At 62.0% G+C, this 57121-nt stretch carries 55 protein-coding genes, 4 tRNA genes and 1 pseudogene (2 of these 60 only partly in view); 27 read left to right on the top strand and 33 right to left on the bottom strand.

All coding sequences use genetic code 11. The features are described 5' to 3' along the window. The 3 genes from ABFX19_RS06045 to ABFX19_RS06035 form a co-directional block, all read right to left on the bottom strand. Positions 1–235, bottom strand: partial view of an electron transfer flavoprotein subunit beta/FixA family protein gene (locus ABFX19_RS06045; RefSeq protein ID WP_346027802.1) — the 5' portion only. 542 nt of this gene lie to the left of the window's left edge; only the first 235 of its 777 coding nucleotides appear in the window; its start codon is at positions 233–235; the stop codon falls past the left edge of the window. A 102-nt stretch (positions 236–337) separates the two neighbouring features. Further along, positions 338–1813, bottom strand: a complete 1476-nt coding sequence (locus ABFX19_RS06040) for a flotillin family protein (protein WP_277358111.1) — start codon at positions 1811–1813, stop codon at positions 338–340. 104 nt (positions 1814–1917) lie between these two features. After that, positions 1918–3591, bottom strand: a complete 1674-nt coding sequence (locus tag ABFX19_RS06035; RefSeq protein ID WP_277358110.1) for a BCCT family transporter — start codon at positions 3589–3591, stop codon at positions 1918–1920. A gap of 52 nt (positions 3592–3643) precedes the next feature. Here ABFX19_RS06035 and ABFX19_RS06030 point away from each other — a divergent pair, with 52 nt between their 5' ends. After that, complete coding sequence (locus tag ABFX19_RS06030) at positions 3644–4270, top strand: cob(I)yrinic acid a,c-diamide adenosyltransferase (protein WP_346027801.1); 627 nt, start codon at positions 3644–3646, stop codon at positions 4268–4270. A gap of 44 nt (positions 4271–4314) precedes the next feature. Here the strand turns inward: ABFX19_RS06030 and ABFX19_RS06025 are convergent, their stop codons facing one another. The 3 genes from ABFX19_RS06025 to ABFX19_RS06015 are packed head-to-tail and all read right to left on the bottom strand — an operon-like array spanning position 4315 to position 9695. Next, positions 4315–6711, bottom strand: coding sequence for a phosphoketolase family protein (locus ABFX19_RS06025; protein ID WP_277358118.1), 2397 nt, complete (start codon positions 6709–6711; stop codon positions 4315–4317). 4 nt (positions 6712–6715) lie between these two features. Beyond that, positions 6716–9172, bottom strand: coding sequence for an ATP-dependent DNA ligase (locus ABFX19_RS06020; protein ID WP_346027800.1), 2457 nt, complete (start codon positions 9170–9172; stop codon positions 6716–6718). Between the two features lie 40 nt (positions 9173–9212). After that, on the bottom strand, positions 9213–9695 hold the full coding sequence (locus ABFX19_RS06015; protein WP_056545693.1) for an SRPBCC domain-containing protein: 483 nt from the start codon (positions 9693–9695) through the stop codon (positions 9213–9215). A 46-nt stretch (positions 9696–9741) separates the two neighbouring features. On the opposite strand from ABFX19_RS06015, the gene ku reads away from it, so the two are divergent. Both ku and ABFX19_RS06005 read left to right on the top strand, forming a co-directional pair. Next, on the top strand, positions 9742–10584 hold the full coding sequence (gene ku, locus ABFX19_RS06010; protein ID WP_277358107.1) for a non-homologous end joining protein Ku: 843 nt from the start codon (positions 9742–9744) through the stop codon (positions 10582–10584). After that, entirely contained in the window at positions 10584–10832 is a 249-nt protein-coding gene (locus ABFX19_RS06005; RefSeq protein WP_346027799.1) for a hypothetical protein, read from the top strand. Before ku ends, ABFX19_RS06005 begins: the two co-directional genes overlap by 1 nt. Positions 10833–10891: 59 nt before the next feature. Here ABFX19_RS06005 and ABFX19_RS06000 read toward each other — a convergent pair whose 3' ends face one another. The 3 genes from ABFX19_RS06000 to ABFX19_RS05990 all read right to left on the bottom strand — a co-directional run bounded on the left by ABFX19_RS06000 (position 10892) and on the right by ABFX19_RS05990 (position 12754). Continuing rightward, positions 10892–11731 carry a formate/nitrite transporter family protein gene (locus ABFX19_RS06000; RefSeq protein ID WP_277358106.1) on the bottom strand — a complete coding sequence of 280 codons (840 nt, stop codon included), beginning with the start codon at positions 11729–11731 and terminating at the stop codon, positions 10892–10894. A 90-nt stretch (positions 11732–11821) separates the two neighbouring features. Then, a complete protein-coding gene (locus ABFX19_RS05995) occupies positions 11822–12430 on the bottom strand; it encodes a flavodoxin family protein (protein ID WP_277358105.1) in 609 nt (202 codons plus the stop codon). 78 nt (positions 12431–12508) lie between these two features. Continuing rightward, a complete protein-coding gene (locus ABFX19_RS05990) occupies positions 12509–12754 on the bottom strand; it encodes a DUF2630 family protein (RefSeq protein ID WP_277358104.1) in 246 nt (81 codons plus the stop codon). A 138-nt stretch (positions 12755–12892) separates the two neighbouring features. Here ABFX19_RS05990 and ABFX19_RS05985 point away from each other — a divergent pair. Both ABFX19_RS05985 and ABFX19_RS05980 read left to right on the top strand, forming a co-directional pair. Next, positions 12893–12966, top strand: a tRNA-Val gene (locus ABFX19_RS05985). A gap of 176 nt (positions 12967–13142) precedes the next feature. Beyond that, on the top strand, positions 13143–13583 hold the full coding sequence (locus ABFX19_RS05980) for an Hsp20/alpha crystallin family protein (RefSeq protein ID WP_277358103.1): 441 nt from the start codon (positions 13143–13145) through the stop codon (positions 13581–13583). Between the two features lie 98 nt (positions 13584–13681). On the opposite strand, the gene ABFX19_RS05975 is transcribed toward ABFX19_RS05980, so the two are convergent. Next, a complete protein-coding gene (locus tag ABFX19_RS05975) occupies positions 13682–14140 on the bottom strand; it encodes a DUF4383 domain-containing protein (RefSeq protein ID WP_277358102.1) in 459 nt (152 codons plus the stop codon). Positions 14141–14387: 247 nt separating this feature from the next. Here ABFX19_RS05975 and ABFX19_RS05970 point away from each other — a divergent pair, with 247 nt between their 5' ends. Then, the gene (locus ABFX19_RS05970; protein ID WP_277358101.1) at positions 14388–14591 is read left to right on the top strand and encodes a hypothetical protein; all 204 of its coding nucleotides are present in this window, start codon (positions 14388–14390) and stop codon (positions 14589–14591) included. Between the two features lie 12 nt (positions 14592–14603). Here ABFX19_RS05970 and ABFX19_RS05965 read toward each other — a convergent pair whose 3' ends face one another. Next, entirely contained in the window at positions 14604–15167 is a 564-nt protein-coding gene (locus ABFX19_RS05965) for a cysteine hydrolase family protein (RefSeq protein ID WP_277358100.1), read from the bottom strand. A gap of 110 nt (positions 15168–15277) precedes the next feature. On the opposite strand from ABFX19_RS05965, the gene ABFX19_RS05960 reads away from it, so the two are divergent. Genes ABFX19_RS05960 through pstS form a run of 3 tightly spaced genes read left to right on the top strand, consistent with a single transcriptional unit; the run spans position 15278 to position 18539 of the window. Then, positions 15278–15850 carry a hypothetical protein gene (locus ABFX19_RS05960; RefSeq protein ID WP_056545668.1) on the top strand — a complete coding sequence of 191 codons (573 nt, stop codon included), beginning with the start codon at positions 15278–15280 and terminating at the stop codon, positions 15848–15850. 29 nt (positions 15851–15879) lie between these two features. Then, positions 15880–17367 carry an FAD-dependent oxidoreductase gene (locus tag ABFX19_RS05955; protein WP_346027798.1) on the top strand — a complete coding sequence of 496 codons (1488 nt, stop codon included), beginning with the start codon at positions 15880–15882 and terminating at the stop codon, positions 17365–17367. 59 nt (positions 17368–17426) lie between these two features. Beyond that, positions 17427–18539 carry a phosphate ABC transporter substrate-binding protein PstS gene (gene pstS, locus ABFX19_RS05950; RefSeq protein WP_404800711.1) on the top strand — a complete coding sequence of 371 codons (1113 nt, stop codon included), beginning with the start codon at positions 17427–17429 and terminating at the stop codon, positions 18537–18539. Between the two features lie 188 nt (positions 18540–18727). On the opposite strand, the pseudogene ABFX19_RS05945 reads toward pstS, so the two are convergent. Next, positions 18728–19177, bottom strand: a pseudogene (locus tag ABFX19_RS05945) (SRPBCC family protein); the annotation flags it as partial. Between the two features lie 218 nt (positions 19178–19395). On the opposite strand from ABFX19_RS05945, the gene ABFX19_RS05940 reads away from it, so the two are divergent. Next, positions 19396–19875: a Dps family protein gene (locus ABFX19_RS05940; RefSeq protein ID WP_277358097.1), complete on the top strand. Its 480-nt coding sequence runs from the start codon at positions 19396–19398 to the stop codon at positions 19873–19875. Between the two features lie 57 nt (positions 19876–19932). Here the strand turns inward: ABFX19_RS05940 and ABFX19_RS05935 are convergent, their stop codons facing one another. The 3 genes from ABFX19_RS05935 to ABFX19_RS05925 are packed head-to-tail and all read right to left on the bottom strand — an operon-like array spanning position 19933 to position 22289. Next, positions 19933–20949 (bottom strand): cation diffusion facilitator family transporter, encoded by a 1017-nt coding sequence (locus tag ABFX19_RS05935; RefSeq protein WP_346027797.1) that lies wholly within the window; start codon positions 20947–20949, stop codon positions 19933–19935. Next, on the bottom strand, positions 20946–21425 hold the full coding sequence (locus ABFX19_RS05930; protein WP_277358095.1) for a transporter substrate-binding domain-containing protein: 480 nt from the start codon (positions 21423–21425) through the stop codon (positions 20946–20948). Before ABFX19_RS05930 ends, ABFX19_RS05935 begins: the two co-directional genes overlap by 4 nt. A gap of 51 nt (positions 21426–21476) precedes the next feature. Further along, positions 21477–22289 carry an enoyl-CoA hydratase/isomerase family protein gene (locus ABFX19_RS05925; protein ID WP_056545659.1) on the bottom strand — a complete coding sequence of 271 codons (813 nt, stop codon included), beginning with the start codon at positions 22287–22289 and terminating at the stop codon, positions 21477–21479. Between the two features lie 82 nt (positions 22290–22371). On the opposite strand from ABFX19_RS05925, the gene ABFX19_RS05920 reads away from it, so the two are divergent. Then, entirely contained in the window at positions 22372–22893 is a 522-nt protein-coding gene (locus tag ABFX19_RS05920) for a DUF4262 domain-containing protein (RefSeq protein WP_346027796.1), read from the top strand. On the opposite strand, the gene ABFX19_RS05915 is transcribed toward ABFX19_RS05920, so the two are convergent. Next, positions 22894–23760, bottom strand: coding sequence for a CPBP family intramembrane glutamic endopeptidase (locus ABFX19_RS05915; protein WP_346027795.1), 867 nt, complete (start codon positions 23758–23760; stop codon positions 22894–22896). Between the two features lie 105 nt (positions 23761–23865). Between ABFX19_RS05915 and ABFX19_RS05910 the strand changes: the two genes are divergently transcribed. Then, positions 23866–25248, top strand: coding sequence for a GH1 family beta-glucosidase (locus ABFX19_RS05910; protein ID WP_277358092.1), 1383 nt, complete (start codon positions 23866–23868; stop codon positions 25246–25248). Between the two features lie 7 nt (positions 25249–25255). On the opposite strand, the gene ABFX19_RS05905 is transcribed toward ABFX19_RS05910, so the two are convergent. Then, on the bottom strand, positions 25256–25969 hold the full coding sequence (locus tag ABFX19_RS05905) for a LysR family transcriptional regulator substrate-binding protein (RefSeq protein ID WP_277358091.1): 714 nt from the start codon (positions 25967–25969) through the stop codon (positions 25256–25258). A 37-nt stretch (positions 25970–26006) separates the two neighbouring features. Between ABFX19_RS05905 and ABFX19_RS05900 the strand changes: the two genes are divergently transcribed. Further along, entirely contained in the window at positions 26007–26387 is a 381-nt protein-coding gene (locus ABFX19_RS05900) for a DUF5997 family protein (protein WP_277358090.1), read from the top strand. Between the two features lie 3 nt (positions 26388–26390). On the opposite strand, the gene ABFX19_RS05895 is transcribed toward ABFX19_RS05900, so the two are convergent. After that, on the bottom strand, positions 26391–27092 hold the full coding sequence (locus ABFX19_RS05895) for an SOS response-associated peptidase (RefSeq protein WP_277358089.1): 702 nt from the start codon (positions 27090–27092) through the stop codon (positions 26391–26393). Positions 27093–27185: 93 nt separating this feature from the next. Here ABFX19_RS05895 and ABFX19_RS05890 point away from each other — a divergent pair, with 93 nt between their 5' ends. Genes ABFX19_RS05890 through ABFX19_RS05880 form a run of 3 tightly spaced genes read left to right on the top strand, consistent with a single transcriptional unit; the run spans position 27186 to position 33033 of the window. Next, positions 27186–27983 (top strand): hypothetical protein, encoded by a 798-nt coding sequence (locus ABFX19_RS05890; RefSeq protein WP_346027794.1) that lies wholly within the window; start codon positions 27186–27188, stop codon positions 27981–27983. Then, the gene (locus tag ABFX19_RS05885; RefSeq protein ID WP_277358087.1) at positions 27980–29581 is read left to right on the top strand and encodes a DNA polymerase Y family protein; all 1602 of its coding nucleotides are present in this window, start codon (positions 27980–27982) and stop codon (positions 29579–29581) included. The genes ABFX19_RS05890 and ABFX19_RS05885 overlap by 4 nt, the downstream gene beginning before the upstream one ends. A 44-nt stretch (positions 29582–29625) precedes the next feature. Continuing rightward, positions 29626–33033 carry an error-prone DNA polymerase gene (locus ABFX19_RS05880; protein ID WP_277358086.1) on the top strand — a complete coding sequence of 1136 codons (3408 nt, stop codon included), beginning with the start codon at positions 29626–29628 and terminating at the stop codon, positions 33031–33033. A 79-nt stretch (positions 33034–33112) separates the two neighbouring features. On the opposite strand, the gene ABFX19_RS05875 is transcribed toward ABFX19_RS05880, so the two are convergent. Continuing rightward, a tRNA-Leu gene (locus ABFX19_RS05875) sits at positions 33113–33195 on the bottom strand. Positions 33196–33474: 279 nt separating this feature from the next. Here ABFX19_RS05875 and ABFX19_RS05870 point away from each other — a divergent pair. Genes ABFX19_RS05870 through pknB form a run of 7 tightly spaced genes read left to right on the top strand, consistent with a single transcriptional unit; the run spans position 33475 to position 42810 of the window. Continuing rightward, positions 33475–34203, top strand: coding sequence for an FHA domain-containing protein (locus ABFX19_RS05870; RefSeq protein ID WP_277358085.1), 729 nt, complete (start codon positions 33475–33477; stop codon positions 34201–34203). Beyond that, the gene (locus ABFX19_RS05865) at positions 34200–34676 is read left to right on the top strand and encodes an FHA domain-containing protein FhaB/FipA (protein ID WP_056545632.1); all 477 of its coding nucleotides are present in this window, start codon (positions 34200–34202) and stop codon (positions 34674–34676) included. The genes ABFX19_RS05870 and ABFX19_RS05865 overlap by 4 nt, the downstream gene beginning before the upstream one ends. Before the next feature lie 3 nt (positions 34677–34679). Beyond that, positions 34680–36263, top strand: coding sequence for a PP2C family protein-serine/threonine phosphatase (locus tag ABFX19_RS05860; RefSeq protein ID WP_277358084.1), 1584 nt, complete (start codon positions 34680–34682; stop codon positions 36261–36263). Next, positions 36260–37672, top strand: coding sequence for an FtsW/RodA/SpoVE family cell cycle protein (locus ABFX19_RS05855; protein ID WP_277358083.1), 1413 nt, complete (start codon positions 36260–36262; stop codon positions 37670–37672). Before ABFX19_RS05860 ends, ABFX19_RS05855 begins: the two co-directional genes overlap by 4 nt. After that, complete coding sequence (locus ABFX19_RS05850) at positions 37669–39111, top strand: peptidoglycan D,D-transpeptidase FtsI family protein (protein ID WP_056545626.1); 1443 nt, start codon at positions 37669–37671, stop codon at positions 39109–39111. The genes ABFX19_RS05855 and ABFX19_RS05850 overlap by 4 nt, the downstream gene beginning before the upstream one ends. Further along, positions 39108–40853, top strand: a complete 1746-nt coding sequence (locus ABFX19_RS05845; protein WP_277358082.1) for a protein kinase domain-containing protein — start codon at positions 39108–39110, stop codon at positions 40851–40853. Before ABFX19_RS05850 ends, ABFX19_RS05845 begins: the two co-directional genes overlap by 4 nt. Positions 40854–40875: 22 nt before the next feature. Then, positions 40876–42810, top strand: coding sequence for a Stk1 family PASTA domain-containing Ser/Thr kinase (gene pknB, locus ABFX19_RS05840; protein ID WP_346027793.1), 1935 nt, complete (start codon positions 40876–40878; stop codon positions 42808–42810). Here pknB and ABFX19_RS05835 read toward each other — a convergent pair. The 3 genes from ABFX19_RS05835 to ABFX19_RS05825 are packed head-to-tail and all read right to left on the bottom strand — an operon-like array spanning position 42799 to position 44335. Beyond that, complete coding sequence (locus tag ABFX19_RS05835; RefSeq protein ID WP_056546686.1) at positions 42799–43452, bottom strand: anthranilate synthase component II; 654 nt, start codon at positions 43450–43452, stop codon at positions 42799–42801. The two genes, pknB and ABFX19_RS05835, sit on opposite strands and share 12 nt — an antisense overlap. A gap of 2 nt (positions 43453–43454) precedes the next feature. After that, on the bottom strand, positions 43455–43613 hold the full coding sequence (locus ABFX19_RS05830; RefSeq protein WP_277358080.1) for a hypothetical protein: 159 nt from the start codon (positions 43611–43613) through the stop codon (positions 43455–43457). After that, positions 43613–44335, bottom strand: coding sequence for a class E sortase (locus ABFX19_RS05825; protein ID WP_157359044.1), 723 nt, complete (start codon positions 44333–44335; stop codon positions 43613–43615). The genes ABFX19_RS05830 and ABFX19_RS05825 overlap by 1 nt, the downstream gene beginning before the upstream one ends. A 277-nt stretch (positions 44336–44612) precedes the next feature. Between ABFX19_RS05825 and ABFX19_RS05820 the strand changes: the two genes are divergently transcribed. Further along, positions 44613–44858, top strand: coding sequence for a cell division protein CrgA (locus ABFX19_RS05820; RefSeq protein WP_056545619.1), 246 nt, complete (start codon positions 44613–44615; stop codon positions 44856–44858). A 79-nt stretch (positions 44859–44937) separates the two neighbouring features. On the opposite strand, the gene ABFX19_RS05815 is transcribed toward ABFX19_RS05820, so the two are convergent. After that, entirely contained in the window at positions 44938–45450 is a 513-nt protein-coding gene (locus tag ABFX19_RS05815; protein ID WP_277358079.1) for a gluconokinase, read from the bottom strand. A 166-nt stretch (positions 45451–45616) separates the two neighbouring features. Here ABFX19_RS05815 and ABFX19_RS05810 point away from each other — a divergent pair, with 166 nt between their 5' ends. After that, positions 45617–46324 carry a FadR/GntR family transcriptional regulator gene (locus tag ABFX19_RS05810; RefSeq protein WP_346027792.1) on the top strand — a complete coding sequence of 236 codons (708 nt, stop codon included), beginning with the start codon at positions 45617–45619 and terminating at the stop codon, positions 46322–46324. 153 nt (positions 46325–46477) lie between these two features. Here ABFX19_RS05810 and ABFX19_RS05805 read toward each other — a convergent pair whose 3' ends face one another. Next, the gene (locus ABFX19_RS05805; RefSeq protein ID WP_346027791.1) at positions 46478–47110 is read right to left on the bottom strand and encodes a rhomboid family intramembrane serine protease; all 633 of its coding nucleotides are present in this window, start codon (positions 47108–47110) and stop codon (positions 46478–46480) included. Positions 47111–47350: 240 nt separating this feature from the next. Further along, positions 47351–47893, bottom strand: a complete 543-nt coding sequence (locus ABFX19_RS05800; protein WP_056545617.1) for a peptidylprolyl isomerase — start codon at positions 47891–47893, stop codon at positions 47351–47353. 153 nt (positions 47894–48046) lie between these two features. On the opposite strand from ABFX19_RS05800, the gene ABFX19_RS05795 reads away from it, so the two are divergent. After that, entirely contained in the window at positions 48047–48850 is an 804-nt protein-coding gene (locus tag ABFX19_RS05795) for a hypothetical protein (protein ID WP_346027790.1), read from the top strand. A 110-nt stretch (positions 48851–48960) separates the two neighbouring features. After that, on the top strand, positions 48961–49797 hold the full coding sequence (locus tag ABFX19_RS05790; protein ID WP_277358075.1) for a glycosyltransferase family 2 protein: 837 nt from the start codon (positions 48961–48963) through the stop codon (positions 49795–49797). Between the two features lie 54 nt (positions 49798–49851). Here ABFX19_RS05790 and ABFX19_RS05785 read toward each other — a convergent pair. The 8 genes from ABFX19_RS05785 to recF all read right to left on the bottom strand — a co-directional run. After that, positions 49852–49924, bottom strand: a tRNA-Ala gene (locus ABFX19_RS05785). Positions 49925–49969: 45 nt separating this feature from the next. Beyond that, on the bottom strand, positions 49970–50086 hold the full coding sequence (locus ABFX19_RS05780) for a DLW-39 family protein (protein ID WP_235563158.1): 117 nt from the start codon (positions 50084–50086) through the stop codon (positions 49970–49972). Between the two features lie 40 nt (positions 50087–50126). Further along, positions 50127–50200: transfer RNA gene (locus ABFX19_RS05775), tRNA-Ile, on the bottom strand. Between the two features lie 82 nt (positions 50201–50282). Next, the gene (locus tag ABFX19_RS05770; RefSeq protein ID WP_346027789.1) at positions 50283–50816 is read right to left on the bottom strand and encodes a DUF3566 domain-containing protein; all 534 of its coding nucleotides are present in this window, start codon (positions 50814–50816) and stop codon (positions 50283–50285) included. After that, positions 50813–53446: a DNA gyrase subunit A gene (gene gyrA, locus ABFX19_RS05765; RefSeq protein ID WP_277358074.1), complete on the bottom strand. Its 2634-nt coding sequence runs from the start codon at positions 53444–53446 to the stop codon at positions 50813–50815. The genes ABFX19_RS05770 and gyrA overlap by 4 nt, the downstream gene beginning before the upstream one ends. An 82-nt stretch (positions 53447–53528) precedes the next feature. Next, positions 53529–55583, bottom strand: a complete 2055-nt coding sequence (gene gyrB, locus ABFX19_RS05760) for a DNA topoisomerase (ATP-hydrolyzing) subunit B (RefSeq protein ID WP_404800710.1) — start codon at positions 55581–55583, stop codon at positions 53529–53531. 248 nt (positions 55584–55831) lie between these two features. After that, positions 55832–56389 carry a DciA family protein gene (locus ABFX19_RS05755; protein ID WP_277358073.1) on the bottom strand — a complete coding sequence of 186 codons (558 nt, stop codon included), beginning with the start codon at positions 56387–56389 and terminating at the stop codon, positions 55832–55834. A gap of 25 nt (positions 56390–56414) precedes the next feature. Then, positions 56415–57121 carry the 3' portion of a DNA replication/repair protein RecF gene (recF, locus tag ABFX19_RS05750; RefSeq protein WP_277358072.1) on the bottom strand. It continues 475 nt past the right edge of the window, so only the last 707 of its 1182 coding nucleotides appear in the window; its start codon lies beyond the right edge, outside the window; it ends in the stop codon at positions 56415–56417.

Raw genomic sequence — 57121 nt, 5'->3', positions numbered from 1 at the left:
CCATGGCGAGAGCCTTGCGGAGCGTTGCCGTCGCGGTTTCAGGGGCCATAGAGACAACAGTGATCTCGGCATCCTCAAGTGAAGCCGCCTGTGTCAGCGCCAGCTCGAGGGCACGCTCGCCGATCTCATCCAGCACCGCCTCGCTGGCACCCCGCTCGGCAAGCCCCGTCTCGAGATTGAGCTTGCGTTCGCCGTAGGTGTCCGGCACCTCTTTCATCAGAACGATGATCCTCATTGACCCTCCTATGGTTCTGACGATTTCCCCACAGCACCTGAACCAACTGAGTGAAGGAGCGTTAACCGAAAACCGTCTGCACCGAGAATACCGCGAGAAACCCTAGGGATGAATGTCGGATGATCCGGCGGCCGGCGCCTTGGTGCCGTTGCTGCCCCAGTTGCGGAGCATCTCGACGGCGTCAAGTCCCGTGGTGTCCTTCAACAGCTGGAAAGTCTGCTGCAGGCCGCCGCTGACGTTCTTGCTGAGCTGGCTCGCACCGTCGGTGGAGATCACTGTCATGTTGTCGATCGATGACATGGGCGCAGCAATCTCGCGTGCCACGAGCGGCAGCATCTCCATGACCTTGTTCAGGACAGCAGCTTCGTTGAACTGCTCGTAGGCGCGGGCCTGAGCCTCGATACCCTGCGCTTCTGCAATGCCCTTCTGACGGACGACGTCCGCTTCCGCCTCGCCGCGGACCTTGATGATCTCTGCCTCCGCCGAACCGTTGGCACGGGTGACTGCGGCCGCAGCGTTACCCCGCGCCGTATTTGCGGCGGCCTCTGCCTCCGCGGCAACCCTGTCGCCCTCGGCCGTCAGCCGGCGCTTGGACAGCAGGACTTCCGCCTCGACCTGGTCGGCCTCCGACTGGCGCTTGCGCTGCTCGAGTTTGGCGGCCGCTTCCTGCTCCACGCGGTACTTGTCTGCGTCCGCAGGCTTGCGGATCTCGATATCCAGCTCGCGTTCGCGCAGCTCTGCCTGGCGGGAGGTCACCTGCTGCTCCTTGAGCAGGATCGCCTCCTTCTGCTCTGCTGCGGCAAGGGGGCCGGCGGCATCTGCCTGCGCCTGGCGCGCGTCCGCAACTTCCTTGAGCTCCGCACGCCGGATGGCGAGGCGCTGCTCGGCGAGCGCAACCTGCTCGTCGGCAACAGCTTTGGCCTGCGCGGCTTCCTGAGCCGCATTGGCTTCGGCGATCTTCGCGAGCTTCTCCGCGAGAGCGGCCTCAGGGCGGCCCAGGTTCCGCAGGTAGTCGGAGCTGTCTGCCACGGACTGGATCTGGAAGGTGTCGATCACCAGGCCCTGGTTGTGCATGGAGTGCTCGGCTTCTTCCTTGACGCTCTTTGCGAAGGAAGCCCTGTCCTTGATGATGGAGTCGACGCTCAACGTGCCGACGATCGAACGCAGCGAACCGGAGAGGGTCTCCTGCGTGTAGTGGTCAATCTGGTCCTGCTGGTTCAGGAAGCGCTGGGCTGCGCGACGTACGGCTTCTTCATCCCCACCGACCTTGATCTGTGCCACGCCGGTCAGATGCAGTGCGATGCCGTTCTTCGAGATGCCCTCAATCTGCAGGGTGACCTGGCGCGACGCCAGCGAAATCGAGAACGCACGCTGGCTGAATGGGTTGATGAACGTCCGTCCGAACACCACCCGCTGACTTTCCTGGCTGCCCTTGCCGGTGATGATGAGCGCTTCCGCCGGGCTTGCGATTCGCAAAGCCATCCGAGCGATAACCGCGGCGATCAACGCCAGAACAAGTACGACGCCGGCAATCACCCCGAGCGTGATCAACAGACCAATATCCACGACTTCCCCCATATATAAGACGTATCCGAACGCGCGATGTGAGCACGCCACATCGGACGCTACACCAAAGAACCGCCCCTGCCATCAGCAATTCGGATTATCCACAGCACAAAGTGCTACGCGTCGTCGTCGTCGTTTCTGGAAGTAGAGGCCGGTTCACGGAAGGGAACCGTGGACGGGACAGTCGCGGCGCCGCGTACGGGACCCGATGTCCGCTGACGAAGCGGGTCGCGGCGCAGGTCCACGTAGAGCGAGACGCAGAGCCCGATGATGATGAGAACGAAGGGCGTTGCCGCGAGAATAGTGAACGTTTGCAGGGCCTGAAGGCCGCCGACGAACAGCAGCACCGCGGCCACCGCACCGGTGAGCACCGCCCACAGGATGACCAGCGGCTTCCACGGCTCGGCTCGCCCGTAGCTGGAGAGGGTTCCGAGAACCAGCGCACCGGCGTCGGCTCCGCTGATGAAGAAGACCGCCGTGAGCACCATGACAACCAGCGCAGCTCCGATGAAGAACGGATACTCCTGCAGTGCGGTGAAGAAGCCTGCCGCCTCGTTTCCGCTGCCCGCGATGTCCACTCCGCCGAGCTGCAGGTTCAGGCCGGCGCCACCGAAGACAGAGAACCACACCACACTGACGGCGGTGGGAACGAGCAGGACGCCAAGGACAAACTCGCGCACTGTCCGCCCGCGGGAGATTTTCGCGATGAAGGTGCCCACGAAAGGGGTCCAGGAGATCCACCAGGCCCAGTAGAAGATGGTCCAGCTGGAGAGCCATTCAGTGCCGCCGAAGACCGCCGAATGGAAGCTCATCGGCACGAGATTTGAAAGATAGGCCCCGATGGATGCCGGTATCAGGTCAAGGATGAAGACGGTTGGGCCCACCACAAAGACAAAGAGCAGAAGCACTGCGGCGAGCACCATGTTGGTGTTGCTCAGCCACTTGATTCCTTTGGAGATACCGCTGGCAGCGGAGATGACGACGCCGACCGTGAGGACGCAGATGATCAGGATCGGGAGGCTCGCCCCGGGGTCATCAGAGAACTCTCCCGTGGTCAAAAGGGAAAGACCGGCAGCGATCTGCAGGGCTCCGAGGCCGAGGGAGGTCGCTGAACCGAACTTGGTGCAGATGATCGCGAGGATGTCGATGGGCTTGCCCCAGCCCTTCTTCTCGATGCGCTCCTTGCCGAAGATCGACTGAAACGGGGAACTCATGAGGTTGCCGCGGCCCATGCGGTACGTGGAGTACGCCAGCGCCAGTCCCACGACGGAATAGATCGCCCAGGGATGGAGGCCCCAGTGGAAGAACGTGTAGGCCATGGCCTGGTTGGCGGCCTCCGGCGTTCCCGCTGCCGCGTCCACGAAGGGCGGCGGAGAAGCGAGGTGGGTCACCGGTTCATAGACCCCGAAGAACATGAGCCCGATTCCCATGCCGGCACTGAACATCATTGCCACCCAGGAAATGGTCGAGTACTCCGTCCCCTCGCCTTCCTGGGACAACGGAATGCTTCCGTACTTTCCGAAGGCCAGGACAAGGGAAAACACAACAAACCCGGTGGCGCCGAGGATGAACAACCAGCCGAAGTTTCCGGTGATCCAGCCCAGCGCGGCGCCGGTGGAGTCGCTGACCGCCGTGGTGAACAGGACGCCCAGCACGCAGACCACCACGATGATGCTGAAGGAGATCGCGAAGACGGTCTTGTCAACGGTGGCCCAGCCTCTGGCCGGGGCGGCGCTGTTGGTCCCGCCGATTCTTTCCTCCAGGGAATCCTCGGACGAATCCGTAGCCATGCGATCTCCTCAGTCGTGGAATGCAGAAACCGACGCTAAGTATACTTACCGAATGGTTGAGGAAGCGAAGAATTATCCCACGGACGGTCACTTCTACACGGGCGAGGGAGACACCGGTTTCACGGACTTCGGCGGGCACGGCAACTGCTCCAAGAATGACAGCCGCGTTGTTGCCCACGCGGATTGTGATGAGGCAAATGCAGCGGTGAGCGTGGCGATTGCCGCCGGGGGTCTCCCTACGGACGTTTCCGCCACCCTGGTGAGTGTGCAGAACGACCTCTTCGACGTGGCCACTGACCTCGCGGCTCCCCTGAACGCCGGGAAGCAGCCTCAGGCCCGCATGGTTCCCGGCCATGTTGAACGGCTGGAGCGCGCCATTGACCACTTCGCCGAGGAGGCCGGTGACCTCAGCGGCATGGTTCTTCCGGGCGGAACGCTGTCCGGGGCGCTGCTGTACCAGGCGCGTGGCATTGTCCGCCGTGCGGAGCGGGCCGTCTGGGCCGCCGTCCAGGAATATCCCGGTGTGGTGAATCCGGTCAACGGCCGGTATCTCAACCGGCTGTCCGCGTTGCTTTTTGTGCTGGCGCGGAACGCCAACCTGGAGCACGGCGACATCACCTGGGTTCCTGAGGCGTCGGTGCGTGTGCCGGCAGAGGAAGAGGCACCCGCAGCCGAGTAAGTCCGGCGCCGCTCGTGCGCCGCTGATCTCCCGTGCGCCGCGTCTTACGTGGCGTCGTCGGGTGAAGCCTCCTCCAGCATCCAGCCGGTCACCGCATCAATGTCCTTGCCGAAATCACGCGTGTACTGCCAGGCCCGCTGCCGCTCGTCCTGCAGGTGCTGCCGCAGCCCCGCCTGCGTGGAGCGAAGCGACGGCACCCGGTCGATCACGTCCATCGCAAGCTGGTACCGGTCAATCTGGTTCAGCATCGCCATGTCGAAGGGCGTGGTGGTGGTCCCCTCCTCCTTGTAACCGCGCACATGGATGTTGTCGTGATTGGTGCGCCGATACGTGAGCCGGTGGATCAGCCACGGGTAGCCGTGGTAGGCGAAGATGACGGGACGGTCCAGCGTGAAGAGAGTGTCGAAATCCCGAGCGGGTAACCCATGTGGATGCCCGGACTCGTCCTGAAGGCGCATCAGGTCCACCACGTTCACCACCCGCACTTTCAGTGCCGGCAGCGCGTCCTTCAGCAGCCGTGCGGCCGCCACCACCTCTACCGTCGGCACATCTCCTGCACACCCCAGTACGACGTCGGGATCCTCCCCGCCGCGCGGATCCTCGCTTCCGGCGAAGTCCCAGACCCCGATACCCCGCTCGACGTGCAGGCGCGCCTCCTCCGGGCCAAGCCAGGTCATGGTGGGCTGCTTGCCCGTAACGATCACGTTTACCCTGTCCCGCGTCTGGAGGCAGTGCTCGGTGACGGCCAGCATGGTGTTGGCGTCCGGCGGAAGGTAGACACGGATGACGTCCGCTTTCTTGTTGACCACATGATCAATGAACCCGGGATCCTGGTGCGAGAACCCGTTGTGGTCCTGCTGCCAGACGTGGCTGGACAACATGTAGTTCAGCGACGCGATCGGCTGCCGCCACGGCAGGTCCTGATGCACCTTCAACCATTTTGCATGCTGGTTGAACATCGAGTCGACAATGTGCACAAACGCTTCGTAGCAGTTGAACACCCCGTGCCGCCCGGTCAGGAGGTAGCCCTCGAGCCAGCCCTGGCACAGGTGCTCGCTGAGGACCTCAAGAACGCGGCCGGACCGCGCCAGGTGCTCGTCGACGTCGTCAATCCGTTGCTGCCATGCCTTGTCGGTGACCTCGTAGACGTCCTGCAGACGGTTCGAGGCCGTTTCATCCGGCCCGAAAAGCCGGAAGTTTTCGGGATTCAACTGGATGATGTCCCGCAGATAGCCGCCGGCGGTGAGCATGGGGCTCACCTTTTCCAGGCCCGGTTTATCGACGACGACGGCGTGGTCCCCGTAGGCAGGCAGCTTGAGGTCCTGCAGTAGCCTGCCGCCGTTGGCGTACGGCGTGGCGCTCATGCGCAGGTCCCCCGGAGGTGCCTGAGCGGCTACCTCATTCCTCAGCGTCCCGTCCTCCGCGAAAAGCTCCTCGGGGCGGTAGGAGCGCATCCATTCCTCGAGCTGGTGAAGGTGCGCGTCGTCGTCGTGAACTCCTGACAACGGAACTTGATGCGCCCGCCAGGTGCCCTCGACCTGCTTGCCGTCCACAGTGGCCGGTCCTGTCCAGCCCTTCGGCGAGCGCAGCACAATCATGGGCCACGGCGCGTAGTCTGCTCCGGTGCGCGGCTCCTGACGTGCCGAAGCCTGCACTTCCCTGATCCCCGCCAGGCAGGTATCGAGCGCCGCGGCAAAATCCTGGTGCGCCTGCTCGGTCGCGTGGGGATCGGTAACGGTGACGAAGTGCGGCTTGTAGCCATAGCCGCGCATCAACTGCTCCAGCTGGGCCTCCGGCATCCGGGACAACACCGTCGGGTTCGCGATCTTGTAGCCGTTCAGGTGCAGGATCGGCAGCACCGCGCCGTCGTGCTTCGCGTCAAGGAAACTGTTTGAGTGCCAGCTGGCCGCCAACGGTCCGGTCTCTGCCTCGCCGTCGCCAATGACGCAGGCTGCAATCAGGTCCGGGTTGTCGAAGACCGCGCCGTAAGCGTGCGCCAGCGAATAACCCAATTCGCCGCCCTCATTGATGGATCCCGGCGTTTCGGGAGCGGCGTGGGATGGGATGCCGCCGGGATAGCTGAACTGTTTGAAGAGCTCCTTCAGGCCCGCCTCATCCCGGCCGACGTGGCTGTAGGTTTCCGTGTAGGTACCCTCGAGCCAGGCGTTGGCAACGTTCGCAGGGCCGCCGTGCCCCGGCCCGGTGATGAAGAGCATCTCCTGCCCGTGGTCGCTGATCACGCGGTTCAGGTGCGCGTAGATGAAGTTGAGGCCGGGCGTGGTTCCCCAATGGCCAAGCAGGCGCTCCTTCACGTCCTCACGGCGCAGCGGCCGGCGCAGGAGCGGGTTGTCCCGCAGGTAGATCTGACCGACGGACAGGTAATTGGCGGCCCGCCACCAGGCGTCCAGCTCATCAATCTGCATAGTTCCTCCTTGATTCAGCGCATCAGATTTCGACGACGACGTCGGACGGCTTTTTGTCCGGCCGCCACCCCCGCCAGACCGGATGGCGCAGCTTGCCGGTGGACGTGCGTTCACTGAACTGCACCTCTCCGACCAGTGCCGGCCGGACCCAGCGTGCGTCTGATGCGTCAGGGGCCGGAACGTCATCGAGCGGTGCAGTCTTGCGTCCCATTTTCTTGAGCCGCGACCCGATCTCCGCCAGCTCACGTTCGGTCAGGCCCGAACCCACCCGGCCGATGTACTTCAGGTCAACGCCGTCGGGAATCGCCACGAGCAGTGAACCGACCTTGTGGGCGCGGCTGCCCTTGCCCGGCCGCCAACCGACCACAACCACTTCCTGGGTCAACGAGTGCTTGATTTTCACCCACGATTCCGAGCGCCGGCCGGGCGAATAGGTGCTGTTGACCCGTTTCGCCATGATCCCTTCGAGGCCAAGCTGCTTGCTCGCGTCGATCGCCTCATCGAGAGTCGCGTCGAGGGCGGGCGGCACCTGGATGTGACCGTCGCCCGGCGCGTCCACCGCCTGCTCAAGTACTTCCCGGCGCTGGGTGTAGCCGAGGTCCAGCAGCGAGTTGCCGTCGAGATGCAGCAGGTCAAACAGCAGGAAATGAACAGGCGTCCGCCTCCGCGCCGCATCGATGTCGGACTTCTTGGTCAGGTTCATGCGCCCCTGCAGCAAGCCGAAGTCCGGGCGGCCGGCTTTGTTGATGACGACAATCTCACCGTCGAGCACCGCTTGCTCCGCGTTGACGTAGCTGCCGAGATCGGCCAGTTCCGGGTACGCCTTGGTCAGGTCGTTGCCGTTGCGGCTCAGCAGGCGGGTTCCCTCCGGCGTCACCGTAGCGACAGCGCGGATACCGTCCCACTTCATCTCGAATGCCCAGTCCTCCTCGGAGCGCAGCAGTCCTGGCGAACCACTGGTGGCGAGCATTGGTTTGAGCGTGGGCAACTCCTCGGTGGGCCGGACCGTAAAGGCGGGAGGCGATGGCTGCCCGGGCTGCTCCTTCATCAGATGGATGAGCCAGTTCTTCTCGGCTGAGTCAGTCGAGCCGCCCGTGTGAATGAGTGCGAACCGCCGGACCGCATTGCCGCCCTTGGCCAGTCCGCCGTCCTCCCGGCCCTGCAGCGTGCAGATGACCTCTTTGCCGGGCCGCCACTTCTCAGCCTCGTACGTGCCAGAATCCCAAATATAGACCTCACCGGCCCCGTACTCGCCCTTGGGGATAGTGCCCTCGAAGGAGCCGTAATCCAGCGGATGGTCTTCGGTCTGGACGGCGAGGTGATTCTCGCCCGTGGACGTCGGCGGTCCCTTCGGAATCGCCCAGGAAACCAGGACGCCGTCGCGTTCCAGCCGGAAATCGTAGTGCAGCCGACGCGCGTGATGTTCCTGGATCACAAAACTGTTGCCGCCCGGCTCCCCTACCGCATCCGGGACGGGTTCCGGTGTCTTCGAAGCGTCCCGCATCGAACGGTACGTGTGCAGCCGGTCCGGGCCGCCGTCGTCGTTGTGCTGGAGGTTTGAGGACATGGGCTCCAAGCCGGCCTGCCCGCGATCCATGTCCGCGAGCAGATCGCCGTGCTCACGAATGCGCTCGATCACCTGCTCGAAGTCGAGGTGCGCCAGGTCCGGATCGTCGAGTTCCTCCCAGGTGCGCGGCGCGGCGACCATGGGGTGGGCCTTCCCGCGGAGCGAGTACGGCGTGATGGTGGTCTTGTTGCGGTTGTTCTGGCTCCAGTCCAGGAGCACCTTCCCGCCGCGCAGCGACTTCTTCATATCGCTGACCACCAGATCCGGGTGGTCAGCCTCGAGGATACGAGCCAGTTCCTTCGCGACCGCGGAGACCTGGTCCGAGGTCTGTTCCCGATTCAGCGCCGCATACAGGTGGATTCCCTTCGAGCCGCTGGTCACCGGACGCGGATCGAGGCCCATGTCGTTCAGGATCTCCCGGGCGAGCCGCGCCACCTCGGCGCATTCGGGAAGGGAAGCACCCGGCCCCGGATCCAGGTCCAGAACCATCCGGTCCGGGTTGTTCAACTCACCCTCATGCCCGAACTGCCACTGCGGAACGTGGATCTCAAGGGCGGAGATCTGTCCCAGCCAAGTCAGGGTGGCAAGGTTGTTGAGCATCGGATAGACGTTGGTGTGGTCGCTGTGCTCGATCCCGTGGCGCTCAATCCACGACGGCGCCGACTTGTCGAGGTTCTTCTGGAAGAACACCTCGCCCGGCTTCTCCTCGGTACCGACGCCGTTGACCCACCGTTTGCGGGTGACGGGACGATTGCGGGCATGCGGTATGAGGCAGTCGGCGACGGCCGCGTAATAAGCCAGCACGTCCGCCTTCGTGGTTCCGGTTTCCGGATACATCACGCGGTCCAGGCTGGTGAGTTTCAGGCGGCGCCCATCGACGGTAACCGTCTGCTGCGCGCTGCCTGGAGCCATTTGCCCAGTCTTGTAGGGAAGCGCCGATTACGCCAGTGGCTCAGCCGCCCAGCTGGTCCTCATACCGCGCCACGTACTGATCCCACAGCGCCGGGTCCTGCCCCAGGGAGCGTTCATTCAGGTAGTCGTCCAGGCCCATGAGCGTCAAGTGCCAACCGGCAGCCGAGCGGGCGATGTCCTGACCCTCCGCCAGGGTGTTGGTGAGCGTGAGGAGGCTGCCGCCGTCGTCGTCGTCCTCGATTTCCCAGCGAAGAACTTCCTCGTCCCAGGTGTAGGCGAGCAACCGCGGCTTTTCAGCCTCCAGGACTGTGCCCTCCATCGGCCTCTGGCCGGGGAACGTGAAGGTGACCACCGCACCGGGACGCGGCAGGACATCCAGCTGGCAGGGGAACCAGTACTTGAGCTTCTCAGGGTCGACCAAATGCTTCCACAACACCCGGGCCGGCGCGTTGAAGCGCATCTCGAACCACAGGGCAGGTTCTCCATCGGCGAGCGTTTTGGTAACCATCGGTTCGGAGTTCACCTAAGCAATCGTAGACCGGCACGGGCAACACTGGTTCACTAGGAACATGAGAGCCATCTGGAAGGGTGCAGTAGCGTTTGGGCTGGTCAACGTGCCGGTCAAGGTTTACAGCGCCACCGAGGACCACGACATCAGCCTTCACCAGGTTCATGACAAGGACGGCGGCCGCATTCGTTACCAGCGGCGCTGTGAAATCTGCGGCGAGATCGTCGAGTACAAAAACATTGACAAGGCGTACGACGACGGCGAGCGCACCGTTGTGCTCACGAGCGAAGACCTCGCCTCGCTCCCGGTGGAAAAGAGCCGCGAGATCGAGGTGGTCGAGTTTGTTCCCAGCGACCAGATCGATCCGATCATGCTCGACCGCGCCTATTACCTGGAGCCGGATTCAAAGTCCACCAAGGCGTATGTGCTGCTCCGGCGCACGCTGGAGGAAACGGACCGGACGGCGATCGTGCAATTCTCGCTGCGGCAGAAGTCGCGGCTGGCGGCACTGCGGGTGCGCGGGGACGTCCTGATGATCCAAACGCTCCTGTGGCAGGACGAGGTGCGTGAGGCTACGTTCCCCTCGCTCGATGAGAAGGTGCGCATTTCGGCCAAGGAGAAGGAGATGTCCGCGGCCCTTGTCGAGTCTTTCTCCTCGGATTTTGATCCCGAGAACTTCAAGGACGACTACCAGGAGCAGCTGCGCACACTCATCGAGGCGAAACTCGAGAAGGGCGAGGCCCTCGATACAGATGAGACCTTCGGGGAAACCGGAGAAGAAGAGGGAGGAAACGTCCTCGACCTCATGGAAGCGCTCCGTCGGAGTGTGGAAAAGAATCGTGAGAAGAAGGGCTCCGCGGGGGCCAAGAAACCCGCAAAGTCGGCATCGAAGAAAGGCGCGTAATGGGATTCATCAGGAATGACTTCGGACAGCAGACAATAGCCAAGCGCCCCAATGCACCCATTGTGGGATGGGCGCTGCTGGGCATCGCATCGATGATGGCGCTCGACGAGAAGAACCGGGAGGCGCTGGCGGATGCGAGCAAGGCATGCCTGATGGTGTGGGCAGCGCTGGAGTTGGCGGAGGGTGACAGCGGCTTCCGCCGGACCATGGGCACGCTGACCCTGGGCTGGCTGGCCCGCCGCAGCTGAGCAATGAGTTCACAGGACACGCCCCTTATGAGCACTCTTTCAGGGCGTGTCCTGCCAGCTCAACTCGTCTTTTCCCGTTCGCGCTCCACGAGTTTGCGGTCCCGGACCAGGCGGAGGGCGGTAACCAGCAGGATTCCGCCGATGACGTTGAACACAACGGTGTAGCCGAACCAGCCCAGCCAGTCCAGGTAGCTGATGTCGGCGCCCGCGAGGATCGCGCCGAAGATGAGCAGCGAATCCAGGATGGAGTGGAATAACTGCAGGCCGGAGAGCACAAACCCGCCAACGACGGCGGCCATCAGCTTTCCGCTCATCTCCTCCGTGCCGTGCTGCATGCGCGTCATCAGCGTGATTGTGCTTCCGCCGAGCAACGCAAGGCAGATGGATTCCCAGCTGAACCCGGCGTCGACGTAGTGCTCGGCGGACGTGGTGACCGTCCCGGCCCACTGCGGGAAGGCGTTCATGGCAATCAGCATGAAGATCCAGCCGCCTGCAAGGTTCGCCACCAGGGTGCCGCCCCAGAGCCGGCCGAGCTGCGCAAGGCTCGCCTGCTTGGCGGTCACCGCTGCGATGGGAACCAGGAATCCCTCAGTGAAGAGTTCGCTCTTGGCCAGCAGTAGCGCAATGAGTCCCGCGCTGAAGGCCAATCCCGCGAGCAGGTGGTTGTCGGTTTCATGAAGCACCGCCAGATAGGCGATCACGCCGATCCCTATTTCGAAGCCTCCGAAGAGCCCGGTGATGAGTACGTCGGGGAAGGTGCGGTTCAGGCGCTGTGCGCCTTCATCCACTGTGCGGTCGAACGATTCCTCGATCTCTTCCTCGACCGGGCCCGCATTGTCGCCGAGTTCCCGCCGTCGGGCTTCGTCATCGTTCTTGTGATCGTTCTTGTGATCGTTCAAGCGACTCGCCTATTCCGTTGTAGTACCCGTCAATGCGCAGGACACACCCTTTTTGGGGCCCCTTTCGGGGTGTGTCCTGCCAACTCGATGCTAGGGAGCTGGGTAGGGAGATGCCTTGAGGGACTTCGCCAGGTGGACAGCGTTCACGGACATGGAGGAAATTGTGGAAGCAACCGGATCAGGTACCTGGTCCAGGTCCTTGAAGTCCACGGTCTGCATTGCTTCCCCGACCCAGTAGACACCGCCCTGCGCCGCGACGGTGAAGCCGATGTCGTTCAGGCCCTGGTGCATCTCGGCAGTGACATGGTGGGCGCCGTCCTCGTTTCCCACCACCGCGGTCAGAGCGACCTTGTTGTACATGATGGGCCGGCCGTCATCATCAGTCGAGGAGAGATCGGCGTCCAGCCGTTCGAACACCCGCTGTCCCAGGCTGCTCATGTGCCCTACCCAGATAGGTGCGCACAGGAGGAAGATGTCCGCATCGAGGATCTGCTGGCGGAGCTGCGGCCATTCATCCCCGTTTCCCATGTCGATCTGCACGCCTGGAGCAACGTTGTGGTCAACTACCCGGGCCGACGACGTCGTTACCCCCTGCTCCTTGAGCTTGCCAAGGATGTGGTCGGCCATCACATCGGTGCTCGAGGCATCGGGCGAAGGGGTGAGAGTACAGATCAGTGCAAATGCTTTGAGGTCGTCCATGAAGATTCCTTTCGTTGAGTTGGCAGGACACGCCCCTTATCAACGGGGTATCGGGGCTGTCCTGCCAAATCGATGTGCTTACTGGCGGTAGCCCTCTACCTGGTCGATCGGCCGGGCCTCCGCTTCCTGCGGGCTTTCCCCTGCGTCTTCCTTCGCCCGCCGCTGACGGAGCAGGTCCCAGCACTGGTCGAGCTGTTCCTCGACCCGCCGCAGGCTGCTGCGTCGATCTTCGCCAGGAGCATCGTCACCCGAGGGTGAACCCCGCAGCTCGTGTTCCTTGTCGACCAGCGCCTGGATCCGCGCCAGAATGTCCTCATCGTCCATTGCCAAACTCCTTCGCTGACATCGAGAAGTGGAATAGCCTCAAATAGTCAGGCTACTTAGTGTCCGCCCGAATATCTACCGCACCCCCGCGTTTGCATCATCCGTCTGCCAATGACCTAAACTGACTGGGAACTATTTGCCTGTGTAGCTCAGTCTGGTAGAGCATCCGCTTCACACGCGGAAGGCCCGGGGATCGAGGCCCCGCGCAGGCACCGTTCATAGCCCGTCCCGCAGCATGCGGGGCGGGCTTTTTTGTGTTCCGAATAGTTCGTTCAGAGCGAACATAAACCGTTAGCACTCTCCTCCTGCGAGTGCTAATCTACTTGCAGGTTGAGCGAACCAGACTCAACCCGAAGAAAGACTACTGACTCACAGGGAGTGAACCATCATGGCAATGAAATTCGACCCATTCCGTGAACTGGACCGCGTGGCCGGCGCACTTCTGGATCCCCGCCAGGGTCTGCGGCTGATGCCGATGGATCTGTACCGCGAGGGTGACCACTACATCCTGAGCGCTGACCTCCCGGGCATTGATCCGGGATCTGTTGACATTGACGTCGACGGCCAGCTGTTGACCATCCGCGCCGAGCGCACCCTGCGGAACGCAGAGGGAGTCAAGTGGCTGACCCGCGAGCGTGAAAGCGGATCCTTCCTTCGGCAACTGAACCTCGGGCAGGGTATTGACATTGATGCCATCTCGGCACGCTATGAAAACGGCGTGCTCAGCGTGACCATCCCGGTCAGCGAGCGCGCAAGGCCCCGCAAGATCGAGGTCGTTTCCGGCGAAGACGCCCAGCCGGTGCAGACGGACAGGGCTGTGGAAGCCTAGATCGTCAGCGGAGCTACGCACAGCACAAACAGAACGACGACGGCAGGTTGCGGCCCGCCGTCGTCGTTCTGTTTGTTTGTAGTTGGTTGGAGCCGGGACTACCGGTCCCGGACAGTGCGGTGCTTGTCCCGAAGAGCGAGCGCCAGCGCAATCATGCCGACGGCAAGGCCCAGATGGAGGATGTTGTCCGCCGCGTCCAGCGGGACGAAGTTCGCTGCCGAATCATGCGGGATGATGAGCCCGTAGATGAAGAGCACCGCGTAGATAACGCCGCCCCACAGCAGGAAGTTGTAAGCGCCGGTTGCAGTCTTTGCCATCGCGACGCCCGCGACGCCGAACAGCAGGTGAACAATGTTGTGCAGGATCGAAACCTGGAACAGGCCGAGGAGTTGCGCCTCGGACTCGGGGCCGGCGAACTGCAGCGTGTCGTAATTGCTGGTGATACCGGGAATGAATCCCAGCACGCCGACCAGGAGGAAGACCACTCCTACCGCGAGTGCGGCCTTCTGAATGTTTGTCCGGGTGCCTACACCCGACCCTGAATGTGTTGATGCCATTGCACTATCCCCTCTAAGGTGGCCGGACTGGCGGACACCGGCACGTGATCTTGCGAGCTATGGACAGTATGTCCCGCCATTTGTACTGCCAGCGTGCCACAGGCAGAACAGAATAGAAAGCTTGCTTAGCTATCTTTTCGATAAACGTTCGCGTCCATTTGGGCGATTACCCAGTTTTCATTCACCAAACATTCAGGAACGGCCCTTAGTGTGGCGTCAGTCACACTCTCAGGAAGGCCTTTCCCCAATGACCTCGCAACATTCCTCGCTTGCCGACTTCTCGACGCTCAGGCGCGGCCAGCAGATAACCCTTCGGCACTCCTCGGGAGACCAGTTCTCCGGCGTACTCGAAGATCACGCCGATGACTCCTCGGTTGTCTGGGTCCGGTCCGACGACGGCGCGGGCCGTCGGCTGTTCCACCGGGAGGACGGCTACAGCATCGGCATCTGATCCGTCCACCGCCTAAGCGCGCTTCTTCGAGAACAACTGCCGGATCCCGCTCGCGTCGAGGGAAACCTGACGGTACTCATCCATCAGTACGCCCAGCACATTCTGCGCATACTCACTGTTGGTTGAGGCGACCGCATCCCTGGCGTACACCACCCGCAGGTTGTTCGCGTAGGCATCCGCACCGGTCTGGGCCACGCAATTGTGCGTTGAAACCCCTGCGAGGACCACCGTGTCTACCTCCAGAATGCGCAGGCGCTGCAGCAGGTCGGTCCCGAAGAAAGCGCTGTCGCGCGTCTTCACCAACTCAGGAAGACCCTCGACATCGAGGTCATCAACGAATTCGGCCTGCTCAGTGCCGCTGAAAAGGAAACCCTGATCATCATCGAGCATGCTCAGTGTCCACGTTGATTTGTCCCGCTGGTGCTCTGTGCGGATGAGATAGACGGCAATGCCGGCCTCGCGCGCATCCGCGATAGCTGAGTTGCAGGCCGCAACCAGGAAGTCCTGCTGATTGCCGAGAGATTCGTCTTCAAAAAATGCCTTCTGCATATCAATGATGAGCAGTGCAGCCGTCATGTTCTTCCTCCCTGCGAAGGTTCCTTGCAACTCTTTGACAGCATACTTAGGAATCCTCCTTGAGGGGCAGGCCGGCGAGGGCTAGCGTTGACGCCACGGAGGTGATTACGGTGCGGACGCATCTGCCGGGCGTAACGGTGCTGCTCGCCGTCGTCGTTCTTCCGGGTTGCAGTGCGCAGACGGCCGCCGCGCCAACGCCGCCCTACTTCCAGCCGCTGCCCGTGAGCGTGGAACCGGGCGACGTGTTCCCGCTGCAGACTGCCTACAGCGGATGGTGGGACACAACGGCGCTCTCCCCCGGAACACCGGGGCTTCCCCTACTGGTTGGCCTGGTGCGTGCTGACACAGGAAAATTCCTCGCCGGGTACGACCGCTCAGCCGGGCGCCAGATCCCAGGTTCAGACCGGGATCCGGACGCAGGATGGCCCGCCGGCACGGTTCTCGCGGTCGACCTGTCGACCGGCGCGGTGTGGGACTGGTTCATTGTGAACGACGACGGCCTTCCCGCCGTCGGCTTCCAGGACCGGATCTCCGCCGAACAGGGCTTCCCGCCGATCAGCGGCAGCCTCACTCCCGGAACCTTCCACACTTTCCTGCGCGACGACGAAACCGGTGAGGTGATCTACCTCGGCACGGCGCCGGAAGGTCCGTCAGACAACATCGGAATTGAACTGGACTGGTAATCAACCGCACTACAGAAGGAGAACTGGCCGTGAAGTCCCTTTGGCTTGAATCATCACCGCGCATTCCCGTTGACACCTTTCAGGCGGACGGCCAGTACGATTCCGTGGTGGTCGGCGCCGGTATCACCGGTCTGACCACTGCCACGTTGCTCGCGCGATCCGGTCAGCGGGTAGCGGTCCTGGAGGCGCGAACGGTTGGTGCAGTGACTACCGGGAACAGCACGGCCAAAGTCTCACTGCTGCAGGGCACGCAGTTGTCCTCGGTCATCAAACACCACGGAGCGGCTCTGGCCCGTCACTATGTCACCGCAAACCGCGAGGGCCAAAGCTGGCTGCTCCGGTTCTGCGATGAAAACAACGTCAGCTACGACGTCCGGGACGCCTTCAATTACGCCATCACGGACGACGGCGCCCGCCTCCTGGGCGAGGAACGGGACGCATGCGCCACTTCCGGACTCAGTGCCGTCCTTGAAGACTCCTCGGAGCTCCCGTTCCCGGTGACCCGTACGCTGCGCGTGGCTGGTCAGGCACAGGTACATCCACTGGAGGTCCTTGCCGCACTCGCAGCAGACCTGCGCAAGCACTCCGGCGAGCTCATCGAGGGCGTTCGGGTCACCGGCGTGAAGGCCGGCAGCACCAAGGGCGAGCGGAGCACCATCCAGACCTCGCTGGGCGAGATTTCGGCGGCCAGCGTCATCATCGCCACCGGAACGCCGATCCTGGACCGTGGCGGGCATTTCTCCGTCCTGCAGCCACACCGTTCCTATGCCGTTGCTTTTACCGTGCAGGACGAGATTCCGCAGGGCATGTACCTGTCAGTTGACTCTCCCTCGCGTACGTTGCGCACTGCCATGGTCGAGGGACGCCCGTACCTCATCGTGGGCGGCAACGGACATACCGTTGGGCGCGAGGCGCATACGCAGTCCCTCGTCGACGACATCATTCGCTGGACCCAGGAGCACTTTCCCACCGCGCAGGCAGCGTTCAGCTGGTCGGCGCAGGACTACCAGCCGGCGTCATCGGTTCCCTATGTCGGGAAGATGCCCGTCGGCGGCCAATCCATCTACGCGGCAACCGGCTTCAACAAGTGGGGTTTCACCAACGGCGTGGCTGCAGGGCTGGCCCTGTCAGCGGAAATCCTCGGCGGGCAGATGCCGTGGGCGAAGGAGCTGTATAAGACCCGGGTCGGCAAACAGGACGCGCTCAGCACCGCAAAGACCAACGCCGGCGTCGGGGTCGAAATGGTCACCGGCTGGCTGGGCGGGCTGGCGCGGACCTCCCACGCCCGGCCTGCCGAGGGCCAGGGCGTGATTGTGCGGGAAGGTGCCCGGCCGGTGGGTGTCTGCCAAATCGCCGGTGTGACGCACCGGGTATCAGCTGTCTGCCCCCACCTCGGCGGGGTATTGAGCTGGAATGACGCCGAGCAATCCTGGGATTGCCCGCTCCACGGATCCCGCTTCACCCATGACGGCGTACGCCTCGAAGGCCCGGCCACACGCGACTTGCAGGCGCCGTAGGGCCGGTTCACGAGTTGTTCAACGTGGGGACACCCAGTATTCACCTGTATCGTGGGCGTGTGATTTTTCGTCGCGTGCTGACCATCGCCCTGAGCTGCGCTGCCGGCCTTACTGTTGCATCCTGCGGTTCGGACTACCCACTGGGGCCGGAGCAGGAAGCTGCCGCGCAGAACGCCACCTCGACCCTGAGCGGGACCATCACTGGCGCGGGATCATCGGCGCAGGGACCGGCCATGAATGCCTGGCAGGCGGAGTTCGCAACCATGCATCCGGACGTTCGCGTGCAGTATTCGCCGGACGGGTCCGGGGCAGGGCGCGGTGCACTTTTGGCCGGAGCCGTGGATTTCGCGGGATCCGATGCCTACCTCAGCGAAGAAGAACTCGAGGAGTCCCGTGAAGTGTGCGGACCCGAGGGCGCTTTCAACATCCCGGCCTATGTGGCGCCGATCAGTATCGCCTTCAACCTGCCCGGGATCGAAGAGCTGAACCTCGACGCCGCGACTATTGCCCGCATCTTCCGCGGAGAAATCACGCGCTGGAATGACCCAGCAATTGCTAGCCAGAACGAGGGCGTTGATCTTCCCGACACCCGCATCACTCCGGTCAGCCGCTCCGATGACTCGGGCACAACGGAAAACTTCACTGATTATCTGCATGCTGTAGTGCCGGAGATCTGGACCAACGAGGCGGACGGCACCTTCCCGGCAGGGCTGGCGGGAGAGAACGCCAAGGGCAATGCCGGCGTCGTCAGCACCGTTGCCGCCACCGAAGGCGCGGTCACCTATGCGGATGATTCCGCCGTCGGACCGCCGCTGGGCCGGGCAAAGCTTCTCGTGGGTGACGAGTATGTCGCTGTCAGTTCAGAAGCCGCGGCTGCCGCCGTCGACGAGGCTGAGCCGGTGGAGGGCCGAGCCGAATTCGACATCGCCCTCAACCTGGACCGAAAAACCACAGCCCCCGGCGCATACCCGCTGGTGCTGGTTTCCTACCACATCTTCTGCTCCACCTACGAGGACGAACAGACCGCAAACCTGGTCAAGACCTTCGGTACCTTCGTTGTCAGCGAAGAGGGTCAGCAGGCCGCTGCGGTTGCCGCCGGCAGCGCACCGATTTCCGAGAACCTGTCGGAACGCGCGACCGAGGCAATCAACACGATCAGCGTCGAAGAGTGAGGCATTCATCCCTTTAACCAAAGGAAGGGCTCTCCCGAGAGAGGGCCCTTCGTTTGGTTGACGTCCTAAGCCGGGTTGGCGGCTCGAGGCCCGCCCGATTCCGGGTCATCCAGTGATGGATCGGCAAGGCCTGCCCCGCCCGCCAAAGGATCAACGGTCCGGCCGGCCGTGGCAGAGCCGGAACCGGGAGCGTCCACGTCACCGCGCCAGGCACCGGTTTCGTTCCCCGTGTTCTCGATGAACTCCTTGAAGCGTGCGAGGTCCGACTTCACCTGCCGGTCATCGGCGCCGACAGCTGCGCCGACCTTCTCGGTGAAACTGTCCGGATCCCAATCCAGCTGAACAGTGACACGCGTGGTGGAGTCGCTCAGCCGGTGGAAGGTTACGACGCCGGCATGGGACTTTCCGTCGGTACTCTTCCACGCGATCCGCTCGTCGGGATGCTGCTCGGTGATCTCGGTGTCGAACTCGCGCTCAACTCCGCCGATCTTGGTTACCCAGTGGTTGTGTGTTTCGGAGATCTGCGTGATCGATTCGACTCCCCCCATGAACTCGGGGAAGGTTTCGAACTGCGTCCACTGGTTGTAGGCGGTGGACACCGGCACTGAAACGTCTATGAATTCCTGAACTGTTGCCATTGTCTGTTCCTCCTCGTTTGCTGGAACTTCGCGCAGAACATCACGGATAACTGACCGCTTGTTCGCCACGCTAACCCACGATTCTTGCCGGATCAACAGAATGGTAAGTTTACTTAGAGTTTTCCCAGCAACTGGATTCGATCGAAAGCGCCGGTCTAGGCTGGGGCTGATGCTGGCGGCGAACAGCGGCCGGATTTCCGTCACGAGTGGAGGAACTTATGAAGGCGTCAAAAACACTGACCGACAACATGCAGGCTGTCCTGGTTGATCTGGTGGAGCTGCACCTGCAGGGCAAGCAGGCCCACTGGAACGTCGTCGGCAAGAACTTCCGCGACATGCACCTTCAACTGGATGAAATCATCGAGGACGCCCGCCTTTTCGCGGACCAGATGGCTGAGCGGATGCGCGCCCTGCACGCTGTTCCGGACGGACGCAGCGCCGTCGTCGCCAAAGGAACCTCACTGAATGAGTTCCCGTCCGGTCTGGTGGATACCAAGGACACCGTTTCCATGGTGGTAGCCATGCTTGAGGCGGCCGTCGGCCGGATGCGGGACGTCCATGACCAGGTGGATGAGGAAGATCCCACCACCGCAGACATCCTGCACGGCTTCATCGAGAAATTGGAGCAGTACGCCTGGATGGTCGATGCGGAGAACATGACACCCACGGCCAACGTGGTGAAGCCAGCCCGAAAGTAAGGCACGCACAGACACAGAGGGTGGCAGTCGCGAGAGACTGCCACCCTCTTCGTGTTGTCAGCGGTACTCCGAACCGCCCTTGGCTACGCCGGGCAGAAACTCCTCCGGTAGCTCCGCAACAGGCACAATGACCATGTCCTGTACTTTCCAGTCCATTTCCACGCACGCGTCCCGGGCCTTCTCGATTCTTCGCAGCGTTGCCCTCGGCCACGTCCGCGGCACTACGAACGATTCGATGTGGAACACGTGCCCCTCATCACGCACCCTCGATCTGGCTTCCCGGACCCAACCCAGGCTGCGGAGATAGGAGTCGATGCGCTCACCGACGGGATCGGGCTCGGAATCATCGTAGGTCCGGGCCCGTGTGTCGGTCAGGCCGCCGACGGCTCCGCGAAGGTTCTTGATCCCGTCGCGCAGGATGCTTGTGGAAATGAGGAGCGCTGCCACCGAGTCCGCCCACCACAGGCCCACGCCGATACCCAGAACACCTACCGCTGCCGAGAGCGCCGTCATCCAGTCAGCCTTGTTCATGTCCGCGTCGGCGTAGAGCACTTTGTCGTGAAGCGTCCTCGCGAGCTTCATCTTGACGATTCCGAGGACTACGGGAGGCCCAGCGGTGAGCAGCATCGCGAGTACCATCAGCCAGCCCAACCAGAAGGTGCTTCCCAAGAGCGTGATTCCACCGATCGTAGGGTGCTCGGCAGTGAACAGACCTATGCCGGAATCGACAATGAGATACGCACCCATCACCACCAGCGCTACAGCGGCCACGAGGTGCGCTACACCGACGGCGCGGTGATAGCCGTACGGATGGGACTCGGAGGGACGACGACGGATCACCCGGGTTGCGATGAGAAACGAGATCGGCGGAAGGAAGGACAGCAGGTCTTCGATCCACGCGGCCTTCATGGCCTGCGAATTTCCCAGGACCAGATACACCAGGAACGTAGAGACGACCAGGAAGCCGATGGTGATCCATTCCCATTTGACTGCCTTGCGCAGGGCACGCTGCTGTTCCTCGGGCAGTTCCGTATGGCCGAAGCGCGCTGTGTTTTTTTCGCCGGTCGTGCTCACAATTCCACCTCCTGCGCCTGCAGGAATTGGTCAAGCTCCAGCAGGAAGGCATTCTCCCCCAGGGGAACCAGCATGATGTGCTTGATTGTCTTGCCGCGTTCATCGGCTGTCTCGGTGTAGGGCCGGGTAATGCCGGCCTCCTTGACCCACGGGGTATCCGCGCCGAATCCGCCGATGGCCATATCAAGTTCTCCGTGGAACAGGTCGCCGGCCAGCTCGTGTTCTGCGCCTGGGACCCACACGATCGCGGCGTCAAGTGTGTCCGCGAACTCCTCGACCAATTCCGGCTCGATGCCCTGCGGGTCCCCGGTAGGCGGCAGTTGAACCCACTGCGCGTTTTCGCTCACACCAACCCGGAGAATGCCTCCAGATACCTTTTCCAAAGTTCCTTCCGGATCCTGTGGAATGGTGATGCCGCACGAAGTCAGTCCGAGGAGGAGCACCAGTCCGGGGATCACCGCACCAATCTTCAGCATGCTTAGCAACATACCCCCTTCCTGCCGTTTCTGCAGGTCAGGGCACGATTGTCAGCGTCCGGGGAAGCTGGGGTGCTCCTTGGCGAGGAACGCGCGGGTTCCCTCCGCCTTGTCTTCCGTTGCGAAGGCGGTCCGGAAGGACTCCGCCTCGATGGCAAGCCCTTCATCGGTGGGCAAGCCCAAAGTCGCGATGAGAGTCCGCTTGACGAGCGCGACGGCGGCGGGAGACTGACGTGCCACCAGCGCCAGAGTGCTGTGCGCACCGTCAAGCAGGTCATCGACGGTATCGAAAAGCGCTGTGACGAGACCCGCCCGCTGGGCTTCCCCGGCATCCAGGCGGCGTCCGGTGAAGAGGAGCTCGCGCGCCAGGCCCGGCCCGACGTACTGCGGCAGCCGCACGGATCCCCCGAACCCCGGAACGAGGCCCAGGCTGACTTCCGGCTGCCCGAAGGACGCGGTCGACGCCGCATAGATGACGTCGCAGGCCATCGCCAGTTCGCAGCCGCCACCAAGGGCGAAACCGTTGACGGCAGCGATGACCGGGACCGGCAGCTGCTCGATCGCGAGCGTGACCTGGTGCATGCGGGAGCTGTAGGCGTGGGCGTCGTCCGGTGACATCGCGGTCATTTCGCGGATATCCGCACCGGCAACAAACGCCTTCCCCGCGCCGGTGATGATGACGCCGCGAACCGGCCACGCGCCGTCGTCGTTTGTCAGGACGTCAGACACCGCGTCGAGGCAGTGTTCAAGATCCTCGATCACTCTGGAGGACAGGGCGTTGAGGGCGTCCGGCCGGTTGACCGTGATGGTCAGGACGGTGTCGCGGATGTCTGTCAGGAGTGTGGCGTACGCGGGAAACTGCATGATCCCAAGCGTAGCGACCGAAAGTCATCAGAATGTCGGAGCGGGATGACACCTTTGCATCAGGCACATCGAAGGAGCGCACATGACCGACCTCATCTTTCACCCCCACTGCTCGTCGCTGGAGTTCTCAAACCTGTGGCGTGATGACGTCCTTAACCGCGAGCGCATTGAAGCGCAGGTGGCGCGGGAGGGCGTCCTGGTGCGCTTCAGCCAGGCTCACGGTGAAGTGCCCTGCGCCTACACAGTGGGCCTCACTGAGCGCGGGCTCCCGGAACTCATTCTGTACGGCCAAAGTCCCGGTCACGTGCGTCATGCCTGGTCGTTGCTTGAACCTGCCCTGCATCTACTCACCCAGCCAGGAGCAAAAGTTTTCCACGGCCAGTTCGATGGACAGGCCGTCGAGGTGCGCGGGGCGTCGCTGAAAAGGCTGCGGGATGCGTTCCAGCTGTACGGACAGGAGGGATTCAGTGCGCTGCAGGTCTACTGGACGGTGGGTTCGGACAACCATCTGCCGCAGCAATGGGAGATCCGGTTCCTCGCGGCGCAGCCTTTCCTTGCCGGGGGATCACTCGGTGACCTGCTTGGCGGGAAGGGCAGTGCCTAGTCAGGGAAGCAGCTCCGGCGGCACCAGGAGCAGCAAGCCCACGCCGGTGCCGTTGAACACAACATGGGTCACTATGGCAGCACCCAGCCGTCCGGTGATCACGGTCAGCACCCCGCACATCAAGCCCACCGTGAACGTACTGAGCAGCAGATAGACGGAAGACCGGAGGTCCGGAACGGCACCGGTATGCAACAGACCGAAAGCAAGGGAACTCACCAGAAGGGCAATAACGGTAGAGGTCATCAGGGACCGCCGCTGCACGGCGGGCGTTACGGAATCGCGGGGGTTGCCAGTGCGCCGAAGCCACAGTGCATTCTGGATCCCGCGCAACACCAGGCCGCGATTGAACAGCTCCTCCAAGAAGGGCGCAATCAGCACACCGCCGAGGACGCCGTTGATGAGCAGCCATACTGTATCGCCCGTGAGAAACAGTTCGGCATTGCCCTGGATCACTTCGCCGTCCTGCAGCGGCCAGAGCAGGGTGAGAATCGCCAGGAGCACGGCCAGGACAATGCGTGCCGCAATCCCCACACCAAGTCCCACGGCGAGGTCGATCCAACGGAACCTGAGACCGAAATCGCGGGCAAGGGAACGGAATCCATGGCGCCGCGAGGCGTAGAAGGTCACTGAGAACATCGCGGTCCAGGTCAGCAGCAGGGATGCAAGGACCAGCGGCGGGCCGAAGGAAAGCACCTCCACCAGCGCAAGGGTTCCCAGCAGCGGCAGCAGTACTACAAGCACCAGCCCTGCCAGTGCCAGTCCGGCGCCCCACTTCGGCGCGAGGAGTCCTTCGGGAGTCAGCTGTGTTGGATTGGCCAGGCGAAGCGTTGTTCGCTGCCCTGCGGGCGGAAGAAAAGATCGGGCCATGAAAGCACCTTATCCGGCTATGCCGGGAAGAAACCGGGTCCGGGCAGTTGACGGGTGAGGGTGAGGAGCTCTTTAGTGAAGGGACATCGGAATCAGGGAGTGCGGATGAGCGAGTTCGGATTGCCGGCGGGGTTCGTATTCGGGACCTCAACTGCGGCAGCGCAAATTGAGGGTGCGGTCAATGAAGGCGGGCGCGGACCGAGTATCTGGGACGAATACGCCAGCCAGCACAGCAACATCCTCGATGCCTCAAGCCCTGCCATCGCGTGCGACCACTACAACCGGTATGAAGAAGACTTCGACCTCCTTGAGCAGTTGGGTGGCAAGGCGTACCGGATGTCCATCGCCTGGCCCCGCATTCAGCCCACAGGCCGTGGACCCGCCAATCCGGAAGGGATCGCTTTCTACCATCGGCTGCTCGACTCCCTGCTCGAGCGCGGAATAGAACCGTGGGTGACGCTGTATCACTGGGATCTTCCACTGGCGCTTCAGGACGCCGGCGGCTGGCAGAACCGGGACACAATCGATGCTTTCGCCGATTACACGCGGCTTCTCCGCGACGAGTTCGGGAGCAAGGTTGCCGCCTGGATGACGGTCAACGAACCGGTGGTGCATACCGGCGTCGGGCATGCGATCGGACGGGCGGCGCCAGGGCTCATGCTGCTGGGCAGCGCATTCTCCGTTGCACATCACCTGCTGCTTGCGCATGGGCACGCCGTCCGGGTGTTGCGCGAGACACTGGACACACCCATCGGCGTCGTCAATAACCACTCTCCCGTGGAGCCGGCAAGTGATTCGGAGAAGGAGCGCAACCTCGCGCTTCTCTACGATCACTACCACAACGGCCAGTTCGCGGCGCCGTTGCTGACCGGTGAGTACCCGGCTGATCTTGCGGAGATCGAAGGCATGTCCTTTGAGGTCATCCAGGACGGGGACATGGACATCATTTCCACTCCGCTGGATTTCTACGGAATCAACTATTACTTCCCGACGAAGGTCGGCGCCGCTCCGCCGCTGTTTCCGGTTCCGTTCATGCCGCGTGATTATTCGGACGTTCCGAAAACCGACTTCGACTGGCCGGTCATCCCCAGCGGGTTGACCACCATCCTCAAACAGCTCAAGGAGCAGTACCCCAACATTCCGCCGATCTACATCACCGAGAACGGTTGCGCCTACGACGACGGCCCCGGCGGAGACGTGGAAGACACCCGCCGGATCGAGTTCCTGGAGAAACACCTGGCAGCGATCGGTGATGCAATTGCTGACGGCGTCGACGTGCGCGGCTACTTCCACTGGACCCTTGTGGACAACTGGGAGTGGCAGGAGGGCTACACCAAGAAGTTCGGCCTGATCCGCATGGAACCGGCCACACTCGACCGCGTCCCGCGGGCTTCCTTCCACCGGTACGCAGAAATTATCGCTCAGCACAGGAACGCCACGATGAACTCTGAAACTGCTACGGCGCCGCTGGCCGCCGAAGCATCCTGAAATTCACTTAACGACGGCGGCCGCGCCCGCGAGGGTTCGGCGCACCTTTGGCGGTCGGTTTGTTCCTGGTCCTGCCGGGCGCAGACCTGCCCTTCGCGGGCTTTGCTGCCTTTTTAGGCTCGCTACGGGTTTCCTTTTGCTTGGGTACTTCCTTCTGGGCCGACGGCTGCCGTGAACTGCGCGCCGTCCTTCCCCGAACAATCCCGATGAATTCCTCGATGTCATCCGTGGTGTTCTCGGCAATCCATGCAACGGCAATTCTGGTGGAAGGTGCGTCCGGTACAACCCGAACCTCGACATCACGCCGGTTGTAATGCCTCGCAACGGACATGGGCAGCACAACGACACCGGCTCCCGACGCCGCGATTTCGATGGCCATCCGCGCTCCACCGCATTCCTGCACGTCGAGGACATTCTCGTTGCCCAGTTCTGAGAGTGGGACCTCATCAAGCAGGGAGAGCTCGTTCTCCTTCGAGACCACCACAACGGCGAGTTCCTCGTAAAGCGGGATGACGCTGAGCGCGTCCCTGTCCACGGGCAGGCGGACGAACGCAAGGTCCACTGAGCCGGCCCGGAGCGCCGAAGCCAGCGCGCCGTCGTCGTACTCTGTTGCTTCGATCGGAAGCTCAGGGTTTCGCTCCCGCCAGCGTCCCACCCACTTTCCGGGCGTTACCCCGGGAACAAAGCCGACCTGCAGCGTGGAAGATTGGGGCTCGGGCACGTCTTCACAGTAACCCAGTCGCGGTTACGCTGAGAGGATGACCCCAGCGAAGTCTCCGCAGACCATGAAACCGGCTACCGCCGCGAAGAAACTTGGCATCTACCTGCCCGCAACACCACAAGAGTTCCAGGACAACGACATCTCCCGTGGAGACTTCAACCAGCTCCAGGAGAATCCACCCGAGTGGCTTGCCGAGCTTCGCCGCACCGGTCCCCATCCGCGTCCCGTAGTGGCGCACAAGCTGGGTGTCTCGATCAGCGGCCTCTCCCGCGGCGGAATCACAGACCCACTGACGACGGCGGAAATCACCGCGCTGCTCCAGTCACCGCCTGAGTGGCTGGTGGCGGAGCGCTCAACCATGGCGCGGGTACGTGCGGAAGAGAAGCGGGCCAAGGAAGCGCGGCGCGCAAAGGACTAGCTCCTACGCCGGGTTCAGCGGTTCAATCAGCAGCGGGCTGTCCTCCCGAACCGGCGCCACCTCGTGGAATTGCAGTTGTTCGGCAACGGGAGTGGCTGCTGCAACCGCTTCATCAGCAAGTTCCTGCGTCCCCTTTGTGGTGGGATCCAGCCACTCGTTCCAGAATTCGCGGGGGAGCGTCACCGGTGTGCGGTCGTGGATTTCAGCCACCGGCCCCACTGCTTGACGGGTCAGGATGGTGGAGGAGAGTACCCAGCGGTTGGGGTGGTCATCCGGTAACTCCCTGTTGCGCCACCAGGCGTACAGTCCTGCGAACACCACCGGTTCTCCCGGCAGGTGGATGTAGAACGGAATCTTTGTTTTTCCCTCGGTTCGCCATTCGTAGTAGCCGCTGGCAGGAATGAGGGCGCGGCGGCTCTCGAGGGACGGCTTGAAGGTGGGCTTGCTGCCCACCGTTTCCGACCGGGCGTTGAAGGTGGGCGCCTTGGTTTTCAGTTCTTTTGAGAACGACGGCGTCAACCACCACCGCGCGGCCTCCATGCGTCGGGTGACCTGCTCGTCTTTGAGTGATTCCAGGACTACCCGAACGGGATCGGTAGGGCTGATGTTCCACGACGGTTCGGGAAGATCATCGCCCACCGTGTCAACGTCGAAAAGGTCCACCAGATCCTTGTTCGAGCCTGCCACTACAAAGCGTCCGCACATGGAGACAGGGTACTGGAGTACTGGGTGACCATGAAGTCCTCCACAGCCTGGAAAGCCAATTGACTTAATCGAACACGCGTTCGAACATTAAGTGTGAGTTCACCAGCAGCAGCCATAGTTCAGGCCGTACCTCCGGGTCAGTTCCCCGGCGGTACCCGCCGGGCGCTGTCTGCCGTGGATCAGGCTGCTGACAAAGCCCGGCTCAAGGCGGAGCTCCAGTCCAAAATCAACGGCATGCAGAACAGCAGGCCCTCTTCCCGGCGGCTGCCCACCGTGCCGGTGTTGGCTGGAATTCTTCCGGGGGGCGGGCTCCAGGCGGGTGCGGCGTATTCGGTGACCAACTCCACCACCCTGGCTATGGCTTTGCTGGCAGGCCCGTCAGGCGCCGGAGCCTGGTGCAGCGTCATCGGCATGCCCACTTTCAGTGTGGAAGCCGCTGCCGGCTTCGGCATAGCGCTGGACAAACTGGTTCTGGTGCCCCACCCCGGGGATCAGTGGCTCACGGTGACTGCAGCAATGGTGGATGTGGTGTCAATTGTTCTGACCTGCGCTCCACAGCACGTCGCTCCATCAGATGCCTCCCGTCTGATGGCACGCCTACGCCAGCGCGGTGCTGCACTGGTGACCATGGGGCCCTGGCCGCACAGCGAGGCAACGCTCAGCGTAACCGGGAGCAACTGGCAGGGCCTGGGTTCAGGAACCGGGCATCTTCGAAGCCGCAGGATGCGGATCACAGCGCACGCTTCCACCGGCCGTTCACGCACCGCAGACCTATGGCTGCCGGATCTTCACCATGGGCCGTGGTCCACATCCATGTCTCCATCTGCGCCCGCTGCACATTCGGAGTCCGGGCAGCAGGAATTTTTCTCCAGACCGGCCCGCGCATCATGAAATCTTCCCGTTCCAGCCAGGCCGCGCCGGCATCCCCCACCACTACCCGCACCATGGCTCTCTGGTGTCCGGACTGGCCCATCACTGCAGCACTCAGGGAATACCTCCTGCCGGCAGAACACCCCGTGGCATTGATCGGGAAGGGCGAGGTTTTCGCCTGCTCCCCCTCCGCCCGGGAACAAGGAGTCAAACGCGGCCTTCGCCTCCGGGAAGCCCAGGCCCGGTGCACCACCCTTACTGTTCTTCCCTATGAACCGGCACTGGACGCGAGAAACTTCGAACCAGTTATAACCGCTATGGAAAAGATCATGCCCGGGGTGCAGCTTGTTCGCCCAGGATTATGTGTCCTTCACGCCAAAGGTCCTGCCAGGTATTACGGCAGTGAAGAACGCGCGGCGGCTGTCCTGCTCAAAACCCTCGCCGCCATCGGGCTCACGGCCACCCGGGTAGGAGTAGCAGACAGCCCCTTTGCCGCTGAGCATGCTGCCCGTGCAACGGAATTCCTGGAGGATCCGGGGGCCGATCCCGTATGGATCCTTCCGCCCGGAGAATCAGCCTCATTCCTTGGCAGCTTCCCCCTGGAAGTTCTGGAGGAACCAGCACTCGCGGTGGTGCTGCGCCGGCTTGGAATCCGCACGCTTGGAGATTTCGCCGCCCTTGCCCGTGCTGACGTCCGCAACCGGTTCGGCGTGGAAGGTGCACTGGCCCATCTCAAGGCAAGCGGATATGACCACCACAGCGTAGTGGTCAGGAAACCGCCGGCGGAACTCGACGCCGTCGTGCACTGTGAACCGCCGTTGGCACGCATTGATGAGCTGACGTTCACCCTGCGCCTGTCCGCGGAGGAATTCGTGGGCCGGCTGCGTGAAGCAGGGCTGGTGTGCACGGTTCTGGTGGTACGGCTGCAGTCGGAATCCGGTGAGGAATCGGTTCGGCTCTGGCGGCACCCCCGCTGGTTCGACGCGGATGACGTGCTGGACCGCGTCCGCTGGCAACTGCAGGGCAGCGGAAACGTTGAGCATGGGTTGAGCTCCGGAATCAGCAAGGTCCAGCTTCAGCCGGAGACGGTGGAGGATCTCAGCGACCACGCGGACGGGCTGTGGGGAACGGGCCCGGATGAAAATATTCACCACGGTCTTGCCCGGGTGCAAAGCATGCTGGGACATGGTGCGGTACTGACGGCCATGGTGGCCGGTGGAAGAATGCTCACCGACCGGCGGGTGTTCATTCCCTGGGGAGATCCGCCGTCGGAAGCTGCTGCCAAAAGCCGGGATCTTCCGTGGCCCGGCCAGCTCCCCGGCCCAGTTCCAGCCACCGTCTTCGACGAGCCCCGTCCGGTCCAGGTGCTGGACGGCGCAGGAAGCACCGTAGACGTTGATCGGCGCGGACTGCTCACAGCCGTTCCTGCCGTGCTTGTCGCGGCGCCTCCGCGGCAAACCGCCATTTCCTCGTGGGCGGGGCCGTGGCCCATTGTCGAGCGCTGGTGGGATTCGAACGGGCGCACCCTCAACCGGTTCCAGGTGGTGGATGAATCAGGAACGGCCTGGCTGCTGCTGCTTGTTGATCACCGCTGGTGGGCGGAGGCCAGCTATGACTAGGCCTTCCGTATGCCACCGTGCTGGCACGGACAGAGAGTCCTGACATGGGCTTCAATAATCCCCCGATTTCCTGGTCGGAGTTTGAACGGACCCTCTCCGATCGTCGCCGCCCCGGTTCCCCGCCCCTGGGTGCTGACGGCGGAGACAGTCCCGCCTGGTCCCTGAAACGGCATCCGTACTCCCCGCCGGAAGAACCGGTGACCATGCCTGACGGTCCGGTGGTGCCCTACGCGGAACTTCACGTGCATTCGAATTTCAGCTTCCTTGATGGTGCTGCCAGTCCCGAACAGCTTGTCGAGGAAGCCCACCGGCTCAGTCTCCACGGGCTGGCGCTGACCGATCATGATGGGCTCTACGGTGTTGTCCACCTGGCTGAAGCGGCAGAGAAACACCCCGGGCTCTCCACCATCTACGGCACTGAGCTATCCCTGGAACTGAGCAAACCCCAAAACGGTGAACCAGACCCGGAGGGCCGGCATTTGCTCGTCCTCGCCCGCGGCGCAGAGGGCTATCATCAGCTGGCCGCGGCAATCACGGAAGCTCAGCTGAAACCGGAAGCAGAGAAAGGCAAGCCCCGGTACAACCTTGCCGAGCTCGCCGCCAGGGCAGGCAACAACTGGATGATACTGACCGGGTGCCGCAAAGGAGCCGTCCGCCATGCGCTCCGCAACGGCAGCCTTCAGGACGCGGAAGAGGAAACCCGGCGTTTGATAGACCTTTTTGGTACGGGCAACGTCGCCGTCGAACTCTACGACCACGGCAACCCGCTGGACAGTGCGCACAATGATGCCCTGTGGGACATCGCCACGCGGCTGAAGCTGCCCGTCGTTGCCACCAACAATGTGCACTATGCCGTCCCTGAGCAACACAGACTGGCAACCGCGGTGGCCGCCGTCCGCGCACGCAGGTCACTGGATGACATGGATGGGTGGCTACCGGCGTCGGGGTCTGCGCATCTGCGCAGCGGCGCGGAAATGGCAGCCCGTTTTGCCGCCTATCCAGGGGCCGTGGAACGGACAGTGGAACTGGCGGATGATCTGGCATTCCGGCTCAGCAGCGTCAAGCCCGGCCTGCCCAAACTCAACCTGCCGGAGGGCCACACACAGATGAGCTGGCTGAGGAAGCTGGTCTGGGAAGGCGCAGCCAAGTTCTACGCCGGCAGGGATGATGTCCGTGAGCGCATTGAAAAAGAACTGCGTGTGATCGAGGAGAAAGACTTCCCGGGCTATTTTCTGATCGTCCATGATTTGGTCCACTTTGCGCGCACCCGGGGCATCCTCTGCCAGGGCCGCGGATCAGCAGCGAATTCCGCTATCTGCTACCTGTTGGAAATCACCGCCGTCGATTCCATCCTGTATGACCTCCCCTTTGAACGATTCCTCTCCAGCCTGCGGGACGAGGAACCCGATATTGACGTCGATTTCGATTCCGACCGTCGCGAAGAGGTCATTCAGTACGTGTACAACAAGTACGGCCGGTTCAATGCCGCCCAGGTTGCCAACGTCATCACCTACAGGCCCAAGTTCGCGGTCCGCGACATGGCCAAGGCGCTGGGGCACAGCCCCGGGCAGCAGGATGCCTGGTCAAAACAGGTGGAGCGCTGGGGTGCACTGGTTTCCAGTGATGATCACGACATCCCCGAGCCGGTGGTGGAACTGGCACAGGGAGTGCTGAAGTTTCCGCGCCATCTGGGAATCCACTCGGGCGGAATGGTGCTCACCGACCGCCCAATCGGGGAAGTGTGCCCGATCGAGCACGGGCGCATGGACGGGCGCACCGTCCTGCAGTGGGACAAGGATGACTGCGCCTGGATGGGCCTGGTCAAGTTCGACCTGCTGGGCCTCGGCATCATGGCGGCCATGCAGTACAACTTCGACCTCGTCAAAAAGCACTTCGGTGAGGAATGGACGCTGCACACCATGCCCCGGGAAGAGCAGGGAGTCTACGATCAACTGTGCTTCGCTGATTCCATTGGAGTGTTCCAGGTGGAAAGCCGCGCGCAAATGGGAATGTTGCCGCGCCTGCAGCCCCGCCGGTTCTATGACCTGGTTATCGAGGTTGCGCTGGTGCGTCCCGGCCCCATTCAGGGCGGAGCGGTGCACCCGTACATCAAGCGGAAACTGGGCGAGGAGGAAGAAAGCTACCTGCATCCCAAGCTGATACCGGTGCTCAAGCGCACGCTCGGAGTACCGCTCTTCCAGGAGCAGCTCATGCAGATGGCCATGGTAGTGGGCAACTGTTCAGGCGCCGACGCCGATCAGCTGCGCCGCGCTATGGGGTCCAAACGCGGCCTTGAGCGGATCGACACCCTCAAGGAGAAGCTGTACGCGGGCATGAAGTCCAATGGAATTGTCGGGGAAACCGCAGACTCCGTCTACCGGAAAATCCAGGCGTTCGCCAATTTCGGCTTTGCTGAAAGCCACTCCATCAGCTTTGCCCTGCTGGTCTACGCCAGTGCCTGGCTCCGGCTCCACTATCCGGGGGCCTTCCTGGCCTCGCTCCTGCGCGCACAGCCCATGGGCTTCTACTCACCCCAGACCCTGGTGGCAGATGCCCGGCGGCACGGCGTCACGGTCCTGCGCCCGGACATCCTGCTGTCCGGGATTCATGCAGATCTGGAGGTGGACGGCTCCGCGGGAACAGGTTCCACAGGTTCTGATAACTGCCTGGCGTTCCACCAGCCCCCAGTGGGGAAATTCGACCGCACCATTCCCTTTGACTCAACGGTTCACCGCCGCGACGGCAACCATGCGGTCAGGTTAGGGCTGGACAGCGTGCAGTCGATCGGCAAGAAACTGGCACAGGCCATCGTCGAGGAACGCGAGGCAAACGGCCCCTTTGAAACCATGGGTGACCTGGCGCGCCGGACCGAACTGAACTCACAGCAGCTCGAAGCGCTGGCAGCTGCCGGGGCATTTGACTCAATGGGACTCACCCAGCGGGAAGCGCTCTGGCATGCCGGTCCCGCCTCCACGGAACGCGAGGGCCAAATCAAGGGAACCACTGTGTACATCCAGCCGCCCCTGTTTCCGGACCTTACCGACGTCGACCGCGTGGCAGCAGACCTGTGGTCCACTGGAATCACCACAGATGACCATCCGGTGCGCCACGCCCGGCCAGCATTACGACGCCGAGGCGCACTGACCGCCGCGGACCTCCTTTCCGCCGAGGCTGGTCGGCGCGTTGAAGTCGGTGGAGTGGTTACCCACCGGCAACGCCCTGCCACGGCTAGCGGCATCACCTTCATGAACCTTGAGGACGAGACAGGGCTGGTTAATGTCATCTGCTCAGTCGGTGTCTGGCAGCGGTATCGGCGGATAGCGCGGGAGGCCAGTAGCGTCCTGGTGCGTGGAGTGTTGGAGCGGTCCAACGAGGGGGTGGTGAACCTGGTGGCAGACAAGTTCGAGGTGCTCCGCCTCAAAGCCGCCACCAAGTCACGGGACTTCCGCTGACCGGGGTCTTGGCCGTTCAATGCATCAGAAAGTAGGTAAAAAAATACCCCGACACGAGGCCGGGGTTATTTTTCTCTCGTGCGCGAGGGGGGATTTGAACCCCCACACCCTTTCGGATACTGGCACCTGAAGCCAGCGCGTCTGCCGTTCCGCCACTCGCGCAAAGTGAAGAAGGATTCTTGGAAAAGATTCCTCCGAATCAGCAGAAACAAGCATAACGGAGCGGCGCCAAAAACACCTAAACGGTACAGCTACGGCACACCGCGCAACTTTGCGATGAGTAGAGACGTTGAATGTAATCGACGGGGCAACATGCCGCGTTAAGGCCATTTAGGGGACGCCCCAGTAGTATCGACACAAGACAGCAGCGACCCGGCATGCCTCCGCGCGCTTTCGTGCGGGCGCATTCGGGCAGCAAGAAAAGCAGGTAAGGAGGTAGGCATGGGCATTCTGGATAATGTCGAGCGCGGACTCGAAAAGATGGTCCGTGGCGCCTTCTCCACCGGTTCCAGGTCCCAGGTGCAGCCCGTCGAGATTGCCAGCGCACTGCGCCGCGAACTGGATAACAAGTCACTCACGCTGGCGCAGGGACGCACCCTTGCACCGAATGTTTTCACCGCCCGGCTATCAGATCCGGACTTCGCACTCGCTCAGGAGTGGGGGGCGCCACTCGCCGAGGAACTGTGTGATGTCGTCATCAAGCACGTCAACAGCCAGCACTACACGCTTCAGGGATCGGTTCGGGTGTCTTTCACCCGCGATTCCGACCTGAAGCCCGGTTCCTTTGAAATCGACTCAGCCACCGAAAAACAGCCCGCGCAGCGTCGGCCTGCTCCCAGCGTCCCAAACCGCCAGCCCACGCGCTATCAGCCCGTCCTTGAACTCGACGGTCAGCGCTACTCGTTGAACGCCGGGTCCGTCCTTCTGGGCCGTTCATCGGAGGCGGACATCCTCATCGATGACACCGGTGTGTCCCGCCGGCATCTTGAGATTCACACCGCTCAGGGCCAGTCCCGTGCCGTTGACCTCGGCTCGACCAACGGCAGCTATGTGAATGGACAACGCGTACAGGGGGAAGCGGACCTGACGGACGGCTCAGTGATCACCATGGGTCGTACCCGCATGACTTTCCGACTTGTACCCGTGCAGAACGGTGGACGCCAAGCATGAGTGATCTGACCGTAACGCTGTTGAGATACGGGTTCCTGCTCCTGATCTGGATCCTCGTCCTTAGCGTCGTCAGCGCATTGCGGCGGGATCTTGTGGTGGGCCTGCGCAACCGGACTGGCTCTCCTACAGCCCGCGAAGCCCGTAAGCACCCGGAGTTGGTTGAGGAACCACCGGCCAAGGCGCAGGCGCGGCGTCTGATCGTCACGGAAGGCCCTCTCAAGGGAACCGCCCTGGACCTCGCGTCCAGCCCCATCCTGCTGGGCCGCGCCCAAGAAGCCACGCTTGTCCTTGAGGATGACTACGCGTCCGGCCGCCATGCCCGGCTCTTCCCGCAGGGCAGCCGGTGGTTCATTGAAGATCTCGGATCCACCAACGGAACCTATCTTGCCGGCAACCAGCTGACCCGCGCGCTGCCGGTGGAACCTGGCGTACCCGTCCGGATCGGTAAGACGGTTATTGAATTGAGGCCATAGTCCATGGCCCTGGTTTTCCGTTTCGCCGCCCGCTCGGATGTGGGAAAAGTCCGCGCAAAGAATGACGATTCCGCCTATGCCGGCCGTTACCTCGCCGTTGTAGCGGACGGAATGGGCGGGCACGCCGGCGGCAACATCGCCTCAGCGTCCACAGTCCTGGATCTGGTGCATCTTGACCGTAAGGATTACGACGACGACGCCGGCACTCACCTGGCCGACGAGATCCAGACTGCCAATTCGCTCCTGTCTGAACTGGTCAGCACCAACCCGCAGCTTGCCGGCATGGGTACAACCGTTACGGCGATGCTTCTCAACGGCGAGAAAATTTCCTTTGCCCACATCGGTGATTCGCGGGCCTACCGGCTGAAGAACGATGTTTTCGAGCAGATCAGCGTCGACCACACCTTTGTGCAGCGACTCATCGAGGAGGGCCGGCTCAAGCCGGAGGAGGCGGAGGTCCATCCGCACAAGAACGTGCTGATGCGCGTCCTCGGTGATGTCGATGCCAGCCCGGAACTCGACCTGACCACCTTCGATGCTGAGCCCGGTGAACGCTGGTTGCTCTGCTCGGACGGATTGAATGCCGTCCTGGATGATGCCACAGTCGAACGAATTATCCGTGAAACGCGTGATCTTTCAGCTTGCGTCAACACGCTTGTTGACCTGACGCTGGCCGGCGGATCCCCGGACAACATCACCATCGTGGTGGTGGATGTGGACACCGCCACGCCTGAAGATCTGCGCACTGCCGCGCTCACCGCACTTCCGCCCGCGCGTGAAGCAGCCGGGGAGAAGGACAGCGACACTTCTACTGATGACGCGACACCCGGTGTAGCCATCAGGGCGGACGTTATCCGGGAAGACCTGTCATCCCGCCCGCATACCCTGGTGGGTTCGGCAGCGCTGGCTACTGAAACCGGACAGATTCCCATCGTCACGCAGCGGTCCACCGAGCGCCGCGCAGCTATGATGCTGACGCACAAGGCAGCACCCGCGGACACCGTGGAGGACGACCAGACCGAGGAAGCTTCCGCGCCCCGCCGCCGGCGCTGGCTGCTGCCGGCCGCCCTGGCTTTGATGGCACTGATCCTTGCCGCAGTGCTTTCCCTGGGATACGTCTGGACCCAGACGCGCTATTACGTTGCTACCTTCGACAACAGGGTGGCCATCTACAACGGGGTTGCTCAGACACTCGGGCCGATTCCCTTGAGCCACGTGGACCAGACGACCGACATTCCTGTGTCCAGCCTTCCGGAATTCCAGCGCAATCGCCTCGAGAACACTCTCGCAGCGAGCGACCTCGAACATGCACAGGACATCGTTGAAGACCTCCGCCAGTCACTGCGGGCGCTGCCGTGTCCACCGGAGAGCAATCCGAGCCCGTCCGCCGGCCCGTCGCCCACAGTTTCAGCCTCACCCGAGACTGCGTCGCCTGAGCCGTCGTCCTCGGGTAGCCCAACACCAGAACCGAGTGCAAGTGCCTCTCCTGCGAGTCCCGGCGCCACCGCCGAAGCCAGCCCCAGCGCCTCCGCAAGCGCTGATGCAGCACCAGGCGAAGCAGCCTCCTGTGGAGGGAGAGTCCAATGAGTGAGGTACTCACAGTCCCGAAGTCCCGTCGTAATGTCGAGGCACTCCTCCTTGTCGTGGCCCTGACAGTAGCGATCGGCGCCAACTGGCTTGTAGGTCTCGACAAGGAGAATCCGTTCGACTCGGCCTTCTGGCTGCAGGGCGGTACGCTGGCCGCGCTGGCGTTGATCTTCCACATACTTCTTCGTTTCCGCGCAAAATATGCAGATCCGGTAATTCTTCCCATCGTGATCGCGCTCAATGGAATCGGGCTGGCCATGATTTACCGGTTAGACCTGGCACTTCCGGCCGATGCACAACCTGTTGCACCGAGCCAGTTCCTCTGGACAACTGTCGCCATGGGTGCGTCCATAGCTACACTCCTGGTGATTCAGGACCACAGGATGTTGCGTCGGTTCACCTATATATCGCTCATTGTGAGCGCGGTCCTGCTGATGCTGCCGCTTACCCCGCTCGGCGTCGAAATCAACGGGGCGCGTATCTGGATCAACGTGGGTGTGGGTACCTTCCAGCCCGGCGAGGTCGCCAAGATCACTCTCGCCATATTTTTCGCGGGGTATCTTTCCACCAACCGCGACCTCATCCTGCTGGCCGGAAAGAAGCTGGGACCGCTGCAGCTTCCGCGTTTCCGGGACCTGGCACCCATGGTGGCCGCCTGGCTGGTCAGCATCGGCGTGCTGATCTTCCAGCGTGACCTCGGCTCCTCCATCCTGTTCTTCGGCCTCTTTATGGCCATGATCTACGTCGCGACGTCGCGGGTCAGCTGGGTGTTGATCGGCCTCGCGATGATTGCTGTCGGTGGTTACGCAGCCCTTCAGTTGTTCAGCCACGTTGCCCTGCGCATAGACAGTTGGATCAATGCGTTTGAGCCGGAGGTCTTCAACCGCAATCCCGGTGGCAGCGGTCAGGTTGTCCAGGGGCTCTTCGGCCTTGCGAACGGTGGACTCGTCGGCACCGGGCTCGGGCAGGGCAGGCCGGATCTTGTAACCTATGCCAACAGCGACATGATCATCACGGCCCTCGGTGAGGAACTCGGCCTAATCGGGCTCTTCGCCATCGTGCTGCTCTACATTTTGCTTATTTCCCGGGGTTTCCGCGCGGCTCTCGGCACCCGTGACGGGTTCGGAAAGCTTCTCGCCTGCGGCTTGTCCTTCACGATCGCGCTGCAGTGCTTTGTTGTCATCGGCGGGGTAACACGGCTCATTCCGCTTACCGGGCTCACCACACCCTTCATGTCGGCCGGTGGTTCTTCCCTGCTGGCGAACTGGATCATCGTCGCCTTGCTCCTGCTCATCTCGGAGACGGCCCGGCGGCCGGCCGTGAAGGGGCCGGTCCGCGAAACATTTTCCGAAGGCAAGCAGAATCGGAACACTCCGGCAACAGATCCTACGCGGGAGGTCACCGCATGAACCAGGCGATCCGACGCTCCTGGATCGTGGCCATGAGCATGTTCGCGCTCGTCCTCGGATCCCTCACCTATGTCCAGTTCTTCGAGGCCAACGCGCTGGAGAACAATGACTGGAATACGCGGCAGATCCTGCAGGACTATGGAAAGAACCGGGGCGCGATTTTGGTGGATGGTCGTCCGATCGCGGAATCCGTGCCGTCGGATGACCAATTCAACTACCAGCGCGTCTACAACGAGCCGGAGATGTATGCGCACCTCACGGGATTCTTCTCGTTGGTGAACGGTTCCACACAGCTGGAGAACGTCATGAATGAGGAGCTCTCCGGCAGTAGCGACGACCTCTTCATTGATCAGATGGTCCGGCTGTTCTCGGGCGCCCAGGCACAGGGTGCCTCCGTCGAGCTGACCATCGATCCTCAATTGCAGCAGCTGGCCTGGGACATGATCCCCGAAGGGCAGACCGGATCGATCGTTGTGATGGAGCCAGCCACCGGAAACGTGCTCGCGATGGCTTCCAAGCCGTCGTATGACCCTAATCTGCTCGCCGCCCATGACACGTCGGTGGTTGTGCAGAACATCGAGCAGCTCGCTCAGGTTCCCGGCTTGTCCATCTACTTCAACCCAGCAACGCAGTCACTTGTGGCTCCCGGATCAGTCTTCAAACTCGTGGTGGCCGCGGCCGCTCTTGAGACAGGTCAGTTCGATGCGGAGTCCACCATCCCCAACCCGCCGGTGCTTGACCTGCCGGGCACCGACGTCGGGCTCCCGAACTTCACCACCGGCGGGTGCGCGGCGCGTGACACCGCAGACCTCGAGTTTGCACTCGAGCAGTCCTGCAACACTCCGTTTGCCCAGATTGCGTGGGAGGTCGGTGAGCAGGCGGTACTCGAGCAGGCGCAGGAGTTCGGCTTTGGTGAGCGCTTTTTCATTCCGGTTGAGGTGGCGGCCAGCCAGTTCCCCACAGAACTTAGTGAAGCCCAGCTCGCGCAGTCGGCCATCGGGCAGTTCAGTGTCGCAGTCACACCGCTTCAGATGGCGATGGTTAGCGCTGCGATCGCCAATGATGGTGTGCTCATGAAGCCCAACCTGGTGAAAGCCGTCCGTGCACCGGACCTCTCCATCATCGACGAACCGGAGCCGGAGGTTTTCCGCGAATCCCTCAGCGCGGACAACGCCAACCTGATCACGGAGTGGATGGTCAACGTGGTGGAGAACGGTACGGCCCAGAATGCCGCGGTCCCAGGGGTGGAAGTAGCCGGCAAGACCGGCACGGCGGAAGTACCCGAGCAGGGCGACAACGCCTGGTTCACCGGCTTCGCGCCGGCCGACAATCCGGAAGTAGTGGTTTCCATCGTGATGCAGGACGTCGACATAGCGACGGGTGCTCAATTGACAAGTCCAAACGCTAAGAGACTCATAGAGGCGGTGTTGAATAGGTGAGACCTACTTCAGGTATCACATTAGGCGGCAGGTTCCAGCTGACTGATCGCATCGCCATCGGAGGCATGGGTGAGGTCTGGAAAGCACGTGACCAGGTGCTCGGACGCATCGTGGCCATAAAAATTCTCAAAGAGGAATATACGGGGGATCCCGGTTTTCTCAATCGGTTCCGCGCCGAAGCCCGCCACACCGCCCTGCTGAACCACGAGGGCATCGCGAACGTCTTTGACTATGGTGAGGAAGGCGGCTCAGCCTATCTCGTCATGGAGCTCGTCCCAGGCCAGCCCCTGTCGACCATCATTGAGCGCGAACAAATCCTGGCACCGGACAGGGCGCTGTCAATCATCGGCCAGACCGCAACGGCCCTCAGCGTCGCACACCGCCAGGGCCTTGTGCACCGGGACGTCAAGCCCGGAAACCTGCTGATCATGCCCGATGGCCGCGTGAAGATTACAGATTTCGGCATTGCGCGCCTTGCTGACCAGGTTCCGCTGACCGCCACCGGACAGGTTATGGGCACTGCCCAGTACCTGGCTCCAGAGCAGGCAACCGGGCAGCAGGCAACCGGTTCCAGCGATATCTACGCGCTGGGCGTGATCGGGTACGAGCTACTCGCCGGACGCCGCCCGTTCTCCGGTGAGTCGCAAATCGCAATTGCCCTCGCCCAGGTCAATGATGCGCCGCCTGATCTACCCGAAACTATCCCTCATCCGGTGCGTGCGCTTATCGCGAGCATGCTGGCCAAGGACCCGGCGGACCGTCCGGGGAACGCGGAAGCGCTTGCCGAGGCTGTCGCCGCCATCCGGCGCAACGATATCCGTGCAGCTGAGTCAGCCGTACCCGGAATGCTGCTGTTTACGGACTCCACCGGCCCACTCACCACTCCGGTCCCGGCACCCACCGGCGCCACCCGCGCGATTCCCGCCCCAACGACGTCGGCTCTGCCCGCCGTCGCAGGTGCAGGGGCAGGCGCCGGCGCAGTTGCGGCGTCACGGGAGTGGACCGAGGAAGATATCGACGAAGTTCCCCCGCCAGAGGAAGAATCCCGTGGACGCAGTCCCTGGCTGATTGCGCTGATTGTCCTGCTGGTCCTGGCAGCGCTCACCGTTGCCGGCTTCCTGCTCGCTCCGCTGTTGGCCGGCAACGAAGACGAGCCGGCCCCGGCACCCACCAGCTCCTCGGCGTCCGCAACGCCGTCCGAAAGTGAAAGCCCGACGCCCACGCCGGAAGAAACCACTCCGGAACCCACCACCCCCGCACCCACCACACCGGAAGCGATCGTGGTGGATGAGGCCACCTATCAGGGTCGTCCCATTGACGTGGTCGTGGCCGAGCTCAACAATCTGGGATTCTCCGTGGACCAGCAGCCGGAGGTTACGGACGATTTTGATCCCGGGACGGTCCTGACCCTCAACCCCGTCGGCCCACTGACGCCCGGCTCCCAGATCACTGTCACCTTCGCGGAAGCGCCCGAGACGTTGACCATTCCATCGGGCCTTGTAGGAGCCACCGAGGAAGAACTGCAGCAGGCCCTCGCCGATCTGGGGCTCAGCGCCGTCCGTTCCGGTTCTGAAGCTTCCGAACAAGCAGCGGGAACCGTCCTGTCCGTGGATCCGGCTGAAGGCACCGAGGTGGAACCGGGAAGCACCGTTCGTTACGTCGTCTCCCTGGGCCCTGATGAAACCCAGGCGCCCCCGGCGATCGGTCCCGGCCAGACTCCGCCCGGCCAGGACCAGCCCTAGGAAGCATGTGAGGGGGCACCAGGTGAGCAGCGAGAGAGTCCTCAACGGACGTTACGAGATGGGTGAACTGATCGGCCGTGGCGGTATGGCCGACGTTCACCTCGGCCGTGACGTCCGGCTCGGCCGTACCGTGGCCATCAAGGTGCTGCGCCGTGACCTTGCCCGGGACCCACTGTTCCAGTCCCGATTCCGCCGCGAAGCGCAGGCGGTTGCCGGTTTGAACCACCCCACGATCGTGTCCGTGTACGACACCGGTGAGGAGGAGGTCGAGGGCCAGCACCATGACGAGGTCCGTGTTCCCTTCATCGTGATGGAATATGTTGCCGGGCGGACCCTCCGCGATCTCCTCAAGCGCGGAGAACTGACGCCTGAGACCTCTGTCGACTACCTTTTGGGAGTTCTCTCAGCACTCGAGTACAGCCACCGTGCAGGCATTGTCCATCGGGATATCAAGCCGGCCAACGTGATGATTACTCCTGAGGGTCAGGTGAAAGTGATGGACTTCGGCATTGCGAGGGCAATGGCCGATTCCGCCGCCACCATGACCCAGACCCAAGCGGTGATCGGTACCGCACAGTACCTTTCCCCTGAGCAGGCGCGCGGAGAAACCGTGGACGCTCGCAGTGATCTGTACTCGGCGGGTTGCCTACTGTACGAACTACTCACCGGAAGGCCTCCGTTCGTCGGCGACAGCCCGGTGTCTGTTGCCTACCAGCATGTGCGTGAGATTCCCACGCCTGCCCGTGAAATCGATGCCAGCATTCCGGCGGAGATCGAGTCAGTGCTCTCCATTGCGCTGGAGAAGGACCGCGCCCGGCGCTTCCAGAGTGCAGCCGACTTCCGGTCGGCCCTTCGTGACGCGCGCAAAGGCATCCGGCCAGACGTGCCGGCAGCACCTACCGAAGCAATCGCCGCCGTTCCAGCACGAACGGACGACGACGCCCCTCAGACAAGAGCGATGGCCAGGGTTCTTGCCGGTGGAAGCATCGCAGCTGATTCGCTGGTGGAGGAAGAGGAGACGGGCTCGCTGCCCGTGGCACATGCGGCGCAGAACCGTCGCGATGCCGAAGACCGGACCCGCTCACGCCGGCGCGGGTGGATAGCTGTACTGCTGGTGCTGTTGGCACTGCTCCTGTCTGCCGGAGGTATCGCGCTTTTCGGAATCCTCAACGCGCAACCGGAGGAGCCCATCCTCACCTCTGTTCCCGCCGTTGACTCCCTGAGTGAAACCGAGGCAAGCAACGCGCTGACCGCCGTGGGTCTCCGTCCGCAGGTGGAACGTACGTTCCACGATGAAGTCGAGTCGGGCTTCGCTATCACTACCGATCCCGAAGCAGGCAGCGAGGTGGAACCGGATGCCCTGGTATCACTGCTGATTTCCAAGGGACCGGCAAATCGCGCAATACCTGAGGACATTTTCCAGATGACCGAATCCTCAGCGAGGGATGCCCTTGAGTCGGTTGGCCTGCGGGGCGGTAGCGTGAGTGAAGCGAACAGCGCAACTGTTCCCGCGGGCCGGGTGATCGAAACCGAGCCGGCACTCGGCTCGACCGTACCCGCTGATTCCGAGGTTAACCTCGTGCTTTCCACCGGGCTGGTGACCGTCCCTCGTCTCACTTCCTTGCCGAGCGATGAAGCAGTCGCGCTGTTGGAAGACCCGGCCCGCGCTTTGGTCCCACGGATCGAGGAGGAACCAAACGCCGTCGTGGAACCCGGCCTTGTAGTGAGACAGGAACCGGTTGCGAACTCGAATATCGCGCCGGGCACCGAAGTAGTCATCTATGTTGCTACCAAACCGGCCGAAGAAGAGCCTGCTCCGTCAACAGCCCCGCCGCCCGCGTCGAGCGCTCCCGCCGAGGAGGAAGAGCCCGGCAACCAGGGTCGCGGGCGAGGACAGGGAAACGGGCAGGGCAACAGCGGCGTCGTGGGAGATGCGGTGGAGGGCCTAGGTCCCTGACTGCTGGTGAATCAGCGGGCTAAGCGTGGCTGAGCGGGCTGCAGCGCCGTCCAGGCCGGCCTGCTCCAACCAGTTCCCCAGCATCCGGTAGCCGCCCTCGGTCAAGACCGACTCCGGGTGAAACTGAACTCCGCACAGCGGAGCGGACCGGTGCTCAAGACCCATGATCACTCCGCTCGCCGTCCTCGCCGTCACACGCAGTTCGGAAGGAACGTCCCCTACTGCTGCCAGCGAGTGGTAGCGGGTGGCCGTCAACGGCGAGTTCAGGCCTTCGAAGACGTTCGTTGAGTCATGTTCTACCAGGGACGTCTTTCCATGCATCAGTTCGGGAGCATGGGTCACTGATCCGCCGTAAGCCTCTGCCAGCGCCTGGTGGCCAAGGCACACACCGAGCATCGGCTTGTCGTTTGCGCCGCACCACTTGATTAGCTCGATGCAGACGCCGGCTTCCGCGGGCGCTCCCGGCCCGGGGGAGATGAGAACTGCGTCCCTCACTTCGGCAAGCGCCACAGCTTCAGCGAGCGTGACGTCATCATTCCGGACAACGGTGGTCTCCGCACCCAGTTCCTGCAGATATCCGACCAGCGTGTACACGAAGCTGTCGTAGTTGTCGACAACCAGGATTCGGGTAGGACTGTTCATGATCACGTGCCAATCGTTGAATCGGTCAGGGGGCTGAACTGGGACAGCCAGGGGAAGACCCAGCTCACGAGGACTGCCAGTGCTGCAATGATGAGCAGAATCGCCCAGACGATCCGAAGCCAGAGAGGCCCCGGCAAGTGGCGGAATATGAAGGCGTACATCAGGCGGCTCCTTCCGCGACCTCGGCTACTTGTGCGGCAATCTCCTCCGGCGGTCCGTCCTCCAGTGACTGGAATGACTCCATCACTGCGTAGGCGATAATTCGTTCCTGCGCGCCAAAGCGCGGATTGCAGCTGGTGAGGGTGAGGATTCGTTCCTCGGGTTCAACGCCCGGCTGCGTAGGTACCGGCGCGAGGACATCAGTTCGGTCCGGCAGTACAATCTGCGTATTCCGGTAGACGTAGGAGTAATAACCGTCCTGTGTTTGCACATAGATGCGATCGCCGGGCACCAGAGTATGTATGTTGTCCAGCACGGCGCCGTTTGTCTGCCGGTGGCCTGCAAGTGCGAAATTCCCTACAGCACCCGGCATGCCGGTCTCGGGATAGTGTCCCAGGCCCAGGTTGTCGAGCACGGCCGTCGTCACCCCGCTGGTGACCGGCCGGGTGTAGCTGTCCCCGAAACGCGGGATGTAGATGACGGCGAAGGTCTCACCCGCTGCTTTCGCCTCCAGAACGGGAACCTGATCCGGTGACGAAGTTGGAGGCTCGTCCACAGGATCATCTGCCACAGGCGCCTCACCGAGGTCGGCGAAGAACTCCTCAACTGCCTGGTCTTGTTTTGCATTAGATTGGACATTTGTCCACCACAGCTGCCACGCCACGAACAGGAGCAGGATAACGCCGGCCGTGATGAGCAGCTCACCGATCACTTGGGCCGCCATCTCGAGCAGACTACGACGACGTCGGCGGGCGGGCGCGCGCCGGGAACGGTCACGGCGAGCCACCGCGATGCCGCCGCCGAGGTCGCTCAATCCTTCTCCCTGCCTACGGATGTGATGTCGGGCGTCGCAGCGGCCATTCATTAGCTAGAATGGGCAGCTAGAACCGCGCCGATGCCATGGGTCCTCATCTCAGGATAACTGGTGTCGCGGCCGGGTTCCGAGCTGTATGACCACAAACACAGCGGCTGGAAGCCCCAGCCACCGTCTAGGAGGATCCGTGCCCGAGTCGAAGTCCCGCAAGAAGCAGGTCGAGCCGAAGACCCGCGCCGCTGCGGAACCGAAGCCGAACCCGGTCTGGTACAAGCCGGTAATGTTCGGGTTGATGGTGCTCGGTCTGTTGTGGATTCTGGTCTATTACATCTCCGAAGGACGTTTCCCGATCCCAGGCATCGACTCCTGGAACATTCTCATTGGCTTTGGAGTCGCGATCGCCGGGTTCCTCATGACCACCCGCTGGCGGTAGTTCTAGCCAGAGCGGCTGCTCCATCCAGCCAGAAAGGAGGTGCCTTCCGAGCGAAAGGCGCCTCCTTTGTTCTATGCGCTCAGGCGATGATGCCGAGTTCGGCCATGATCCGATCCGTAACTTCCGCGGGTGTGCCGACATTGTCGATGGTGAGCCCGCGCTCGTTCTCCTCGAGGATTTCGAGGGTGCTGACCTGCGATGGCAGCAGGGATTCAGGCATGAAGTGCCCGGTGCGCGTCTTCATGCGTGAGCGAATGAGGTCAACATCGCCGAGCAAGTGAACAAACCGGATGTCACCGTCGGCAGCGGCCAGAACATCCCGGTAACGCCTTCGCAGCGCCGAGCACGTCACGATGGTGGATTCTCCATTGGCGCTCTTCTCGCTGATCCAATGCGAGATTGAATCAAGCCAGGGTTTGCGGTCCTCGTCGGTCAAAGCAATACCCTGGGTCATCTTCGTGATGTTCTCAGGGGAATGAAACTCGTCCGCTTCGGCATAGATCCAACCGAGGCGCTCCGCCAGTGCAGTGGCGATCGTCGTCTTGCCTGATCCTGACACGCCCATAATCACCAGATGCATTCGTGACTCCACGCCGTCTCCTCGACTTTCTGGTCGTTTCCGCCGCCTGTGACTCAACGCTCAATCTACTCGGCTATAAAGGTAGCACCTTTACCGAATGTAAAGATGCGACCTTTGAATCGCCGGCGTCCCGGCTTATTCTGATCCCATCCCTACCCCTCGGAAAGGTCAATCAGTGGTGCTGTCTTCGCAAGGCCGGGCACCGGCGGCCGCCGTAAAGTACAGCAGCATCATCGAGGAGCTGGGGCGCAGCATTGTCAGCGGTGAGCTACAACCCGGGGGACGGCTGACAATCGAGGGACTACAGGCGCGCTTCAAGGTCTCACGAACCGTGATTCGCGACTGCATGCGGATTCTCGAATCCATGAACCTCGTCTTCAGCAAACGCCGCGTCGGAATTGTGGTTCAGGCCCCTCGTCACTGGAATGTCTACGACGCGCGGATCATCCGTTGGCGGTTGGAGGGAACATCCCGCGCACGGCAGTTCAAGAGCCTGATGGAACTGCGATGCGCAGTTGAGCCGCTTGCTGCGGCGGGAGCAGCGCGCAATGCAACCCAAGAGCAACGCGCCGTCGTTGTGAACCTCGCCCAGCAGTTGCGCACACTCGGCGAAGCGGGCCGTCTTGACGAGTTTCTAGCCGTGGATATCGAATTCCACGCCCTACTCCTGTTGGCCAGCGGTAACGAGATGTTCTCCGCGCTCGATGACGTTGTCACGGAAGTTCTCCGGGGAAGGACCACCCAGGGGTTGATGCCCCGCACACCCCGTGAGTATTCGCTTGCCAGCCACGAAGCCGTCGCGGCGGCGATCGCCGGATCCGACCCTGACGCAGCCGAAACAGAGATGCGGAACCTGCTGGCCGAAGTACAGGAAGCGGTTACGTAGTCGTGCACAGGTTGTGCACCGAGTTATCCACAGCTGTGGGTAACTCGGTGCAATTCTTCGGGCCGTTTCTGAGATCCGTGGGTTCTGCTTATCCACACCTGTGGAATTACATGTGTGTAAGTTTTCCCCACTGGGGATAACCCTTGTGGAAAACTAGGCGGGGAACGTCACCAGGCTTGCACCGACAAACGTAAGAACAAGGAGGACAACCGTCAGCGCGGCCAGTCCTGACCACTGGATCAGGGAGCGCTTCGAACTCCGCGGCGTGTAGGCGATGATGGCCGCGGCAGCGCTACCGGCCATCAGACCGCCAAGGTGTGCCTGCCAGGAGATTCCCGATACCACAAACCCGAGGACGGTGTTGATTGCAATGAGCACAACCAGTTGCCGTACGTCACCGCCACGCCGCCTCTGCACAATGAGCATGGCCCCGAAGAGTCCGAACACCGCCCCTGATGCCCCGACAACGCCCTGCAGCGGATTGGTCAGCAGGAGTACCGCCACCGATCCGCCGAAGGCAGCGATCAGGTACAGGGCGAGGAATCTTGCCCGCCCCAGCAGGGGTTCAAGAGCCTGTCCGATGATCCACAGCGCATACATATTGAAACCGATATGGAGCAGGAATCCTGTGGAGTGAAGGAACGCGGCGGTGATCATGCGCCAGGGTTCCGGAGTGATGATGCCGGAGGTATAGATTCCTGCGTACGCCAATAGGTCCGTCACCCCGGGGATGGCTAGTTGGGCCAGGAACAACGCTACGCAGGCTCCGATGAGCGAAAAGGTCACCAGCGGTTTCCCTTGCCGCACTGTTCCGCCGAAGATGGTGCGCGTGGCCGGACTGTGGCGCTGTGCGTCACGCACGCAGTCGACGCACTGAATCCCGACGGCCGCCGGACGCTGGCATTCCGGACAGGCGGGCCTGCCACATCGTTGACACCGCACATAACTCACCCTGTCCGGGTGGCGTGGGCATACGGGAACGTCCTCATCCGGCTGGCCCGCCGGGATTCCATAGGTCATACGGTGCTAGGCCTGCTCGATGGTGATGCTGTTGATTACGACATCTTCGAGAGGCTTATCGCGTCCATCGGTGGGGATCGAGTTGAGCTGGTCGACGATGGCGCGGGATGACTCGTCCTTGACCTCGCCGAAAATGGTGTGCTTCCCCTGCAGCCACGTGGTGGGAACGGAGGTGATGAAGAACTGCGAGCCGTTGGTTCCGCGGCCATTCTGCAGGCCGGCATTGGCCATTGCCAGCTTGTAGGGAGCGCTGAAGTCAAGGTCGGGGTTGATCTCATCGTCGAACTTGTAGCCCGGGCCGCCGATGCCCTGGCCAAGGGGGTCGCCACCTTGGATCATGAAGTCTTTGATGACGCGGTGAAAAATGGTGCCGTCGTAGAGCGGTGCGTTGGTCTCTTCGCCCGTGCTGGGGTGAGTCCATTTGATCTCACCGGTAGCGAGGCCCGTGAAGTTCTTGACGGTCTTCGGGGCGTGGTTGCCGTAAAGCTCCACCTTGATGTCTCCAAGGCTGGTGTGAATAGTTGCGTGTGCAGTAGCTATAGCTGTCATGGGATCCATTCTTTCACGCACACCCGTGGTATCTCCCGGAACGACCACGTTCCGCGTACAGTGAAAAAGCTGTGAAACCAACGCACGGATAGCATGGACCTCGGGATAGCACGTAGGCTGACTAACAACAGTCACTATCCATGGGAGGTAGTTGTGAAGAAATCCGAAAGCGTTGTCCGCAGCCTTGAGAACAACGTTCTGATGGGCGTCGGAACGGCACGGGATTGGGCCGCTCCGCGAGTGGATGCCGTCAGAGAATGGGTGACGCCGCGAATCGAGCGAGGAATCGAGACTGCCTCGCCCAGGATCCAGCAGGGCGTGAACCGGGCAACACAGGGTCTGTCAGACGGCATAGCCGTCGTCACCCCTAGAATTCAGGAGAGCCTGGACCGCGTAGGTCCGCGCATCAACCAGTTCGTCGACGGCACGGCGCCCCGCATTCAGGGCACCCTGGACCGCGCAACCCCGGCCATCCACCACGCGCGCGACCGCGTCGTGAGTGAATACATCCCGGCTGTGTCATACCGGCTTGGTGATGCCGCAGATTCAGCGTCGCGTACTTTGGCTGCTGCTACCATCCCGGCTGGAGTTGCCGGTGTGGTGACCAAGGTTACCGGTGACAAAAAGGCCGTAAAGAAGTACCAGAAAGCAGCCGTTGTCGCCGCCCAGCGCGCCGCGAAAGACCTCAGGCGAAGCAAGCAGCGCAAGGGCGGGAAGGGCTGGCTGATTGTCGGCATCATCGCCGCCGCCCTGACAGCTGGAGTTGCCATCTGGCGCGCTTCACAGCCTGTGGAGGATCCCTGGAAAACCCCAGCTCCGGTTGAACCGACTCCTGTTGCAGACATTGCGCACAATGAAGAGGCCAAGCAGGCTGTGAACGACATCAAGGAAGCCGCTGACCGCGCAGCCGAAAAGTCGGACGACGGCGCCGGCGCACCCAAGGGTCCCGTCGTCTAGGTTCGTTGACGCCCCGCAAAAAGCGGGAAAGGTCCACCTATCGGAGGATCTTTCCCGCTTTTTTGATGTCTGGGGTCTTAGTCTGACCGGCCGGTGATAGATTTACGGCCGTGCACACCGCGAAGCCGTCCGTGTCGATAGTCATCCCGGCGTACAACGAAGAAAGCGTCATCCGCCAGTGCCTCGTCGCGGCCATCTATCAGTCAATGCCGGCACACGAGATTCTGGTCGTGAACAATCGCTCTACTGACCGCACTGCCGACATTGTCCGTCAGATGCAGCTCGAATACCCTGAGAGCCCGATCCGCCTGCTGGAGCAAGATGACAAGCAAGGTCTCATACCTACCCGAAACTATGGGCTGAACCACTCAACAGGAGACGTACTAGGCCGAATTGATGCCGACTCCGTCCTGGAACCCGACTGGGTCGAAACCGTTCAGGCAGGGTTCAGCGATCCAACCGTAGCCGCCGCGACCGGACCGGTTGTCTACTATGACATGCCGATGCGGCGGTGGGGGCTGAAAGCGGATGACAAGATGCGTCAACTCGTGCTGAAGCTCGCACGTAACCAGTACCACTTTCTCTTCGGCTCCAACATGGCGCTTCGCAGGACGGCATGGGAACAGATCCGTGAGTACACCTGTCTTGATGAAAAGGACGAGATGCATGAGGACATAGACCTCTCTCTTCACCTTGCAGAACAGGATCTGATCATCCGGTACATCCCCGGCATGGTGAGCGGGATGTCAGCCCGGCGCCTCGAGAATTCGCCCAAGGACTACCGCTATTACGTCACAAGGTTCGACCGCACCTACCGAGCGCATCAGATTGACAAGAAAGTTCTGAAAATTCCGATGCTGATCTTCATGTCGATCTACTACCCAGCGAAGGTGTTGCGTGCCGTGCACACCGCGCGTGCAGCCCGAAACACAGCGGCGAACCGTTAGCCACCGTTAACAGACAAGAGCCCCAGTCTTTCGACTGGAGCCCTTATCTTTCGGTGGAGGCACGGGGACTCGAACCCCGAACCCCCTGCTTGCAAAGCAGGTGCGCTACCAATTGCGCCATGCCCCCGTAAAACGGAACCTGATCAGTATACCCCGACCAGGCGGTGAAGTTTTACTCGACTGGATCAGTCGCGCTGCTCCACACTTCTTTTTCCTTCTCGGACTCCTGCCACCGTTTGTAGGCGAAAACTCCTGCAACAGCAGCTGCCGCTACCAGCAACTTCTTCACAGTGCTCCTCCTTGCAGTTGCCTGCCGGTTTCACGATCCGTGGGCGTACCAGGACTTGAACCTGGGACCTCTTCGTTATCAGCGAAGCGCTCTAACCGCCTGAGCTATACGCCCCCGTACCTCATCGGGCCGAAATACGACTTTACAGTAGGGCCTCAGCGATCCACAAATTGAGGCCCGCATCGATTTCGGCAGATCAGTCGTCCGTCAGCGTCACGCCGATTCCGCCGACAAGGGTCGATGAAATGTTGTAAAGAACCGCCGAAAGCATGGCCAGGGCGGTCAGAAGCACTACATTCACGACGGCGATGATGGTGGCGAACGAGACAACCTGACCCAGAGATGCGAACTGGCGCAGATCAAAGCCGGCTCCCTCTGATCCAGCGATCTCTCCAAGGAGCTGGTTCACCCGATCAAAGATCCCAGTGAGGTCTAGCACAGTCCAAATGACGATCGCCGCAACCACCGTAACAATGCCCAGCGCCACGGAAAGCAGGAATGACATTTTGAGGACGGACCACGGATCGATCTTGCTGACCAGCAGACGCGCTTTGCGAGCCTTGGCCTTCGGTGCGGGTTTGATCAGCCCAGGACGGTTTCCCGCCGGCCTTGCGCCTGATGAAGCCGGACGCTGGGTGGGCCGCGCGGGCGGGTTGACCCGAGGTCCGCCGCCCGACGACCGCACAGCGCTGCCCGCAGTCGTGCGCGGATTTGAGTTGGCAGAACTCACTCGGAACCTCCAATATCGCTTGACTCAGCCTCCGGCTCAGCCGTTTCTTCTGACGACAACGGTACTTCATCAGGAGCAACCGGCGCAGATTCAGTGTCATCCACACCCATTACCGGAACTTCCTCATCCACCGTGAGTCCACGTTCCGTGTTGCGGGCAACAGCGATGATCCGGTCCGACTTGTCCGGCTTCGCGAAAATCACGCCCATGGTGTCACGGCCCTTCGCCGGAACGCCGGCCACCGATGACCGCACCACCTTGCCGCCGCCCATAACAACGAGGACTTCGTCTTCTTCCTGCACGATGAGGGCCCCAACCAGATCGCCGCGCACGTCAGCAAGCTTTGCTACCTTGATGCCCAGGCCACCACGGCCCTGCACCCGATACTCATCGACCTTGGTCCGCTTCGCGAAGCCGCCCTCGGTCACGATGAACACGTAGGAGTCATCACTCACGACGTTGGCCGCCAGTAGCTCATCCTCTTCCCGGAACTTCATGCCGGTCACTCCCGAGGTAGCCCTGCCCATCGGGCGTAACGCCTCATCGGTGGCACTGAAGCGAAGTGACTGCCCTTTCCGGGAGACCAGCATCATGTCGTCGGTTTCGGACACAAGCTGAGCTGACACCAGTTCATCACCGTCACGCAGGTTGATGGCGATAACACCCGCGGACCGGTTGGTGTCATAGTCCTCGAGGCGCGTCTTCTTGACCAGGCCGCGTTTGGTTGCCAGCACCAGGTAAGGGGATTGCTGGTAATCGCGCAGATCAAGTACCTGCGCAATGGTTTCGTCAGGCTGAAATGCCAACAGGTTCGCTACATGCTGACCTTTGGCGTCGCGTGCCGCTTCCACAAGCTCGTACGCCTTCGCGCGGTAAACGCGCCCAAGGTTGGTGAAAAACAGCAGCCAATGGTGCGTCGTGGTGACGAAGAAGTGTTCGACGACGTCGTCGCCGCGCAACTGCGCCCCACGGATACCCTTACCGCCCCGAGCCTGCTGGCGGTAGTTATCACTACGAGTCCGCTTGACGTAACCACCGCGGGTGATGGTGACCACCATCTCCTCTTCAGGGATGAGGTCTTCCATGCTCATATCGCCGTCGTACCCCATGAGAATCTCGGTGCGGCGGTCATCACCATGCTTGTCGACGATCTCCTGCAACTCCGTAGAGACGATTTCTCGTTGCTGTACCTCGGAGGCAAGGATTTTTTTGTACTCGGTGATTTCGGATTCGAGCTTGGCATGCTGATCCTGGATCTTCTGTCTCTCCAGGGCGGCGAGCCGCCGCAGCTGCATGTCCAGAATCGCCTGAGCCTGGATCTCGTCAATGTCCAGCAGACCCATCAGCCCATTGCGTGCGTCCTCTACGGTGGAAGATCTCCGGATAAGGGCGATCACGTCATCGAGGGCGTCGAGTGCCTTGAGCAGTCCCCGCAGAATATGTGCGGCTTCTTCCGCTTTCCGCAGGCGGTACCTGGTTCTGCGGACAATGACTTCGAGCTGATGCGTCACCCAGTGCCGAATGAAGGCATCCAGGCTGAGGGTGCGGGGGACCTCATCCACGATCGCCAGCATGTTGGCGCTGAAATTGTCCTGGAGCTGCGTGTGCTTGTAGAGGTTGTTGAGCACTACTTTGGCCACGGCATCACGCTTCAGGACAATGACCAGGCGCTGGCCCGTGCGGCCCGAGGTCTCATCCCGGAGGTCGGCGATCCCCGAAACCTTCCCGTCCTTGACGAGATCGGCAATCTTGATCGCCAGGTTGTCCGGATTGGCCTGGTAGGGCAACTCGGTTACGACCAGGCAGGTACGACCCTGAATTTCCTCCACGTTGACCACGGCGCGCATGGTGATTGAACCGCGGCCTGTCCGGTAGGCGTCTTCAATACCCCTGTGGCCAAGAATCTGCGCTCCGGTAGGGAAATCCGGTCCCTTGATGCGCTGGATGAGCGCCTCAAGCAGTTCTTCCTTGCTGGCAGTCGGGTTCTGCAGATACCACTGCACACCGTCCGCCACCTCACGCAGGTTGTGCGGCGGGATGTTGGTTGCCATGCCGACGGCAATACCGGAGGATCCATTGACCAGCAGGTTCGGGAAGCGCGCCGGCAGGATGGTGGGTTCCTGGTTTTTTCCGTCGTAGTTGTCCTGGAAGTCGACAGTCTCTTCGTCGATGTCGCGGACCATCTCCATGGCCAGCGGTGCCATCTTGGTCTCGGTATACCGGGGGGCTGCCGCGCCGTCGTTACCCGGCGATCCGAAGTTCCCCTGCCCAAGGGCCAACGGGTACCGCATGGTCCAGTCCTGGATCAGCCGGACGAGTGCATCATAGATAGCGCTGTCGCCGTGCGGGTGGTACTGGCCCATGACCTCACCGACAACGCGCGCACACTTGTTGAACGAGCGGTCGGGGCGGTAGCCGCCGTCGAACATTGCATAGAGAACGCGACGGTGAACGGGTTTCAGACCGTCACGCACGTCAGGCAGCGCGCGACCGACAATGACCGCCATTGCGTAGTCCAAGTAGGACCGCTGCATCTCGGTCTGCAGGTCTACCTGCTCGATACGGTCCGTCAGCACTGCACCTTCAATGGGCGTACCGCTCGGAACCTCAGGCGTTACTTCGTCACTCATCTAGTTCGTTCCATTCGTGAATGCGTGTCAGGACCCGGGCCAGCAGATAGCTGCGTGCCCGGCCGGGGCTACTCAATGACGCTCAGATGTCGAGGAACCGTACGTCTTTCGCGTTCTGCTGGATGAAGTTGCGGCGAGACTCGACATCCTCACCCATCAGTACAGAGAAAATCTGGTCGGCTGCAGCGGCATCATCCATAGTGACCTGCAGCAAGGTGCGGTTGTCAGGATCCATCGTGGTGTCCCAGAGCTCGGTGTAGTCCATCTCGCCGAGGCCCTTGTAACGTTGGATCCCGTTTTCCTTGGGGAGACGCTGGTTATTGGCAAGGCCCATCTTGATGGTTTCATCCCGCTCGCGGTCGCTGTATACGTAGGAGTGCGCAGCGTTGGACCATTTGATGCGGTACAGGGGCGGCTGCGCCAGGTACACATACCCATTCTCGATGAGCGGCCGCATGTAGCGGAAAAGCAGCGTCAGCAACAGCGTGGTGATGTGCTGACCATCGACGTCGGCATCTGCCATCAGGACGATCTTGTGATAGCGGGCCTTCTCGACGTCGAAATCCTCACCGATGCCGGCTCCGAAGGCGGTGATCATCGCCTGGACTTCGGTGTTGCTCAGCGCACGGTCAAGCCGGGCACGCTCAACGTTCAGGATCTTTCCGCGCAACGGGAGGATTGCCTGCGTTTCCGGATTGCGACCGCGAACGGCCGAGCCACCTGCGGAATCTCCCTCGACAATGTAGATCTCAGACTTCGATGGGTCCTTCGACTGGCAGTCCTTGAGCTTGCCCGGCATCCCGCCGGATTCCAGCAGGCCCTTCCGCCGGGTGGACTCCCTTGCCTTGCGCGCAGCCAGCCGCGCCTGGGCTGCCTGAATGGACTTGCGGATGACATCGCGGGCAGGCCCGGGATTACGTTCGAGCCAGTCACCCAACTGGTCCGTGACCACGCGCTGCACAAATCCCTTGGCTTCCGAGTTGCCCAGCTTGGTCTTGGTCTGCCCTTCGAACTGTGGTTCGGACAGCTTGACCGAGATGACGGCGGTAAGCCCTTCACGGATGTCGTCACCCGTGAGGTTGTCATCCTTTTCCTTGATGATGTTCTTCTCACGCGCATAACGGTTGATCAACGATGTCATAGCTGCACGGAAACCCTCTTCGTGGGTTCCACCCTCGTGGGTGTTGATCGTATTCGCGTAGGTGTGAACGCTTTCGGAATACGCCGTTGTCCACTGCATTGCCACTTCGACGGCGATGGAGCGGTCCGAATCCTCAGTCTCGAACGCAATGACGTCCTCGTGGATGATGTCAACGCGTTTCGATGAGTTCAGGTGCTTGACGTAGTCCAGCAAGCCGTTCTCATAGAGGTACTCGACATGGCGGTGCTTGTTCTCTTCGGACTGTTCTGCCTCGGCGTGGGCGGCGTCCGTAATTTCCTCGGTCTCCACCTCAGGCACGCGCTCATCCACAAGGCTGATCCGCAGGCCTTTGTTCAGGAAGGCCATCTGCTGGAAACGCGCCCGCAACGTCTCGAAATCGAACTCAACCGACTCGAAGATTGAGGCATCCGGATAGAAAGTCTGCGTGGTACCGGTCTCGGTGGTCTCCGGACCCTTTTCGAGCTTTCCGACAGGTTTTCCACCATCCTCGAAGGACTGCCTCCAGACGTGGCCCTGACGCTTAATTTCCGTGTTGACACGGGAGGAAAGCGCATTCACAACCGAAATACCCACTCCATGGAGGCCACCGGATACGGCATATCCTCCACCGCCGAACTTCCCGCCTGCGTGCAGGATAGTCATGACTACTTCAACGGTGGGTTTGCCCTCGGTCGGGTGCATATCAACCGGAATACCGCGGCCATTGTCGATGACGCGGACGCCGCCGTCAGCAAGCAGCGCCACCTTGATGTGGTCGCAGTATCCCGCGAGTGCCTCATCCACAGAGTTATCCACAACCTCATAGACAAGGTGGTGCAGGCCGCGGGGACCAGTGGACCCGATATACATACCGGGCCGCTTTCGAACCGCTTCCAGCCCCTCAAGGACTGTGATGTCGCTTGCGCCGTAACCTTTGGGTGCGCCGGCGCCGGTTTCCGGCAGTCCGGCAGATTCCACTTCGTTGTCGTTAGCCACTGACGCTGTCGACTCCTCGTTGTCCTAATGTTGCCCAGTCTCAGAATGAAGGCATCCCAAAAGGAATGCCTGCACCTGTCATTCTACCGTGCAGTGGCCGACAACGGAGCCTCAATTGCCCCCTAACGGCGAATAAACAGCTATTTAAGCTCTCAGCGGGGGGTCTTGTGGGGGCGTATACGTCCGCTGGGGTCCGCTCGGCGCTGCACGCCGCTCATCAGCGGATCCGCAGATAACCGGTCAGCAGGTCACCCGTAGGTGTCCCTGGGACCTCTGCCGGGAACCGATCGGCCCCCTTTTCGCCAGGACGGAGCCGACGGCCCGACAATTTTCATGGCCGTCACAACACCTGTGCCCAGCTCGTGTTCGAAGCGGCGTAAAAGGTCAGGGCTGATCAGTCTGAGCTGCGTTGCCCAGGCGGTGGAGTCGCAGCGCACGAGAACCGTTGTTTCGTGGAAGCTTTCGGGAGTACAGTGGCTGGCGATTTCCTGCCCGACCAGTTCCGGCCACCGCGCCATGACCGACCCCACGGCTACCGGCGAATTCCAGCCTCGCTCACTAAGGAGCCGCCCGAATACGGCCCCGACTCCCTGCGGATCCCTGCCGGTGTAGGACTCCTGACCTCTAGGATGATGAGCACCATTCCCAGTACGACGACGGCGGGCGGCCGGCGCGCGAAGATCACCACGCGCTGCAGACGCGTCACGGAGTCGGTTCAACAACAGCCGCGGTGCATCCTGGGCAGGTGTTTCCCCGGCATCATCCGCAAGGGGTGTGCCGGCGTCGTCATTGGGTTGTGCCTTCATAACACCCGGCGCTGCACGATTATCTTCAGGCCGGTACTTCACTGAAGCCCCCCGGTACTACCTCGAACTGGCGGCCTGCCAACGCAGCAGGTACATCCGCTCCAACCGCAGCGGTCACCAGTACCTGTTCAGCTCCGACCACCACAGAGGCCAACCGCTCTCGGCGATCAGTATCCAGTTCGGCAAACACATCGTCGAGAATCAGGACTGGCGTGGATCCCGGGGTCTGATCATCATCGGTCAGGAGGTAGTACGAACCGAGGCGGAGCGCAAGCGCCATCGACCAGGTTTCGCCGTGCGAGGCATACCCCTTGACCAGGGCACGACCGAGCATGAGCTCCACCTCGTCGCGGTGCGGCCCCACCAATGAGATACCACGCTCGGTTTCGCGGCGCCGCTGCTCCCTGATTGTCGTCAAAAACCGCTCAGTGATGTGTTCAATGGAGAGCGTGCCGAGGTCTTCGGCCGAAGAAGGTGCCTGGCCGTCGTCGTCATCGGAAACCGGACCGACCAGGGACGAACGGTAAGCGGCTGTTGCAACTTTCGAGCCGTCGGTCAGCTCGCGATAGGCCTTTTGGATATGCGGCAGAAGTCTGGTCAGAACGGCGAGTCGGGCATGGAGGAGTTGTGAACCAACCGCCGCAAGGTGCTGGTCCCACACTTCCAAAGTGGCCTCATGCGCATCGGTCAGCCTGCGCCCCCGCAATGATTTGAGTAATGCGTTGCGCTGCT

Source organism: Arthrobacter parietis (assembly GCF_039530425.1).
Lineage (GTDB): Bacteria > Actinomycetota > Actinomycetes > Actinomycetales > Micrococcaceae > Arthrobacter_D > Arthrobacter_D parietis.
The sequence above is the reverse complement of the archived record's forward strand: the minus strand, read 5'-3'. Positions and strand labels throughout refer to the sequence as shown.

Bases quoted from the DNA above. Each gene is read 5' to 3' on its own strand.
- ABFX19_RS06040 (WP_277358111.1), bottom strand. From the start codon at position 1,813: ATGGGGGAAGTCGTGGATATTGGTCTGTTGATCACGCTCGGGGTGATT.
- ABFX19_RS06035 (WP_277358110.1), bottom strand. From the start codon at position 3,591: ATGGCTACGGATTCGTCCGAGGATTCCCTGGAGGAAAGAATCGGCGGG.
- ABFX19_RS06030 (WP_346027801.1), top strand. From the start codon at position 3,644: ATGGTTGAGGAAGCGAAGAATTATCCCACGGACGGTCACTTCTACACG.
- ABFX19_RS06020 (WP_346027800.1), bottom strand. From the start codon at position 9,172: ATGGCTCCAGGCAGCGCGCAGCAGACGGTTACCGTCGATGGGCGCCGC.
- ku (WP_277358107.1), top strand. From the start codon at position 9,742: ATGAGAGCCATCTGGAAGGGTGCAGTAGCGTTTGGGCTGGTCAACGTG.
- ABFX19_RS06005 (WP_346027799.1), top strand. From the start codon at position 10,584: ATGGGATTCATCAGGAATGACTTCGGACAGCAGACAATAGCCAAGCGC.
- ABFX19_RS05995 (WP_277358105.1), bottom strand. From the start codon at position 12,430: ATGGACGACCTCAAAGCATTTGCACTGATCTGTACTCTCACCCCTTCG.
- ABFX19_RS05990 (WP_277358104.1), bottom strand. From the start codon at position 12,754: ATGGACGATGAGGACATTCTGGCGCGGATCCAGGCGCTGGTCGACAAG.
- ABFX19_RS05980 (WP_277358103.1), top strand. From the start codon at position 13,143: ATGGCAATGAAATTCGACCCATTCCGTGAACTGGACCGCGTGGCCGGC.
- ABFX19_RS05975 (WP_277358102.1), bottom strand. From the start codon at position 14,140: ATGGCATCAACACATTCAGGGTCGGGTGTAGGCACCCGGACAAACATT.
- ABFX19_RS05970 (WP_277358101.1), top strand. From the start codon at position 14,388: ATGACCTCGCAACATTCCTCGCTTGCCGACTTCTCGACGCTCAGGCGC.
- ABFX19_RS05965 (WP_277358100.1), bottom strand. From the start codon at position 15,167: ATGACGGCTGCACTGCTCATCATTGATATGCAGAAGGCATTTTTTGAA.
- ABFX19_RS05940 (WP_277358097.1), top strand. From the start codon at position 19,396: ATGAAGGCGTCAAAAACACTGACCGACAACATGCAGGCTGTCCTGGTT.
- ABFX19_RS05930 (WP_277358095.1), bottom strand. From the start codon at position 21,425: ATGCTGAAGATTGGTGCGGTGATCCCCGGACTGGTGCTCCTCCTCGGA.
- ABFX19_RS05925 (WP_056545659.1), bottom strand. From the start codon at position 22,289: ATGCAGTTTCCCGCGTACGCCACACTCCTGACAGACATCCGCGACACC.
- ABFX19_RS05920 (WP_346027796.1), top strand. From the start codon at position 22,372: ATGACCGACCTCATCTTTCACCCCCACTGCTCGTCGCTGGAGTTCTCA.
- ABFX19_RS05915 (WP_346027795.1), bottom strand. From the start codon at position 23,760: ATGGCCCGATCTTTTCTTCCGCCCGCAGGGCAGCGAACAACGCTTCGC.
- ABFX19_RS05910 (WP_277358092.1), top strand. From the start codon at position 23,866: ATGAGCGAGTTCGGATTGCCGGCGGGGTTCGTATTCGGGACCTCAACT.
- ABFX19_RS05900 (WP_277358090.1), top strand. From the start codon at position 26,007: ATGACCCCAGCGAAGTCTCCGCAGACCATGAAACCGGCTACCGCCGCG.
- ABFX19_RS05895 (WP_277358089.1), bottom strand. From the start codon at position 27,092: ATGTGCGGACGCTTTGTAGTGGCAGGCTCGAACAAGGATCTGGTGGAC.
- ABFX19_RS05885 (WP_277358087.1), top strand. From the start codon at position 27,980: ATGAAATCTTCCCGTTCCAGCCAGGCCGCGCCGGCATCCCCCACCACT.
- ABFX19_RS05880 (WP_277358086.1), top strand. From the start codon at position 29,626: ATGGGCTTCAATAATCCCCCGATTTCCTGGTCGGAGTTTGAACGGACC.
- ABFX19_RS05870 (WP_277358085.1), top strand. From the start codon at position 33,475: ATGGGCATTCTGGATAATGTCGAGCGCGGACTCGAAAAGATGGTCCGT.
- ABFX19_RS05865 (WP_056545632.1), top strand. From the start codon at position 34,200: ATGAGTGATCTGACCGTAACGCTGTTGAGATACGGGTTCCTGCTCCTG.
- ABFX19_RS05860 (WP_277358084.1), top strand. From the start codon at position 34,680: ATGGCCCTGGTTTTCCGTTTCGCCGCCCGCTCGGATGTGGGAAAAGTC.
- ABFX19_RS05855 (WP_277358083.1), top strand. From the start codon at position 36,260: ATGAGTGAGGTACTCACAGTCCCGAAGTCCCGTCGTAATGTCGAGGCA.
- ABFX19_RS05850 (WP_056545626.1), top strand. From the start codon at position 37,669: ATGAACCAGGCGATCCGACGCTCCTGGATCGTGGCCATGAGCATGTTC.
- ABFX19_RS05835 (WP_056546686.1), bottom strand. From the start codon at position 43,452: ATGAACAGTCCTACCCGAATCCTGGTTGTCGACAACTACGACAGCTTC.
- ABFX19_RS05830 (WP_277358080.1), bottom strand. From the start codon at position 43,613: ATGTACGCCTTCATATTCCGCCACTTGCCGGGGCCTCTCTGGCTTCGG.
- ABFX19_RS05825 (WP_157359044.1), bottom strand. From the start codon at position 44,335: ATGGCGGCCCAAGTGATCGGTGAGCTGCTCATCACGGCCGGCGTTATC.
- ABFX19_RS05800 (WP_056545617.1), bottom strand. From the start codon at position 47,893: ATGACAGCTATAGCTACTGCACACGCAACTATTCACACCAGCCTTGGA.
- gyrA (WP_277358074.1), bottom strand. From the start codon at position 53,446: ATGAGTGACGAAGTAACGCCTGAGGTTCCGAGCGGTACGCCCATTGAA.
- ABFX19_RS05755 (WP_277358073.1), bottom strand. From the start codon at position 56,389: ATGAAGGCACAACCCAATGACGACGCCGGCACACCCCTTGCGGATGAT.